The sequence below is a fragment of the Pseudomonas sp. FW306-02-D09B genome (genome assembly GCF_058782685.1).
Genome location: NZ_JBYSXY010000019.1, coordinates 1 through 56,544 on the forward strand (window position 1 = coordinate 1; position 56,544 = coordinate 56,544).

Here is a 56,544-nt window from a genome sequence, read left to right on the forward strand (position 1 = left end):
CGGCCCTGAATTGGGCCTGCTACGCAGTCCAGCGGGAGCAAGCTCCCTCGCCACAGATACTTCTCAGGCCTCCAGACCTCCTTAAGTGAACAGCATTGCCGCCGATGTGCGGGCATTTTTCTGCTCAACGTTTTTGCAACCACCCCAGAAATCCACCTTTCCTGACCGGCACAGGCTTGGCCATCAACGCCAGCCGACTGTTCTGTTGCCGTACCGCTTGCAACTTGTTCAACGCCTGACCCACTTCGTTGCGCTGCTCCATACACTGGCGGGTCAGGTTCTTGTCGAGACGGTAGATGATGGAGGAAGTCAGCGCGGTGAACGTCGCCTGGGACGGCGTATCGGCAAGGATGCTCTGTTCGCCCATGACTTCGCTCGGTCCCATGCGACCTGCCTCGGCCAGGCCATTACCGTCGGACACGCTGGCGCTGACGACACCGGTGGCAATCACAAACAGGCTGTCCGGCACTTCGCCCAGATCCAGCACCACCTGGCCGGCGGTGTACTGCTGCGGCACCATCGATTCGGCGAGGCGGTCGCGTTCTTCATGGCTGAGCGAGCGGAAAATCTTCACTTCATCGAGCAGTGCGCGGGCGCGGCTCGAGGGTTCGATCAAACCGTCCGGATGCCGCGAGATGCCCGCCGCTTCAAGGTGTCGATGGGCGAGGTCGAACAGTTGATTGCGCACGTCGCCTTTCTTGCCCAGTTCGGCGATGAAACCGCTGGCCACGTATTCGGACATTTCTTCACCGGCCTCTTTGAGCAGCGCTTTCGGCGCCGGATCGAGCAACAGACTGCTGCTGCCTTGCAGAGTACGGTCGAGGGCATCGAGCACCCGGCGCGGACGGACGTGGTTCGGCACCATGATGCTGATCGACACGCCGTGAAGATTGGTCGGGCGGCTGAGGTTGACGATCTTGGCCTTGGCCGCCACCGAGTTCGGCACCACAGCCAGAGTGCCAGCGCTGGTCAGCAGATGGGTGGCGCGCCAGTCGATATCGAGCACCTTGCCTTCGACACCATCGATCATCACCAAATCGTCCACCTGATAGGGCTTGGTGGTGTTGAGCACGATGCCGGAGAACACGTCGCTCAATGTACTCTGCAACGCCAGACCGACCACGATGGCAACCACCCCGGAGGTCGCGAGCAGGCCTTTGACCGGCAGCTCCAGCACATACCCGGCGGCAGCGACAATGGCGGCCAGGAACACCAGCGCACCGATCACGTCCTGCAACAACCGACCGCTGTGACCGATGCGGCGCATCAGGGCCAGACCGATCACTTCGGTCAGCACCCGCGCGGCGTACAACCACCAGAGAATCCCCAGTGCCGTGGCGCCCAGTTGCGCAACAGGGTCATCGGCGAACAACGGCGCCTGCAACGGGCTGACGCCGGCGTTGATGACCAGCGCACTGAACGCCAGAAACAACCCCAGACGCACGCCGACCCGCAAGGCGCTGTGCTTGAACGGGGCGAGGTGCCAGAGCAGAGCGTCGAGTACCAGAAGCAGGGCGCTCCAGGACAGCAGGTGGGTGAGGAGAAAGGACATGAGGAACTCCAAAGTCTGGATGACATTTGTGGCGAGGGAGCTGGCTTCCGCTTGAGTGCGCAGCACTCGCAAAATCGCCGGTGTCTTGAGGATGTTGGGGCCGCTGCGCAGCCCAGCGGGAGCAAGCTCCCTCGCCACAATGTGGACTCAGTTCAGATGGGTCTTGAGCTCAGCCGCCGCTTGTCGCACTGCGGCCTTCACTTCCGGAATCTGACTCAGCGGATTGAGCAGGCCAAAGTCATGAATCATCCCGTTGTAGCGTACCGAGGTCACCGGCACGCCGGCCGCATCGAGGTGGCGGGCGTAGCCTTCGCCTTCGTCACGCAGCACGTCGAATTCGGCGGTCTGCACCAGCGCGGCGGGCAGGCCCTTGAGCTGTTCGGCGCTGGCATTCAGTGGCGAGGCATGGATCTGCGCACGTTCGGCCGGGCTGGTGGTGTAGTTGTCCCAGAACCACTGCATCATGCCTTTGGTCAGGAAGTGGCCTTCGGCAAACTGCTGGTACGAGCCGTTATCGAACCCGGCGTTGGTCACCGGCCACATCAGCAACTGGAAGCGCAGGGCCGGAGTGTTCTGTTCCTTGGCCATCAACGCCACCACTGCCGCCATGTTGCCGCCGACGCTGTTGCCGGCCACCGCCAGACGCTTGCCGTCGACACCGATGTCCTTGCCGTGCTCGGCCACCCATTTGGTGGCGGCGTAGGCCTGGTTGATCGCGGTCGGGTAGTGCGCTTCAGGCGACGGGGTGTAGTCGACGTACACGGCAACTGCCTCGGAGCCCACCACCAGATCACGAATCAAGCGTTGGTGGGTCGGGAAGTCGCCCAGCACCCAACCGCCACCGTGGAAGAACATGAACACCGGCAATTCGCCCTTGGCCCCGGCTGGGCGCACCACTTTCAGGTTGATCGTCTGGCCGTCGACCTTGATCGCCTTGTCGCTGACTTCGACACCGGACAGATCGACCTTCACCGAGGCCTGGGCACCGGTCAGCACCGCGCGGGCGTCTTTCGGGCTCAGTTGCTCCAGCGGTTTGCCACCACCGGCGGCGAGGGCATCGAGGAAGGCCTGGGTGTTGTGTTCGACGCCGGGGCTGCCGGCGGCGAAAGCGTTGCCGATGGACAGGGCGAGGAGGGAAGCGGTGAGGGTTTGCTTGATGTTCATGGTCAATTCCTTTTTCAATCGTTCGAGTTTTTATGCCTTGGGATCGGGCTGCTGTGACGCTGGGGTTCAGGTCTCAGCAACACCGTGAGCACAGATTAATGAGGTGCCTGAAAGTGAAAAAGCGGCTATAAAGCGTTTAACTGTCAACCAGGAAGTGACAATGAACCCGTTCGAAGACATGCGTATTTTTTGCCAGGTCATGGACTCCGGCAGCTTCACGGCGGCGGCCGATCAGTTGGGCCTGTCCAAGCAGTTCGTCAGCCGCCGGCTGATGCAATTGGAGGAGCGCCTCGGCGTGCGCCTGCTCAATCGTTCGACCCGGCGGCTGGACGTCACGCCGCTGGGGCAGAGCTATTACGAATCGGCGCTACGTCTACTGAGCGAAGTCGAACACGTGGAGCAGGGCATCGCCGGGCAGACCGCCGAGCCACGCGGCACCATTCGTCTCAGTGCGCCGCTGTCGTTTGCCGTGGCGCATCTGGGCTGTTTGCTGCCGCAGTTCTTGCAGCGTTACCGAGAAGTCACAGTAGAAGTGGATTTGAGCGACCGGCCTGTGGACTTGCTCGGCGAAGGTTACGACCTGGCATTGCGCATTGGCGTGCTGGAAGACTCGACGCTGATCGCCCGACGCCTCGCCGCCATCCAGCGGGTGTACTGCGCCAGCCCGGCCTACCTGGCCGAGCGCGGCACGCCGGTTCACCCCGAAGGCTTGCACAGCCATGACTGCCTGCCTTACGGCCACGGTCGCCAGGTGCAATGGCGGTTCGAAGGGCAGGGCAAGCCACTGACCGTGAACGTCACCGGAAGGATGCGGGTCAACAACGGTGAATTGCTCAAGGACGCGGCCATCGCCGGCATGGGCATTACTTATTTGCCGACCTTCATTGTCGGCTCGGCCTTGAAGGACGGGCGCCTGGTGCCGGTGCTGGACAACTTCCGCCCCGGGCCGTTGACGTTATCGGCAGTCTATCCGCAGCATCGTCAGGGCTCGCGACCGGTGCAGGCGCTGATTGAATTCTTGCGTGAACGGCTGGATCGGACCGAGGACGCCTGAGGCGGTGGGCGTAAAAAGAAATTTAATCAGCATGATTTTTCCAGATTCGCACATCCATACAATCGCTCTGCTACAGCGAAGCCGAAAATAGCCCCTCTCAAACATATCCGGAGAAGTGTTATGGCAACCGCAAAAGCAGCACCAGGTAAAGGTCTGATCAATCCGAGCAACCACGCTCTGATCCTGATCGACTTTCAGTCGCAGATGTCATTTGCGACCAAATCCATCGACGCTGTTTCACTCCGCAATAACGCTGCACTGATCTCCAAGGCAGCGAAGGAGTTTGGCGTTCCGGCCATTCTTACCACCGTCGCCGAAAAAAGCTTTTCGGGCCCGATGTTTGAAGAAATCACCTCGGTTTTTGCCGGTCAGGAACTGATTGACCGCACCAGCATGAATACCTGGGAAGACGAGCGCATAGCCGTTGCCGTGAACAAGATCGGTCGCGACCGTATTGTTCTTGCCGGTCTCTGGACTTCGGTCTGCATTGTCGGCCCGGCGATCTCGGCGCTTGAACAAGGCTTCGAGGTCTACATCATTTGCGATGCGTGCGGTGACGTTTCGGATGAGGCTCATGAGCGCGCTATCGAGCGCATGATTCAAGCCGGTGCGCGTCCGATGACCTCACTCCAGTACTTGCTGGAACTGCAACGTGACTGGGCTCGCAGCGACACCTATAACGAGACGGTGAAAACCTCTATCGCTCACGGCGGTGCTTATGGTCTTGGTTTGATTTATGCCAAAACCATGTTTAACGCATCGGAAGGTCACTGATCTGAATTGCGCCTCTTCCTTGATAGGGGAAGAGGCGCACTCAGGCGAGCGGTGGGGAGCAATGGAACATGTCCACATCTGATATGAATACGACGACTGCACCGGATGCGGCCCTGTTTTGGCTACGCATCACCGGTGTACTGATGCTGTTGCTGGTGCATGGATTGCCCAAGCTTTTCAATTTTGAGCACGAACTGACGTTGATCGAAGACCCGTTTGGCATGGGGGCTCGGTTGACCTTGTCGCTGGCAATTTTCGCGGAAGTGTTTTGTCCGATATTCATCGCAGCCGGACTTCTGACGCGCCTTGCGACACTGCCTGTGCTCTTTTTGCTGGTTGTCTCGGTTCTCTGGGTTCATCCCGAGTGGAGCCTGGCCGAGGGCCAGTTCGCCTGGCTGCTGCTGATCATCTTCTCGACGATTCTTGTTGGCGGGTCTGGAAGACTGGCAGTGGGCAGGGGGCTGTCGCATCGCTGGCCACTCCTGAGCAAACTGTAGGGAGGAAAGTATTAATATTGGGTATCAGAACGCCGGTTTGTTAGATGTGTTTGCTCGCACGAACATCATCTATCAAATCGGCGTTCTGGTTTCTGTGTTTCCTGGTATTCCGTGAAGAACCAGAAAATATGGTTTCCTTTCGACTGAACGTTAAGACGTCGCCTTCAACTGGTATATGAATCGGAGGTTTGGATAAGTCTCTGGAAAATGAGAGGCGTACGGTACAAGCGTTAGCTATTTCGATTTCCTCGCACATCAACAGCCATTAATAAAAGCGGCCCTTTGGCACTGATTACATCGTTTCTCGGGTGCAATCCTTTTGACTATATTGGCGACCAGACCCGGCGAATGACTCAACAGTCGCCACCCTTCAGTGCGAGTAGTCTCAATGAACAATAAACCTGACAGCGCAGGGCTTGATAACGCCGGAACGGGAACCCGAGCGGTCTGGGGCGGGGAGCAAGTCAGGCACCCCTATAACGCCACGCAAACACCTATCGTGGTCAGTGCCGCCTACGGTTACGACGACATTGACGTCTGGTACGACGTGGCTTTGGGCAAGGCTCCGGGATTTATCTACAGCCGCATGAGCAACCCGACGGTCGAGACCCTCGAAGCGAAAATTTGCGAGTTGGAAAAGGCCGAGTCCGCGGTGGCCTTCAGCAGCGGCATGGCGGCCATCAGCAGTGTGCTTTATACCTTCCTTGCCCACGGCAATCGGGTAGTTTCCACCAAGGACAGCTACGGCGGCACCAACAAGATTTTCGAAGAGTTCCTGCCGCGCATGGGGGTGGACGTGACCTTGTGCGAAACCTTCGATCATGACGAGATCGAGCGTGAAGTCGCCAAAGGCTGCCAGGTGCTCTACCTGGAAACTCCGACCAACCCGACCCTGAAAATACTCGATATCCAACGTCTGGTGAGTGCGGCCAAGCGCGTCGGCGCCGTGGTGGTGGCGGACAATACCTTCGCTACTCCGTTGAATCAGAATCCCCTGGCATTGGGCGTAGACGTAGTCATCCACAGTGCGACCAAGTTCCTCAGCGGCCATGGCGATGTGCTTGGCGGTCTGGTGTGCGGCGTTGAATCCTTGATGGCCAAGGTTCGTCATTACCGGGAAATCAACGGTGCGGCGCTTGATCCCTTCTCGGCCTATTTGATCATCCGGGGCATGAAAACCCTGGCACTGCGGATGCGTCAGCAACAACACAGTGCCCGTGCCCTGGCAGAGTTCCTGAGCAACGAGCCCCTTGTGGAATCGGTGAACTATCCCGGCTTGCCCAGTCATCCGAACCACGCTGTGGCGTGCGCGCAAATGCGCGGGTTCGGCGCCATCGTCAGTTTTGTCCTGGTCGGTGGCATGGACACCGTCAAAGTACTGTTACCACGCCTGCGCTTTGCCCATTGCGCGGGGAATCTGGGCGCGGTGGAAACCATCTACGGCCCGGCCAGGACCACCAGTCATGTGGAGAACACACTGGAGGAGCGTTTGGCCTTGGGTATTTCCGAAGGGCTGGTGCGGGTCTCGGTCGGCATCGAAGACACCGACGATTTGCTCGACGATCTGAAGCAGGCATTCGCCTATGTCAGGCGTTCACGGCATGAACAGGTACAGGTAAAAACACAACCCTCAATCAATGAATCTTGCACCGAGGTACCCAACTAAAGTTTCAAAGTTAATGCCTCACGACAAGGCAGTCTATGAGGACTTCATGAAGAGGAATAATAATAAAACTTAGTGGCAACCTGTTTTTATTCTGCCCAGTAACTCATCGCAGAAGTGAATGCGTGCCCTAATAACTTTCATGAGAACAATCATGTCCATAAAAGAACAACAACTCAACGCGCGTGCTGGTTTTAAACAGGAAATGCAGACCCGCCATATTGTCATGTTGGCATTGGGCGGTGTCATTGGTACCGGGCTGTTCCTAACGTCTGGATACACCGTCAACCAGGCCGGCCCCTTGGGGGCGGTTATCGCTTATATCATCGGCGCGCTCATGGTCTACATGGTCATGATGTGCCTGGGCGAGCTGGCGGTGCAGATGCCGGAAACCGGCTCGTTCAGCACCTACGCCACACGCTTTCTCGGCCCGGGGACCGGTTACACGGTGGCCTGGCTTTACTGGTTGACCTGGACCGTGGCTATTGGCTCGGAATTCACTGCCGCCGGTATCCTTATGGCGCGCTGGTTCCCACAGACTCCGGTATGGATCTGGAGTGCGCTGTTCGCTGGAGTGGTGTTTCTGACCAATGTGATTTCGGTGCGTTTGTTCGCCGAGACTGAGTTTTGGTTGTCTCTGGTCAAGGTGGTGACGGTGGTAGTGTTCCTGCTGATCGGCGGCGGGGCGATTCTCGGCCTGTTGCATATCGATCAGGCTCACAGTATTGGCCTGGGCAACTTCACCCGTGAGGGCTTGTTTCCCACTGGGTTCATGTCGATTGCCATGACCTTGCTCGCTGTGTCATTTGCCTTCTCTGGCACCGAGCTGATCGGTATCGCTGCCGGCGAAACCAAGGACCCGCAACGCAACGTGCCGCGAGCGATTCGCACCACGGTGCTGCGCCTGGCGATCTTCTTTGTCGGTACCATCTTCGTCCTGGCGACCTTGCTTCCCCGGGAACAGGCCGGGCTGGTGGAGAGTCCGTTCGTCACGGTGTTCACCTACATCGGTATTCCGTACTCCGCCGACATCATGAACTTCGTGATCATCAGCGCCTTGCTGTCCGCCGCCAACTCCGGACTTTACGCCGCCTCGCGGATGCTCTGGACCTTGAGTGACCAGGGTCACCTGCCCAAGCAGTTCTCGGTCCTGACCCGCATGGGCACGCCGTTGAATGCCATCGTGTTGAGCATGGTCGGTGGCGCGGCGTCGTTGCTCAGTAGTGTGTTTGCCGCCGACACTATCTACCTGGCGTTGGTGTCGATTTCCGGGTTGGCAGTGGTGGTGGTATGGATGAGCATTGCTGCGAGCCAGATCGCTTTCCGTCGACACTATGTGGCCAATGGCGGTGATATCCACGACCTGAAGTTCCGCGTGCGGGGTTACCCGTGGGTGCCACTGGGGGCGCTGGCCAGCTGCAGCCTGGCCTGTGTCGGGATCGCCTTCGACCCTGAGCAGCGGGTGGCCCTGTACTTCGGTGTGCCGTTCATCGCCTGGTGCTACTTCGTGTATTACATTACCCGCAAAAGCCGCGAGCGCCGCTTGTCGCTTGCTCCCTTGGCACAACCGTCCGATGCGTTCTAGACATTGTCGACGAGGTGGGCAAACGTGCTCGGTGCGGGGGGCGTCAATGAGGTCCAGGCCATGAAGCAAAAGACGTTACCCCCATTGAACTGGCTGCGAGCATTTGAGGTGTCCGCTCGCTGTCTGAACTTCACCCACGCCGCCGAAGAGCTGTTTTTGACTCAAGGCGCAATCAGCCAGCAGATCCGCCAATTGGAAAGCCACCTTGGGGTGGCGCTGTTCAAGCGCTTGCCTCGTGGTCTGGGTTTGACCGAGGAAGGCCAAGCCTATCTGCCGGTGGTACAGGATGCGATTACCCGGTTGGCGGTGGGGACCAACGAGATTTTTGGTCAGCACAAGCGCCGGCCCATCAAGGTACGCGGCAGCCTGTCGTTTTTCGTGCACTGGCTGGCGCCCAAGCTGGTGGACTTTCGCCAGGCCCATCCGCATGTCGACATCCGTTACATCAGCAACATCTGGGTCAAGGAGCTCGATGGCGAAGACGACATGGAGATACGCTGGGGCCATGGACAATGGCCGGGGCTGGTGTCTCAGCGTCTGACCTGGGACACCTTGTTCCCGGTTTGCTCGCCGGCTCTGATGGCCCGCTCGCCGCTGAAGGTGCCAGAGGATGTGGTGCACCATCCACTGCTGCATGTCCTGGGTTACGAAGAAGGTTGGGGTTACTGGTTGAATATGGTCGGTGCGCACGCCGTCGACTCGTCCACCGGTATGCAGTTCGATACCCTGATTTCCACGTTGCGCATGGCCGAGCTAGGGCAGGGCATTGCGCTGGCCCGCTCGTCCATGGTCGACGAAATGCTTGAGGACGGGCGTCTGGTCGAGCCCTTTGCGCAACGTATCGAGGCCAGCGAGTCGTTTTACCTGGTGCGGGGGGCCGAAGCCGATCAGCACCCTGATGCGGTGATGTTTTCCACCTGGCTGGTCGAGCAGGCACATCGTTATAAATGAATGGCCGGAGTCAACCATGCGCTATGTGAGTACACGAAGTTCGGCCGTACAGGCTGATTTCGAAAAGGTTGTGTTATCCGGCGTTGCCGACGACGGCGGGCTGTTCGTGCCTGTTGGCCTGCCGCTATTCGAGCCACAGGAAATCGCCAATTGGTCGACCTTGCCCTATGACGAACTGGCCTATCGGGTCATCAGTCCTTTTGTCGGCGATGCCATTCCCGAGGCGGATTTCAAACGCCTGCTGAAGGAGGCCTACAGTACCTTTAGCCATCGCTCCGTCGCGCCCTTGCACCAGGTCGACCGCAATGAATGGGTGCTGGAACTGTTCCATGGGCCGACCTGTTCCTCGAAAGACTTTGCCGCCCAGCTACAGGCGCGACTGGTGCAATACTTTCTGCGCAAACGCCAGCGCCGCGGAATCGTCCTGGGGGCCACCAACGGCGATACCGGGCTGGCCGCCATCGAGGCGTTCAAGCACTGCGACGATACGATGGTAGTGGTGATCTATCCGGAGTCCGGCATGCCGGAGCAGCAGTTACAGGATCTGCAGGCGGTGGCTCATCCCAGGGTCCACAGATTCGCGGTAAATGGCAGCTTCGACGAGTGCCAGACCATCGTCACCCGATTGTTCCGGCAATGGCCGTGCGCGCAATACGAGGCCATCAGTTTCAACTCGAACAACTGGGTCGGCGTGCTGGCGCAGCTAGTGTTTTATTTCCATGCCGTGCTGCAACTGGGGGGTGGACAGCGCCCCATCGGCTTCAGTGTGCCGGCAGCGAGTTTCGCTGAAGTCTACGCCGGCTATATTGCGCAAAAGATGGGCCTGCCTATTACCCAGATGATTGTCGCAACCAATCAAAACGACGCGCTGCATCAGTTGTTCCTGAAGAACCACTACTCCCGGTTGCGGGCCAACAAGACCTTGTCTCCGGCCATGGACTTGTCGATCTTTTCCAACCTCGAGCGCTTTCTCTGGGAACTCTATGGACACGACTATCAGGCGGTGAGCGCATTGATGGTCGAGTTCGAATCCAGCGGCGAGATGAGCATCGCCAACGAGTTCTGGCTACAGGCGCGGATGATCATCGATTCCTACTCGGTCAGTGATGAGCAGACCCTGAAGGAAATCACCTCGCTGTATCGCGATACCGGTTATGTCATCGACCCTCATGCCGCCACTGGTGTCCTTGCGGCCCGGTTGTACCGCCGAAGTCTTGTGGCGCCCATGGTCACCCTGGGCGAGATCTCACCGGCCAAGTCCGCGCTATTGCTCGGCGAACTGGGGATCACCGCGCCGGCTCGGCGCAGCCCGGTGCCGGGGCAAGGGCCGTCACAGGTTTCCCGGATTCAGCCCGATGACCTCGAGATCATCCATCAACTGCTCGGCGCTCTGTGAAGACGCTGTAAAGGAGGCTAAGTGAAGCGAATTCTGGATCCTCTCGATGAGCGCATCATCGCCGAACTGCGGCTCAACGCCCGGGTCGCCCACGCCGAGTTGGCGGCCAGGGTCAACCTGTCGCGCAATGCCGTACGCCAGCGCATCGAACGGCTCGAGCGCGACGGGGCGATACAGGGCTACACGGTGCGTACGGGGGAGGGGCGGCAGACTTCTTCGAATATCAATGCGGTGATTTTCGTCTATCGCTACGATCGTATGCGTGGCGCGGAAGTGCTGCAGGCCCTGCGGCAGATTCCGGAAGTTATCCAGTGCGATGTCATGAGCGGCGAGTTCGATCTGATGCTGCGGGTCGGTGCCGCGAGCCCGGAGCGAGTGCATAAAGTCTGGAATGAAATATCCGCGTTGCCTGGGGTGGAAAACACCGTAACCTCATTCGTGCTTTCGTCTGTTGTCTAGCCGCTTTGCCGCGATATAAAAGCCAACGCATGTTGGCTTTTTTTATGCCTGACGCTTTGCCCAACCACTGGTCAAAACGCCCATAAAATAGAGCAAATAGCCATATTTCACTGCCTTGGCTGCCCGCCTAATCTAGTGCCCAGCAACCCATCATTCGGATCAAGGGCGATAAAAAATGACTGAATACAAACTGGCGCTGGTCGGCTTCGGTGGTGTCAACCGGGCATTGGCTCAACTGATTGCCGAGCGTAACGATAGCTGGAAAAAAGAATTGGGTTTTACCCTGAAAATTGTCGGTGTCACCGACCTGTTCCTCGGCTGCGTGATTGGCTGCGAAGGACTGGATGCCGGTCAGCTGGCTAACTTGCCTGCGGTCAAGGGTGCTCTGGCGCAGTTGCCGGGAGGAGATGCCGAAGCCTTCAATGAAGCTGTGATCAAACACTCCGGTGCGGACATCGTTGTCGAAGCGACTTTCACCAACCCGGTCGACGGTGAGCCGGCCACCTCGTTCTGTCGCTGGGCGCTGGAAGGCAGCAAGCATGTGGTCACCACCAACAAGGGGCCGATTGCCTTGCACGCTGCGGAGCTCAAGGACCTCGCTCGACGCAATAACGTCGCCTTTGAATACGAAGGCTCGGTGATGAGCGGCACTCCGGTGATCCGCCTGGCCAAGCAGTCGTTGGCGGGCAGCTCGATACTCGGCTTCGAGGGGATTCTCAATGGCACCTCCAACTTTGTGTTGAGCAGCATGGAGGACGGGCTGGGGTTCGCCGAGGCGGTCAGCAAGGCTCAGGAACTGGGCTACGCCGAAGCCGACCCGACTGCGGATGTCGAGGGGCATGATGTACGCCTCAAAGTAGTGATCCTGGCCAATGAACTGCTGGACGCCAAACTGAACGTCAGCGATGTCAGCTGCAAGGGTATTTGCGGCCTCAACCTCAGTGATATCGAAAGAGCCCGTCAGGACGGTGCGCGCTGGAAGCTCATCGGCGCCGCCACACGGCATGCCGATGGTTCGGTCAGTGCCCATGTCGAACCCCGGCTGCTGAGCAACGATCACCCGCTGGCCGGTATTTGCGGTGCAACTAACGCGGTGTCATTCACTACCAGTTTGCTCGGCACGGTGACGGTCTCGGGGCCGGGGGCCGGGCGCACGGAAACTGCGTTCGCGCTGCTCTCGGACATCATCAATATCCATCAGTCCGTTGCACACAACTAGGAGAAGGCCTGTGAACCTATCGCGTCCGGCCCTGGCCATTGTGGAGAATCAAATTGATGTACTGAACCCCTTTGACGGCAGCGTCGTCGGGACCGTAGCGGACGTCTGTACGACACAGGTTCCGCAGTTGCTGGAGCAAGGCCGCAAGGGAGCTCAGGCCAGCGCCGGGTTACCGCGTTATCTCCGGGCACGGATCCTTGAACAGGCGGCATTGAGTATAGAGCGCGACGCCCACACTTTTGCCCGGTTGATCGTCGACGAAGCCGGCAAGACCCTCAAGCAGGCGGAGAAAGAAGTCAAACGGTGTATCAACACCCTCAAGCTTTCCGCGCAAGAGGCCACGCGCAATGCTGGCGAAGTGTTGCCGTTCGACGCCTATGAAGGCTCCGAGTCGCGGCAGGGCTGGTTCTCCCGCGAACCACTGGGCTTGATTGTGGCGATCACCCCGTACAACGATCCGTTGAATCTGGTAGCACATAAGCTCGGCCCGGCGATTGCCGGCGGCAACGCGGTGATTCTCAAGCCGTCCGAGCTGGCGCCGTTGTCGGCCATCAGGTTGGTGAGGTATCTGGTCGAGTCCGGGCTGCCGGAGTCAGTGGTCACGGTCGCCACCGGCGGGGCAGAGTTGGGCAGGGCCCTGGTAGCCGCCCGTGAGGTGAGGATGATTTCCTTTACCGGTGGATTCGCTACGGGTGAGCAGATTGCCCGTATCGCTGGCCTGAAGAAATTGACCATGGACCTGGGCGGCAATGCGCCGGTGATCGTGATGGGCGACTGCGACCTTGACGCGGCCGTCGAGAGTTGCCTGTCCGGGGCCTTCTGGGCGGCGGGACAGAACTGCATCGGCACTCAGCGCCTGTTGGTCCAGGCCTCGATCTATGAGGCTTTCCGCGAGCGCTTCGTCAATCAGGCTCAGGCTCTGGTGGTTGGCGACCCGGCGCTGGCTGGCACCGACATCGGCCCAATGATTACCCCGCAGGCGGCGAAACAAGCTGAGCAAATGGTGAGCGAAGCCCTGCTGGAGGGCGCCAGGTTACTGTGCGGTAATCAGCGTCAGGGCGCATGCTACACAGCGACCGTGCTGGAAAATGTCGATCGCGCCAGCCGGCTGTGGCGCAACGAAGTGTTTGCTCCGGTGGTGATGTTGCAGCCCTTCGAGACCTTCGATGAGGCTATCGCCCTGGCGAACGAACCGGAATACAGCCTGCATGCGGGGATCTTCACCAATAATCTGGCAACGGCCATGAGCGCTGCGCGCAGGATCGAAGCCGGGGGCGTGATGATCAACGACTCCTCCGACTATCGCTTCGACGCGATGCCATTTGGTGGCTTCAAGTACGGCAGCCTGGGGCGGGAAGGGGTGCGCTTCGCCTATGAGGAAATGACGCAACCCAAGGTGGTGTGTCTGAATATCCTTCGTTAGGTGATTCAAGGAAAAAAAGCACTGCTTGTTTGGCATTGGGACGGTTTGGTCACCGTCCCAGTGCTTTGTTCGCGTTGTAGAACATCTCGATTTAATCGAAAACATCGCAACGGGCATCTTGCCGCGTGGTATGGATTTTTGGCGTGATCCGTTCCTGCTTTAGACGCTGAAAAAGCTCTCGGCTATGGCGTTGTCGTAGCCGTTCTGCAGCTGCTCACAAGGCTTGCACCTTAAGTATTGCACCGTGGCGTGACCCGGTCAGGGTCCAAATCATCGCGCCACACTCACTGGCCCAAAGCATCTGCCAACCCCCTCCAAGGCACTGTATAAGGCTGTTCGCCAGCTTTCGATAATCGCCTCCGACATTTCGTCCCCCGATTTCGGAGCGCGCCATGCACAACAACAATAAGAATTTGCCCCATCTTCTGCCCGCGGTCATTGTCGGCCTGTCGATGCTTGGCCTGAGCGCCATCGCCAAGGCCGATATCATGCTGTACGACAAGGACCAGACCACGTTCTCTACCGACGGCTACATCAATGCCTTTTACGTGAACAGCAAGGTTGATCGCGCCGGCGATCAGTTCGACCGCCGCCAGGCCCGGGTGAAGATGGGGTTTCTGCCCAACTATCTGGGCTTCAACATGGGCAAGCAGGTCGATGACCTGAAACTCGGGGCCCGGGCGTCCTTCTGGGTGAGCATCAACGATAGCCAGACCAAGGGCACCGACACCGCCATCGACGTGCGCCAGTTCTATGGCACCGTGGCCAATCCGGAATGGGGCGAGGTGCTGATCGGTAAGGATTTCGGGCTGTTTGCGCGCTCCAACATCCTGCTCGATGAACTGCTCTCCGGGTATGGTCAGGTCAGCGATAGCCTGGGCCTGGTCGATGGCGGCGGGGTGTCGTTCGGCAATATCGGCAGCGGTTATCCGTACCCATTCCCCACCTCGCAGATCACCTACCGCACGCCGGTCATGGACGGCTTGCGAGTCGCGGTGGGCATCATGGATCCGGTGAGCACCAACGACAGCAGTCCGACCGGCAAGGCCTATCAGCAGAACCCTCGCACCGAGAGCGAGATCACCTACCAGTTCGATGTAGCGGGGGCGAAGATTTACAGTTGGGTCAACGGCAGCTACCAGACCTCGGACAACACCGACTCTACCGTCAACTCGGTCACCTCCAAAGGCGTCGGTTACGGCGTACAGGCGAAGATGGGCGGGCTGTCGCTCACCGGTTCCGGCTTTCAGGCCAAGGGTATCAATCCGTTCTTTACCAACAACGCCGGCCAGCCGACCCTGAGAAATGTCGACAGCGATGGCTACTTGCTGCAGGGCTCCTACACGCTCGGCAAGAATCGCCTGGCGCTGTCTTATGGCAAAACCAAGGACGATGGTAATGGCGTAGTCGGCAGCGGGGCGGATTACCAAACCCGCGGTGTGGCACTGTTCCATGAGGTCAATGACAACCTCAAGCTGGTTGCCGAATACAACCAGTTTGAAATCAAAGGCCATCAAACCATTGCCCAGAACGAGAATACCGATACCTTCGCCGTCGGGGCCGTTCTGACCTGGTAACCCCCCGATCATCCGCCCGGCTGTCTTTGCAGGCGCGATCGCCAGGATCGCCGCCTGTTGCAGTGCCTGTTCAGATGGCTGCACACACACACACATCCCATAGGCACCGCCGAAGGCTGCGACCCTTCGGCGGCAACGCCCGATCGACCGGCCTTTTCATCCCATGGAAGCGGCTAACCCCTACCCAAGTAGCATTCGTGGCAGCCGGCAGGCTTCGTACACTCAGGTCTCATAGTGCGCACCGGCAGGAGGCGAAGATGCAGCAGGCCCAGAACGAGGGTGTCGTCAGTGCAATGTCCCAGGCGACCGATGCCCGGCTGGTGGCCCAGGAACTGGCGCGACAGCTGTTGCATCCGCACTTGGGCTTCGTGCTGTTTTTCTGTTCTGCCGAATACGATTTGCAGGCGCTGGGCGAAGCCCTGGAGCAGAGTTTCGGCGGTATCCGCCTGGTGGGTTGCACCAGCGCCGGTGAAATCACGCCCCTTGGCTATGGCCGCAATTGCGTGACAGCGGTCGGTTTTGATCATCGGCACTTTTCCATCGCCACCGAACGGATCGACGAAATGGAACGCTTCAGCCTGATCGACGCCCAACGGATGGTCGAGAGGCTGGTCAGCGACTGTCGCAGCAACACCCTGGCGCCGATCAAGGGCAACAGCTTCGCCCTGACCCTGCTTGATGGCCTGTCCAGTCGTGAGGAAATGGTCCTGGCTGCCCTGAGTGCGGCACTGGGGGACATTCCGCATTTCGGTGGCTCAGCCGGCGACGACAATTACCTGACTCACACTCACGTCTATTTCGATGGTGAATTCCATTGCGGCGCGGCGGTGGTGGTGCTGGTCAATACCTGGCTGGATTTCGAAGTGTTCACCACCCATCACATCCTGCCCCGCGAAGAGAAACTGGTGGTGACCGGCGCTGACAGCGCCCAGCGTCGGGTCTTTGAGCTTAACGCCGAGCCCGCCGCCGAAGAGTACGCGCGCCACATCGGTGTGCCGGTGGCCGAGCTCGATCACCGGGTATTCGCCGCCCACCCGCTGGCGGTGCGGATCCACGACCAGTATTACGTCCGGGCGATCCAGCAGGTTCATCCGGACCTGAGCCTGAGTTTTTATTGTGCGGTGGAGAACGGCATCGTGCTGACCGCCATGACCCCCGGCCCCATGCTGCCGAATCTGCAACATCTGTTCGACGGTTTGCAGGCGCGTCTCGGCGAGCTGCTGCTGACCATCGGTTGCGATTGTTTTCTCCGGCGTCTGGAGCTGGAAGACGGAGATGGCCTGGAACAGATCGGCGCGTTCTTGCGCGAGCAGCGGGTGATGGGTTTCAACACCTATGGAGAACAGTTCAATGGCATGCACATCAACCAAACCTTCACCGGAGTTGCCATTGCCCGGAACCGAACCCCTGTCAGCCGTTGAACTGCAGCAGCAGGTCGCCCGACTGCAGCATGAAAACCGCAAGTTACAGCGCATCAATGACGCGCTGATCGAGCGGATCGAGTCCGGGGTGACGCGGGGCAATGACCCTTACTCGGCCTTTCAGCATTCGGTGGTGCTGGCCGAGCAGGTCCGCGAGCGCACCGATGCATTGAACCAGGCCATGGCCGAACTCAAGGCCGGCAATCACTTGCTCAGCGAAGCCCGGCTGCGGGCCGAAACCGCTCACCGGTATCTGATCGACGCGATCGAGAGCATCTCCGATGCCTTCGTGCTGTTCGACGAAGACCAGCGCATTGTGCTGTTCAACAGCCGATTCAAGGCGTTCTGGGCCAACAGCAAGGTGCGGATCATTGCCGGCATGCGGCTGGCCGAGGTCAAGCGACTGATGACCGCCACCGGGCTGTTCAACGAAGAACCGCGGGGCCATGCCGACGAGCAACTGCTCTATCGGCTGCAGAGCGGTTGTTGGCTGCAAGTCAGCGAGCGCTCCACCCGGGAAGGCGGGCGGGTGATGCTGTTTACCGACATCACCGAGGTCAAGCTCAGCGAAACCGTGCGCCGCGAACAGGCTGTCGCGCAAAAATCCCGTCTGTTGCAGCGAGCGGTGGACAACCTGTCCCAAGGGGTGGCCATGGTCAGCGCCGAGGGCATCCTGGAGTTGTGGAACCGGCGCTTTCTCGAACTCAGCGGCTTGGCGCCGGTGGCCGCTCACCGGCCCTTTGCCGAGGTGATCGGCGACAGTGAGTTGCGCCTGCTGACGCCGGACAGTCGCGACGATAACGGAAGGATCATCCACGAATGCGAGCAGCGCCTTTACGACGGACGGGTACTGGAAATCCGCACCCATCCGCTGCCCACCGGCGGCTTCGTCAACACCTTCACCGACATCACTGAACGCTATCAGCATGCCGAGGCCCTCAGTGAGAGCGAGCGCTGGATTCGCCTGATCACCGACCATGTGCCGGCGCTGATCGCCTATCTGAATGCCGACCTGGTCTACGAGTTCACCAACAAGGTCTATGAAGAATGGTACTGCTGGCCACGGGGCGTGATGCTCGGCCAGAGTCTGCGCGAGGTGCATAGCGAACAGCATTATCAGCGGCTGGAGAGCTATGTGGCGCGGGCCTTGGCGGGCGAGAGCGTGACCTTTGAAGTGGCCGAAACCAACATCAATAATCAGGAGCGCTACATGCTGCGCTCCTATGTCCCGAACCGCCTGGCCAGTGGTGAGGTGGTGGGGATTTTTGTGCTGATCCGCGACATCACCGAGCGTCGCAGAACGGCGCAGGCGCTGCACCAGGCCTATCAGAATCTGGAGCTGCGGGTGCGCGAGCGCACAGCCGAACTGACCACCCTGAATGACCAGTTGCTGCGCGAGATCGACGAACGCAGCCGGGTCGAATCGCGCTTGCGCGAGGCCAAGCTGGAGGCCGAACAGGCCAACCTGTCGAAAACCAAATTCCTCGCTGCCGTCAGTCACGATCTGCTGCAACCGTTGAACGCGGCGCGGCTGTTTACCAGTGCGCTGCTCGAGCGCCGCGAGCCGGTAGCCAATGCGACACTGGTGCGCAATGTCAGCAATTCCCTGGAGGATGTGGAGAATCTGCTGGGCACATTGGTGGATATTTCCAAGCTCGATGCCGGGGTGATCAAGGCCGATGTCGCGCCGTTCGCCCTCAGCGAATTGATGGACAACCTGGCCACCGAATATGCCCAGGTGGCGCGCAGCGAAGGGCTTGAGTTGCACTTTGTGGCCTGCTCGGCGCTGGTGCGCAGCGACATCCAGCTCTTGGCGCGGATCCTGCGTAACCTGTTGAGCAATGCGATTCGCTACACCCCCGGCGGCCGGGTAGTGCTGGGCTGCCGACGGCATTGTCGGCACCTGTCGATCGAAGTCTGGGACAGCGGCATCGGGATCGCCGAGGAGCGTCTGGAAGAGATTTTCCAGGAATTCAAACGCGGTGATGTGCAGCGCCCGAACCAGGACCGCGGATTGGGCCTCGGGTTGGCTATTGTCGAGAAGATATCCGGCATCCTCGGCCACCGGATTCGGGTGCGTTCGTGGCCGGGCAAGGGCTCGATGTTTGCCGTCGAAGTCCCTCTCAGCGCCACCGCGCCCAAGGCTCAGCCGAGCCCGGTGATCAGCGAGCCGATGCTCGAACGCCTGCGCGGTGCGCGGGTGTGGGTGCTGGACAACGATGCTGCGATTTGTGCCGGCATGCGTACCTTGCTCGAAGGCTGGGGCTGCCTGGTGGTCACTGCATTATCGGAAGAGGACCTGGCGCGTCAGGTGGACAATTACCATGCCGAAGCCGACCTGCTGATTGCCGACTATCACCTGGATAACGACTGCAACGGTGTCGATGCCGTGGCGCGGATCAACGCGCGACGGGCCCTGCCGATACCGGCGATGATGATCACTGCCAACTACAGCAACGAACTCAAGCAACAGATCCGCGAACGCGGCCACACCCTGATGCACAAACCGGTGCGGCCGATGAAACTCAAGACTGCGATGAGCCATCTGCTCGGACAGCCTTGAGGCGCGATCGAAGCGTAAAAGATCGCAGCCTGCGATCTTTTGCTCTCGCGCCAGAAGAACCTAGCGCCGCAGATAAGCGCCGAAGTCGATATCCCCGGCACTGAGGATCGCTTGCACCCGGTTGTGCACGTTGAGCTTGCGCAGGATCGCCGAGACGTGGGCCTTGACCGTGGTTTCGGCGATGTCCAGGGTGTAGGCAATCTGCTTGTTCGATTCACCCTTGGTCATGCGTTCGAGCACCAGCAGTTGCTTGCGGGTCAGGGCCTGGAGCAATTCGGGAGGAAAGCTCGGGGTTTCGCTCATGCGTCGAGTGAAGGCGCTTTTTTGCGTGCGAATGATGTCCGGCGGCAGGTAGACGTTGCCGTTGAGGATCTGCTCGATCGCCTCGGTCATTTGCGAGCGTGGCGAAGACTTGGTGATAAAGCCCACGGCGCCATAGGTGATGGCTTGCAGCACCACCTGTTTGTCCTGCTCGGCAGAGACGATCACCACCGGAATGGTCGGCGCCTCGTTGCGCAGATTGATCAGGCCATTGAGGCCGTGCATGCCGGGCATGTTCAAATCCAGCAGGATCAGGTCCAGGTCGTCGTGCTGCCGGGTCAGCGTCAGGGCGCTCTCGAGGTCGGCGGTCTCCATCACCTCGCTGCCCGGAAAGCCGTCGCTGATAACGTTGTGAATGGCTTCGCGAAACAGCGGGTGATCGTCGGCAATCAGAATTTTATACATGGCCTTTCACCTCGTTATTGTGATTAGGGTGGGGCAGGGTTCTCAGGCTATGGCGTCAGGGAAAGGCGCTGCCGGCGACGCAAGGCACTCGGCACAGGCTCTCATCCTGTTTGTCATGGGCCCATTACATGCCAGGGACGGTGCTTTGTGAATGCGACCATAGATAAGAAAACCAGTACTAAAGTAGGAGGCGGGTTATCCGGCCTTGCGTAGCGCTGCGTGCTGGGGATTGAAAGTCAGCACCGCAAGCGCGCTGAACAGCAGGGTCAGCCCCAGGCACACCACCAATGCCAGTAGATTGAGGCGTTCGTACAGGGCAAAACGCACCAGCTCCACCGCGTGGGTAAATGGGTTCAGGGCACAGAGCCAGTATAACCACTGACTGGCCTCGAGCATCTTCCACAACGGGTACAGGGCCGATGACAGGAAAAACAGCGGGAAGATCACGAAATTCATCACCCCGGCAAAGTTCTCCAACTGGCGAATCGCGTTGGACAGCAGCAGCCCCAAGGCACTGAGCATCAGGGCCACCAGCAGCAACACCGGTAACGCCAGCAGCAGTCCCGCCGCCGGTGGTTGCACGCCGTACAGCCAGGCGATGGCGAGGAAAGCATAAACCTGCAACAGGGAAATCAACGAGGTGGCCACTAGTTTGCTGCCCAGCAGAAAGGCTCGCGGCAGAGGGCTGGTCAGCAGCACCCGCATGCTGCCCATCTCCCGGTCGTAGACCATCGACAGCGAGCCCTGCATACCGTTGAACAGCAGGATCATGCAGGCCAGGCCCGGGATGATGTACACCTCATAGGGAATGTAGGTGTCGTAGGGTTCGATAATCGCGATACCCAGGGCGGCGCGAAAACCTGCGGCGAACACCAGCAGCCACAGTAGCGGGCGCACCAGGGCGCTGAGAAAACGCGTGCGCTGCAACACGAAGCGCAGCCATTCGCGCAACACGATGCCGCTGAAACACCGCCAGTATGCGTTCATCGGGAGCTGACTCCGGTAGTGGCCGCAAGGCCGGGTGAAGGGGTGAGGCGGGCGAAAGCGGTATCAAGGTCGCCGCCGTGCTCCCGGCTCAGCGCGTCCGCCTGTCCGCTGGCGACCAGCCGGCCCTGATGGAGGATCAGCAGGTCATCGTTGGGGTGCACTTCGTCCAGCAGGTGGGTGGTCCAGAGCGCACTGATCTGTTGTTCGTGACACAGCGTGCGAATGTGCCGATTGAGCGCCAGGCGGCTGGCCGGGTCGAGGCCGGCACTGGCTTCATCCAGTAGCAGCAAGCGCGGTTCGTGGAGCAGGGCGCGGGCAATTTCCACCCGCCGGCGATGCCCGCCATTGAGTTCACGAACCCGTTCGTGCCGTCGCTCGCTCAGGCTTTGGCGCGCCAGTTCGGCATCGACCCGCCGCTGGCTCTGGCCGCGCGACAAGCCCTGCAACGCGGCGTGATAGCGCAGGTTCTGTTCGATGCTCAGGTCCAGGTCCAGAGTGCTTTGCTGGAACACCACCCCCAATTGGCGCAAGGCCGGGCGCGCGGCGTTGCGCAACGAGCAACCGCCGACTCGAATATCCCCGCGTTGCAGGTCATAGAGCCGGGTGAGCAGGGCGATCAGCGTTGACTTGCCCGCGCCGTTGGGCCCCAGCAATGCCGCGAAACGCCCGGGTGCCAGGCTGAAACTGACCTGTTTCAGTGCTTCGCGCGGGCCGTAGGCGAAGCTCACGTCGCAGACATCAAGGGCGTTCATGGCGTGACCACCACGCCCCATGGGTAGCGTCCGACCTTCACCGATTTGATGACCTTGAGACTGTTGACATCGATCACCGAAACATCGCCGCTGACCCCGTTGGTGGCCAGCAACTGGCTCTGGTCCGGGGTAAACGACATCTGCCAGACGCGTCGCCCGACCAACAGGTAGTCGAGGATCTCGAAGGTTTTTGCATCGACGACGGCTACATGGTTGGCCGGGCCCAGTGCGACGAAGGCGTACTTGCCGTCGGCGCTGAGCTTGACACCCACCGGCTGAACTTTGTCCGGGTGCACGCCCTTGATCTGGAACTTCAGGGTCTTGAGGATCTTGCGGGTCGCCACGTCGAGAATGGTCACCGTGCCGCCGATCTCGGCGGAAGCCCAGAGTTGCGAGCCATCCCGATTGAACTCGACGAAACGCGGCCGCTGATCCACTAGGGTGCTGTCGGTCAGGGTCTGGGTGCTGGTGTCGATCCAGTGCAGCATGTTCGTGGTTTCACTGGTGTTGACCGCCCACTTGCCGTCGGGGCTGACCGCCATGCCTTCGGGTTCGACGCCGACATTGACCTGGCCCAGGACCTTGGCGGTTTCGGTGTCGATCACCGTCACCAGTGCATCGTCCTCGTTGGAGACATACAGCCAGCGGTTGTTGGGGTGCAGGGCGAATTGCTCCGGGTCCTTGCCGGAGGGCAGCTCCTTGATGATCTTGCGGGTGGCCACATCCATCACCTGGACCCGGTCCGAGTCGCTGGCGCAGATGTACAGCAATTTATTGTCGTGGGACAGCAACAGCCCGCGCGGACGCTGGCCCACGGGCAGGGTCTCGGTGACTTGCAGCGTCTGCATGTCGATCAGGCTCAGGCTGTTGTCTTTCTCGTTGGAGACCCAGGCAGTGCTCGCCACGGCTTGCCCGGCGGCGAGCAGGAGGGCGCAAGTGAGCAGGGTGCGGCGCATGGCGGATTCCTTATTGTTGTGGTGGTGTGATCAGGGATAGCGGCAACTCACTTCAGGTTTGTCGAAACCCAGGCTGTCCATTTCATTGGTGGGGTGTAAAAAGCCGTCCTCGGGCGCGGTGCTGACCAGCGCTCGCGGCTGGACGATAGGGATCGGCTGGCGCAACTGACCGTTCCATGGGCGATAGCTGAGTTTGCGGCCCTTGAAACCGTCCAGTGGCAACTGGTCACTGAGTTCCAGTTGGCGAATGGCGACCGGGTCGGTCTGGCGCAGTTTGCTGACTGCGCTGGCGATGCTGCGCACGGCGACCCAGGCGGCGAAGTCGCGGTCGTTCATATAGCGTCCGGCCAGGGCTTCGAAGCGTTTCTGCAACTGGGCGGCCCCGTAGGTTTCCACGGTGTGGTGCCAGCCGGTGGGGGTCAGTCCCTGGGTGCCGGCCACGGGGCGCGGGTACCAGGTTTGGTAGGGGACGTATTCACCGAAGTCGCCGCGCTCGTCCGCGACCAGCACCACGTCGTATTCGGCGGTCTGGGTGAACAGGGGCATGTCGGCCTGGGCGCTGCGCCGCTGGTCATTGTCGAACGTCCAGGGTTTCTCGGCGACGATCTTCAGCCCGAAGCGTTTCATGGCTCGTCGCAGAGCGGCGGCATAGGCCTGGTCTGCGGGCGTCTGACCGACGATCAACAACGCCCGCTGCCATTTGCGCACCACCATGAACTGCACCAGTGCATCGGCCAACATCGCCCGGCTGGGCAGACTGTGCAGCACGTTGGCCAGGCAGTCGGTGCTGCGCAGGCTGTCATCGGCACTGCCGGCATTGAACAGCAGGCTGTCGGGCAGGGCGGCGCTGAGCTGGCGCAGACTGTCCAGCGGCACATTCACCACGAACAATCGCAAGCCTTGAGCGTGCTGGACTCTGGCGGCTTCGAGCAACGCTTCGGGATTGTCGACGACGGTGCTTTGCAGGTGATAGTCGTGTTTGAGAAAGCGCCCGGTGCTGTTGCTGTCGATGATTGCCAACTCGGCACCTCGCAGCCCCGCATCGGTGGGTTCGGGAATGACAGTGGAAAGCACTGGTCCGGGATCGGGGCGATAACCCAGGTAGCCGATGCGCACTTGCAACGGGTTGTCGTCCGCCTGGCTCTGGGTGGCCAGCAACGCGGAGCAGGCAATCGCCAACAAATAGAACAGGGCGTAACCAATAAGCTGGCGCATAGGGCACTCCACTTCGTATGGCGCCAGCATAGGAAGTCCGGGAGGGCAGCGAAATATGCAGAAAGTACCAGTGAGCCAGTACCAAGGTCGTAACTTGCCGCGTGCGGCGCGGTTTTAGCATGGGTAACAGCCACCCATCCAGAGCACAACGGTCATGCGAATTCTTAAAGCATTGCTCCTGCCGTTGCTGCTGATCCTGAGCCTGATCGGCGTCGACAAATTGCACGGAGCCCGCCCTGTCGCCGTGCTGGTGGTCCCCATGACCCCAGGGTATTAGGCGCGCACGTCGCCAATCGCCCAGCGTTTCGCCACAAGCCCTACTACCAAGGGATGAGCGGGCGGCCACCAAAGCAGCATTCGGATCGTGCCGCGCTGTTCCTAAGATGAGCCCGTAGCCTCTGTAGAGAGGTAGTGCGTGCAATCTTGAGGGCAAAACAATGACAACAAAACGCAACGCCTTGCTGGTTGCAGGGCTGCTGACCGGTCTGTTCGGTGCCGGTGCGACCTGGGCCCATGGCAACGTGGTCCCCCAGGCAGTGGAAACCAAGGGCCTGACCCCGATCAAGGATGCCGGCGTGCAGGTCGATGCCGATGGCTGGGCAGCGGCGAATCCCTATCGATCCTCCCCTGAACATGACAAGGCTCTGGAAATCGGCTCTTCGGCCTACAACCAGAACTGTGCCGCCTGCCACGGCCTGGAAGCCAAGTCCGGCGGTATTGCCCCTGACCTGCGCCTGCTGGATGTCGGCGAAGCGGGTGATGAATGGTTCGTCCAGCGTGTCCGTAATGGTGCGGTGCGCGACGGTCGGGTCTACATGCCGAAGATGGCCGACTACCTGAGCCAGGAAGCGCTGTGGGCGGTGCGCACCTACCTCGACAGCGTGCATGTCGAGCAATGACCCATGCGCCTGCTCGCGGTGTTCATCAGTGCAGTGTTGTTGTGTTCCCAGGCGGTGCAGGCGCAGGTCCGCACCTTTGACCAAATGATCGCCGAAGGGGAGCTCAAGGTCGCGGTCTACAAGGATTTCGCCCCCTACAGCTTCGAAGACGCGGGCACGCCACGAGGGGTCGATGTTGAACTGGCCCGGGCGCTGGCCAAGGCGCTCGGTGTCCGTCTCACGCTGATCTGGGCACCGCCGGGAGAAAAGCTCGACGACGATTTGCGCGACTACATCTGGCGCGGCAGCCAACTGCGCAACCAGCAGTTGGCCGACCTGATGATGCGCGTACCGTATGACCGTGACTACTCGCAAAAGCGCAACGAACTCGGTGAGCTGGAGAACGGCCATGTGGTGATGTTCGGGCCTTACCAGAACGAGCAGTGGCAAGTCGCTTACGACCGCCGTCGACTGGAGTCGGTAGGCAGCGTTGCGGTGTTCGAGCATCACCCCATCGGGGTTGAGGTCGACAGTGTGCCGTCGTTCTACCTGACCTCGGTGTTCAACGGCATGCTCAGGGCCAGTACTCACCACTATCCGGGCGTACCCCAGGCCTTTGCTGCCATGAAGGCCGGCGAGGTCGATGCGGTGATGGCGATGCGCGGCGAGATCGACTGGCAGGTGCACGAGGCGGCCGATCCGCAATTGGCGCTGGCAGAAAACGCCTACCCGAACATGGGCAAGCAGCTCTGGGAGATCGGCATGGCGGTGCATGAAAGCAACCGTCAGCTGGCCTATGCGGTAGAGGAAGCGCTGGAAGGCTTGATCCGCGACGGCACGCTGAAGGCAATTTATGCCAGCTATGGCCTGCGCTATGACGTGCCCGACATGTACCAATAGCCGTTGTGCCGGCTGTTGCGCTGCTGGCGAGCGCTGGCGAGCGCTGGCAGTACCGGCACTCGCGCTCCCCTCATCCTCGATATGTACTAAGGAACTAGCAATCTCCGCACTGCGGGCAATTGTTGCGTCGGCGGCGGCGCCCAAGAATCTGCGTCAGACCGGAGAAGTTTCCGGGTACAACAATAACCGCAGAGGTAGCCGTCATGACCCACCCCGTACGTCGTCAACCCTTCGCCCTCAGTGTGCTGCTCAGTGCCATGTTGCTGTCCGGCTCGGCCCTGGCCGCCGTCACCGATCAGGACATTCTCCAGGATCCGAAAAACCCCGGGCAGGTCGTCACCAACGGCCTCGGCGTCCAGGGCCAGCGTTACAGTCCGCTGGACATCCTCAATGTCAATAACGTGAAGGAACTGCGCCCGGTCTGGGCCTTTTCGTTCGGCGGTGAAAAGCAGCGCGGTCAGCAGGCGCAGCCGATGGTCAAGGATGGCGTGATGTACATGACCGGATCCTACTCGCGGGTGTTTGCGGTGGATGCCCACACCGGCAAGAAACTCTGGCAGTACGATGCACGCCTGCCGGACGACATCCGCCCGTGCTGCGACGTGATCAACCGTGGTGTGGCGCTGTACGACGATCTGGTGATTTTCGGCACCCTGGACGCCAAGCTCGTGGCCCTGAACAAGGACACCGGCAAAGTGGTCTGGAGCAAGAAAGTGGCCGACCATAAGGAAGGCTACTCCATCAGCGCCGCACCGCTGGTGATCAACGGCAAGCTGATCACCGGCGTGGCCGGCGGCGAGTTCGGGGTGGTGGGCAAGATCGAAGCCTACAACCCGAAAAACGGTGACCTGCTGTGGACCCGGCCAACGGTCGAAGGGCACATGGGGTACGTCTACAAGGATGGCAAGGCGGTCGAGAACGGCATCTCCGGAGGAGAAGCCGGCAAGACCTGGCCGGGTGACCTCTGGAAAACCGGCGGTGCCGCGCCCTGGCTCGGCGGCTACTACGACCCGGAAACCAATCTGCTGTTGTTCGGTACCGGCAACCCGGCACCGTGGAACTCCCACTTGCGCCCTGGCGACAACCTCTATTCCTCATCGCGTCTGGCGCTGAACCCGGACGACGGCACCATCAAGTGGCACTTCCAGAGCACTCCGCACGATGGCTGGGACTTTGACGGCGTCAACGAGCTGATCTCGTTCAATTACAAGGACGGCGGCAAGGAGATCAAGGCAGCGGCCACCGCTGACCGCAACGGCTTCTTCTACGTGCTCGACCGCACCAACGGCAAGTTCATCCGTGGCTTCCCGTTTGTCGACAAGATCACCTGGGCCAGCGGCCTCGACAAGGATGGCCGGCCTATCTACAACGAAGCCAGCCGCCCGGGCGCGCCGGGCACTGAAGAAAAAGGCAGTTCGGTGTTTGTCGCACCGGCATTCCTCGGTGCAAAAAACTGGATGCCGATGGCCTACAACCAGGACACCGGACTGTTCTACGTACCGTCCAACGAATGGGGCATGGACATCTGGAACGAAGGCATCGCCTACAAGAAAGGCGCGGCATTCCTGGGCGCCGGCTTCACCATCAAACCGTTGAACGAAGACTACATCGGCGTGCTGCGCGCCATTGACCCGAAAACCGGCAAGGAAGTCTGGCGGCACAAAAACTACGCGCCGCTCTGGGGCGGGGTGCTGACCACAAAGGGCAACCTGGTGTTTACCGGTACACCGGAAGGCTTCCTGCAGGCCTTCAACGCCAAGACCGGGGAAAAGGTCTGGGAGTTCCAGACCGGCTCCGGCGTGCTCGGCTCGCCGATTACCTGGGAGATGGATGGCGAGCAGTACGTCTCGGTGCTGTCCGGCTGGGGCGGTGCTGTCCCGTTGTGGGGTGGCGAAGTGGCCAAGCGGGTCAAGGACTTCAACCAGGGCGGCATGCTCTGGACCTTCAAACTGCCCAAGGACCTGGTGGCCAAGCATTGATCTGAGCCTGGAGGGGCCTGAATACCCTCAAGGCAAAACTACGACCAAATGACGAGAGTCCCCCTGCCAACGGCGCATTCGTCCGGGCTGTGGGGCTCTCTACTATCGGTCTATCGCCTGTTGACCGACAGGCCTCGACCCAGCAGAGGTTTATCATGATTTACGCTCAACCCGGAACACCCGGCGCCGTCGTTTCCTTCAAGGCACGCTACGGCAATTTCATCGGCGGTGAGTTTGTCGCCCCGGTCAAAGGCCAGTACTTCACCACGACTTCACCGGTCAACGGCCAGCCGATCGCCGAGTTCCCGCGCTCCACCGCCGAAGACATCGACAAGGCCCTGGACGCCGCCCATGCAGCGGCCGATGCCTGGGGCAAGACCTCGGCTCAGGATCGCTCGCTGGTGCTGCTGAAAATCGCCGACCGCATCGAACAGAACCTCGAAGTGCTTGCGGTGACCGAAACCTGGGACAACGGCAAGGCTGTGCGTGAAACCCTCAACGCCGATGTACCGTTGGCGGCAGACCATTTCCGCTACTTCGCCGGCTGCATCCGTGCCCAGGAAGGTGGCGCCGCCGAGATCAACGAACTGACCACCGCCTACCATTTCCACGAACCGCTGGGCGTGGTCGGGCAGATCATCCCGTGGAACTTCCCGCTGCTGATGGCCGCCTGGAAGCTCGCTCCGGCCCTGGCCGCCGGTAACTGCATCGTCCTCAAACCGGCCGAGCAGACGCCGCTGTCGATCATGGTCTTCGCCGAGTTGATCGCTGACTTGCTGCCGCCGGGCGTGCTGAACATCGTTCAGGGCTTTGGTCGCGAAGCCGGCGAGGCCCTGGCCACCAGTAAGCGTATCGCCAAGATTGCCTTCACCGGTTCCACCCCGGTCGGTTCGCACATCATGAAATGCGCCGCCGAGAACATCATCCCGTCGACCGTGGAGCTGGGCGGCAAGTCGCCGAACATTTTCTTCGCCGACATCATGCAGGCAGAGCCCCAGTTCATCGAAAAAGCCGCTGAAGGCCTGGTGCTGGCGTTCTTCAACCAGGGCGAAGTCTGCACCTGCCCGTCCCGCGCGCTGGTGCAAGAGTCGATCTACGAACCGTTCATGGCCGAGGTCATGAAGAAGATCGTCAAGATCAAGCGCGGCAACCCGCTGGACACCGAGACCATGGTCGGCGCCCAGGCGTCCGAGCAGCAATACGACAAGATCCTCTCGTACCTGAAAATCGCTCAGGAGGAGGGCGCCGAGCTGCTCACCGGCGGTGCGGCTGAACGTCTTGAAGGCGACCTGTCGAGCGGCTATTACATCCAACCGACCCTGCTCAAGGGCCACAACAAAATGCGCGTGTTCCAGGAAGAAATTTTTGGTCCGGTGGTGGGTGTCACCACCTTCAAGGACGAAGCCGAAGCCCTGGCGATTGCCAACGACAGCGAGTTCGGCCTCGGTGCCGGTCTGTGGACCCGCGACATCAACCGCGCCTACCGCATGGGTCGGGCAATCAAGGCCGGTCGCGTCTGGACCAACTGCTACCACCTGTACCCGGCGCACGCGGCGTTTGGTGGCTACAAGAAGTCCGGCGTTGGCCGTGAGACCCACAAAATGATGCTCGACCACTACCAACAGACCAAGAACCTGCTGGTGAGCTACGACATCAACCCGCTGGGTTTCTTCTGACCTGCAACGTCAACCGCTCGTAGACGCTGCCACAGGTTCGGGCCAAAAGATCGCAGCCTTGCGGCAGCTCCTAAAGACTCGGGATGTACTCCCGCGATGTAGGAGCTGGCGCAGCCAGCGATCTTTTGATTTTCGCGTTTAGCCGTCTTGGCTCTGCCTTGTGTACCCCCTACCAAGGCACCCCACCACCTCCTTCGAAAGTAGCATTCGGGCGTCAGTCCTCGCGTGTATTAATGCCTCTACCGGAATGCACCGGCACAAGAAGAGGATTGACCCATGTGGACTAAACCCGCGTTTACCGACCTGCGTATTGGCTTCGAAGTGACGATGTATTTCGCCAATCGTTGATGTTCCGTCCGGCCATCCGCGCGGTGGCCGGGCCTCTTGTCGGGAGCACTGTCCATGCATATCCGCATTCTTGGTTCCGCCGCCGGCGGTGGTTTTCCGCAATGGAACTGCAATTGTCGCCAGTGCAGCGGCGTGCGTAATGGCCGCCTGAGGGCACAGCGTCGCACCCAGTCGTCGATTGCCTTGAGTGACAATGGCGTGGACTGGGTCTTGTGCAATGCCTCACCGGATATCCGCACCCAGCTCGAGAGCTTCGCGCCCCTGCAACCGGCGCGTCGCTTGCGTGATACGGCGATTGCCGGGGTCGTGTTGCTCGACAGCCAGATCGACCATTGCACCGGTCTGCTCAGTCTGCGCGAAGGCTGCCCGCATCAGGTCTGGTGCACCGAGCGGGTCCATCAGGACCTGAGCAGCGGTTTCCCCTTGTTCAACATGCTCAGCCACTGGAACGGTGGTTTGCAGTGGCAGCCCATCGGGCTGGACAGTCAGCCATTCCCTATCGCGGCCTGCGCGCATCTGCAATGGCGGGCGATCCCGTTGCGCAGCAACGCGCCACCGTATTCGCCCAATCGCGGCAACCCGCAACCGGGCGACACCATCGGCCTGTTCATCGAGGACCTGCGCAGCGGCGCGAGCCTGTTCTATGCCCCAGGCCTGGGCGAGGTCGATGCCGAGGTGCTGGGCTGGATGCAGCGCGCCGACTGCCTGCTGCTTGACGGCACGCTGTGGCGCGACGATGAAATGCGCCTGTGCGAGGTCGGCCAGAGTCTGGGCAGCGAGATGGGCCACCTGGCGCAAAGCGGTCCCGGCGGCATGCTCGACGTGCTGGAGGGATTTCCCCGTCAACGCAAGATTCTCATCCACATCAATAACACCAACCCGATCCTCGACGAAGACTCGGCCGAACGCGCCGAACTGGCACGGCGCAACGTTGAAGTGGCCTATGACGGCATGAGCATCGAGCTGTAAGAGCGGAGACCGCTGCGCGGTCTATCGCGGGCAAGCCTTGCTCCTACGAGACCTTTGGCGAGCGCGCAAATGGCGTGCGACGCAATACTGTAGGAGCAAGGCTTGCCCGCGATGAGGCCAGAGCAAACACCACAGAATCCAACGGTTATTCCCCGGAGAACCGAAATGACTGACACACCACTGGCTCCCGCCGAGTTCGAACAGGCACTGCGCGCCAAGGGCGCCTATTACCACATTCACCATCCGTTCCATCAGGCGATGTACGAAGGCCGGGCCACCCGCGAACAGATCCAGGGCTGGGTCGCCAATCGTTTTTATTATCAGCTCAACATCCCGCTCAAGGACGCGGCTATTCTGGCCAACTGCCCGGATCGCGAGGTGCGTCGGGAGTGGCTGCAACGCCTGGTCGATCACGACGGCGTGCCCGGCAGCGAAGGCGGAATCGAGGCCTGGCTGCGGCTGGGGGAGGCGGTGGGCATTGCGCGTGAGCGGATGCTGTCCCAGGAAATGGTCCTGCCGGGGGTGCGCTTTGCGGTGGATGCCTACGTCAACTTCGCCCGCCGCGCCTGTTGGCAGGAGGCCGCCAGCAGTTCGCTCACTGAGCTCTTTGCACCGCAGATCCATCAATCCCGACTCGACGCCTGGCCGCAGCACTACCCGTGGATCGACCCTGCCGGCTACGAGTATTTCCGCACACGCCTGAGTCAGGCGCGGCGTGATGTCGAACATGGCTTGCGCATTACCCTGGCGCATTACGTTACGCGCGAGGGGCAGCAGCGGATGCTGGAGATTCTGCAGTTCAAGCTCGACGTACTGTGGAGCATGCTTGATGCCATGAGCATGGCCTATGAACTGGAACGTCCGCCGTATCACAGCGTCACCCGCGAGGCAGTCTGGCATCGGGGGATTGTCCTGTGAGCGGCATCGAACGTCACCTGCAACCGGCACTGCGCCGTGGCTTTCGCCTGCAATGGGAAGCACGTCAGGATTGCCATGTGCTGCTCTACCCGGAAGGCATGATCAAACTCAATCGCAGTGCCGGCGAGATCCTCAGCCTGGTGGACGGTCAGCGCAATGTGGCGTCGATCATCGAGCTGCTGTCGGCGCGTTTCCCCGAGGTGCCGGGGATCGATGAAGATGTGCTGGCGTTCCTGGAGGTGGCCCATGCTCAATACTGGATCGAATGACCCGCGTCCGGGTCCGCCGCTGTGGCTGCTGGCGGAACTGACTTATCGCTGCCCGTTGCAGTGCCCGTATTGTTCCAACCCCCTGGACTTCGCCCGGCACGGTGAGGAATTGAGCACCGCCGAGTGGATCCGCGTGTTCCGCGAGGCACGGGACATGGGCGCTGCGCAGCTGGGATTTTCCGGTGGCGAACCGCTGGTACGCCAGGACCTGGCCGAGCTGATCAAGGCCGCCCGGGACATGGGCTATTACACCAACCTCATCACCTCGGGGATCGGCCTGACCACGCGCAAGGTCCGGCAGTTCAAGGAGGCCGGACTGGACCATATCCAGATCAGCTTCCAGGCCGCCGACGAGGCGGTCAACAACATGCTCGCCGGCTCGCGCAAGGCATTCGCCCAGAAGCTGGCGATGGCCCGGGCGGTGAAGGCCCAGGGCTATCCGATGGTGCTGAACTTCGTCACCCATCGGCACAACATCGACCAGATCGGACAGATCATCGAGCTGTGCCTGGAGCTGGAGGCGGATTTCGTCGAGTTGGCCACCTGCCAGTTCTACGGTTGGGCCGAACTCAACCGCGTCGGCCTGTTGCCGACCCGTGAGCAGTTGCAGCGTGCCGAACGCATTACCAATGAGTATCGCCAGCGTCTGGAGCAGCAGGGTCACCCCTGCAAGCTGATCTTCGTCACCCCGGATTACTATGAAGAACGCCCCAAGACCTGCATGAACGGCTGGGCCAACCTGTTTCTCGATATCACCCCGGACGGCACCGCGTTGCCGTGCCACAGCGCCCGGCAGTTGCCGGTGCAGTTTCCCAATGTGCGTGACCACAGCATCGAGCACATCTGGAACGACTCCTTCGGTTTCAATCGCTTTCGCGGCGATGAGTGGATGACCGAGCCCTGTCGTTCCTGCGATGAAAAACACCAGGACCTGGGTGGCTGCCGTTGCCAGGCATTCATGCTCACCGGCGATGCCGCCAATGCGGACCCGGTGTGCAGCAAGTCACCGCACCATGGCAAGATCCTCGAGGCCCGCCGGCAAGCCGAAGCGCCGGGGCAGGGGATCGAGCAGCTGACCTTGCGCAACGAGAAGGCGTCGCAGTTGATCTTTCGCGGCTGAAACGCAGGCTACCCTTTGGTCTGATTGCATTCGCAGCGGGATGCTTTAGGCTGGCTATTACCTTCCAAAACAATAAAAACAGGCTTTCCAATGAGCCAGAATCTTAGCCAGCTGCGTAAATTCGTTTCGCCTGAAATCATCTTCGGTGCCGGCTGCCGGCATAACGTCGGCAACTATGCCAAGACCTTCGGCGCGCGCAAGGTATTGGTGGTCAGCGACCCCGGCGTGATCGCTGCCGGTTGGGTCGCCGATGTCGAGGCCAGCCTGCAGGCCCTCGGCATCGACTATTGCCTGTACAGCGCCGTGTCGCCCAACCCGCGGGTCGAAGAAGTCATGCTGGGGGCCGACATCTACCGTGAAAACCACTGCGATGTGATCGTCGCCGTAGGCGGCGGCAGCCCCATGGACTGTGGCAAGGGCATCGGTATTGTCGTTGCCCACGGTCGCAGCATTCTCGAGTTCGAGGGCGTGGACATGATCCGCGTACCGAGCCCGCCGCTGATCCTGATCCCCACCACCGCTGGCACCTCGGCGGATGTTTCACAGTTCGTGATCATTTCCAACCAGCAGGAGCGGATGAAGTTCTCCATCGTCAGCAAGGCGGTGGTGCCGGACGTGTCGCTGATTGACCCGGAAACCACCCTGAGCATGGACCCGTTTCTGTCGGCCTGTACTGGCATCGATGCCTTGGTGCACGCTATCGAGGCATTCGTCTCCACCGGTCACGGCCCGTTGACCGACCCTCATGCGCTGGAGGCCATGCGGCTGATCAACGGCAATCTGGTACAGATGATCGCCAACCCGACGGATATCGCCCTGCGCGAAAAGATCATGCTGGGCAGCATGCAGGCCGGCCTGGCGTTCTCCAACGCGATTCTCGGAGCGGTGCACGCCATGTCGCACAGCCTGGGCGGTTTCCTCGACCTGCCTCATGGCTTGTGCAACGCGGTACTGGTGGAACATGTCGTGGCGTTCAATTACAGCTCGGCACCGGAGCGTTTCAAAGTGATTGCCGAGACCTTCGGCATCGACTGCCGCGGCCTCAATCATCGACAGATCTGTGGGCGCCTGGTGGAGCACCTGATCGCGCTGAAGCACGCCATTGGCTTCCACGAAACCCTGGGACTGCACGGAGTCGGCACGTCTGACATTCCGTTCCTGTCCCAGCATGCGATGGATGACCCGTGCATTCTTACCAACCCCCGCGAGTCGAGCCAGCGTGATGTCGAGGTCGTCTATGGCGAAGCCCTCTGACGAGCAACAACGGGCGCTGACCGGATTGCTGGGGCTGGGCAATCATTCGGCGCGCAAGAGTCATTACCCGGAGCTGGCGGCCCGTCTCGACGAGCTGGAAGCCGAACGCAACCGCTACAAATGGTTGTTCGAAAACGCTGTCCACGGAATTTTCCAGGCCAGCCTGCAACAGGGCATGCTCGCCGCCAACCCGGCGCTGGCGCACATGCTGGGTTACGAGACGCCTCAGGAAGTGCTGTTCTCCCGAGCCGATCTGGCAAGCCAGTTGTTCGTCGGCGATGCGCAGGAAGTGCAGGACATCGCTGAGACCCTGCAAGCTCAACGCAGCCTGCTGGGTTATGAAACCCAGCTGCGACGCAAGGACGGCAGCCACATCGATGTGTTGATGAACCTGCTGCTCAAGCCGGATCAGGAGGGCCTGGTGGAAGGTTTCGTCGCCGATATCACCGAGCGCAAACTGGCCCAGCAACGCTTGCAGACGCTCAACGATGAGCTGGAACAACGGGTCACTGCGCGCACCGATGAATTGCTCGAAGCCAACCGCAACCTGCAACAGCAAATCGCCCAGCGCGAACAGGTCGAACAGGCCTTGCGCGATGCCCGGGATGCGGCGCAGGCGGCCAATAACAGCAAGGACAAATATCTCGCCGCCGCCAGCCACGACTTGCTGCAACCGCTGAATGCGGCGCGCTTGCTGATCTCCACTTTACGCGAACGCCCGTTGCCCAGTGTTGAACAGGTGTTGGTCGAACGCACCCACCAGGCGCTGGAAGGTGCCGAAGACCTGCTCACCGATCTGTTGGATATTTCCCGCCTCGATCAGGCCGCGGTCAAGCCGGACATCGCCCTGTATCGCCTCGATGAACTGCTGGGCCCGTTGGTCTCGGAGTTCCAGTCGGTGGCCGGAGCGGCCGGATTGAACCTGCGGGTACACATGGGCAATTTTGCCATCCACACCGACCTGCGGCTGATGTCGCGGATCATCCGTAACTTGCTCAGCAATGCCTGTCGCTATACCGAGCAGGGCAGCATCCTGCTGGGTGCCCGGCGGCGTGGCAAGAACCTGCGCCTGGAAGTCTGGGACACTGGTCGCGGTATTCCGGCCGACCGCCTGGACTCGATCTTCCTGGAGTTCAACCAGTTGGACGTCGGACGTGCGGCTGACCGCAAGGGCGTCGGGTTGGGGCTGGCTATCGTCGAGCGTATCGCGAGAATTCTCGAACACAAAGTCGAGGTCCGCTCGTTGCCGGGACGCGGTTCGATGTTCAGCATTCAGGTGCCGATCGGCGAGCAAGTGCCGCTGCCCATCCATCAGGCGGTGCCGCAGCCGAGCACCGGCAACCCTTTGCCGGGCCGTCGTCTGCTGGTGCTGGATAACGAAGTGAGCATCCTCGAGAGCATGAGCGCATTGCTCGGCCAGTGGGGCTGCGAGGTGGTGACGGCAACCGACGAAAGCGGTGCGCTGCTGGCCTTGCAGGGGCGGGCGCCGGAATTGATTCTGGCGGATTTCCACCTGGACCATGGGGTCATCGGCTGCGACGTGATTCGCCACCTGCGCGAGCATTTCGCCGCCACCATTCCCGCAGTGATCATCACCGCAGACCGCAGCGATCAGTGTCGCCGCGCCTTGCAACGACTTGGCGCGCCGCTGCTGAACAAACCGGTCAAACCCGGAAAGCTGCGAGCGGCGTTGAGTCAGTTGTTGGGGTAGTGCCCGAATATCAAGACGATCAAAAAAGTGGACCCGCCAGAATAGCGGGTCCGAAAGGCGGATCAGAGCTTCGGCAATTGCCCGACGCGCCCCAGCATCTCGGTCACGATCTGCAGGTCCAGCAGGAACTGGTCGACAGTCTTGAATTCATTGTCGGTGTGGCCGGTGTACTTGACCTCGGGCCTGGCCAGGCCGAATTGCACGCCATTGGGCAGTTCATGGACCGAGGTGGCGCCGGCGGAGGTGCCGAACTTGTGTTCCATGCCAAGATTTTCACTGGCCACGGCCAGCAGGGCCTTGACCCATTCACCCTCAGGGTTGCGGTGCATCGGCTCGGCGATCGAGTAGTTGAAGGCCACGGCAATCCGGGTCTGCTTGCTCCAGGCGCCAAGCTTATCGGCGATTTCGGTTTTGAGCGTCTCCGGGGATTTACCGACCGGCACGCGCAGGTTGACCGCGAGCTTGAAGGCTTTGTCATCCATCCCGACATAGGTCAGGGACGTGGTCAGCGGTCCCATGAAGGCATCGGTAAAACCGACCCCCAATGTGCCACCCAGGTAGTCCAGCCCCCAGTTGTCGGCAGCGTAGCGGGCGGCGTCGGTAATGTGGTTGTGCTTGAGCGCAACCTTACCGTCGAGGTTGTTGATCAAGCCCAGCATCCTTGCCACCGGGTTGACGCCTGACTCGGGCTCGGAGGAGTGGGCGGAAACGCCGGTGACCGTCAGCTTGACGTCCTTGCCGACGACCTTGGCGGTCACCTCGAAGTTGCCGCCATTGCGCTTGGCATAATCAGTGCCGGCCTTCTGCAAGCTGGCGGCCAATTCGGCAGGCTTGTCACCCACAACGGTGGCGACCGAGGTCGACGGTATCTGGTTGGTGGCCAGGCCGCCCGTCATTGAGGTGATTTCGGCGCCGCTGCCTTCAGCCTTACGTCGGGCAAAGCTCGCCATGACGGTGCCGTAGCCTTTCTCGGCAATCACCACCGGGTAGCCGCCATCCAGCGCCAGGTTGTAATTGGGTGTCGGGTTGTGTTCGAAGTAATAGGGGATGGCGTCGCCGGTGGTTTCCTCGGTGGTGTCTACCAGCAGCTTGAAATTCCTCGCCAGCGGCAGCTGCTCTTCCTTGATGATCTTCATGGCGTAGAGCGCCACTACGATACCGTTTTTGTCATCCTCGGTGCCCCGGCCGTACATGCGGTCGCCGACCTGGGTGACCTTGAACGGATCGAGTCGGGTGCCGTCTTTCAGGACCCAGTTTTCCGGAGTCACGGGGACTACGTCGGCATGTGCGTGAATGCCCACGACTTCATCGCCAGCACCTTCGAGGGAGATTTCATAGACGCGGTTGTCGATGTTGCGAAAGTTCAGGTTGAAAGCCTCGGCAAGGCCCTTGAGCTTGTCGGCGATCTTGATGAATTCGGGATTATCGTGCTGGGCAACGCCCTCCACGCGGAAGGTCGGGATTGCCACCAGTTCGCGCAGAGTCTCGGTGGCAGCGTTACCGTATTTCACCCGTGCGTAGATGCCAAGCAGGCGATGGATCTCGTTCTGCTGTTCAGGAGAAAGGGGCTTGTTGCCCTGGAAAGCATTGATTGCCGGGCCGAAGCCGGCGGTTTTGGCGAGGTCGCTGTTGGCCAGGCTGCCCAGGAACTGCCTGAAGTCCGTGACCGATGCGTCACTGAAAGTCTTGAGGATAGTCGCGCTCTGTAGCGGTGTGATGTTGGCGTGAGCTGACGTGGTGAACGCCGAAAGGCTGGCCAGCATCAACGTTGTCGCGGCCAGGTGCTTGAGTGAGAAGTCCATTGCTGGGGGCATTCCTTTGCAGGTGGTTTGTGAGAAATTTCTGATCGATGAGACAGAAACATTTCCAAACTAACACCATGAGGAAGTGGTACGGGAGTCCCTTAAGTGAGATCTGTCGCACAGAAATGCAAAAGCGACGCAGAAACGAAAAAGTCCCGGGAGGGTTTCCCGAGCTTTTAGTGTCGTCGATCACGTCTTTGCGGATCATGCCCACTCTTGTTTTTGGAGTAAAAGAAACTCCTTTGATTTCAATAGGTCAGACGCTAGCTGCGAGTCTGGTTATTATGTTGTCCGCATTAAAAAAGAGGCATTGGCCTCTTTTTTCGTGCCGACGATTTCAGGGCTTTGCCGCCAGTATCCTCCCTTAATCCAATTCAAAGATTCCAAGCATGAACCTACGCAAAATAGCAGTGGGGCTGTCGGCCCTTGTTTTGTTCTCGACCGGTACGGCAGAAGCTCGCAACCTGCTGGATTTCCTCAAGCCGTCCAGCCAGCATGAGGAGCAGGGGCACCGTTCAGGCTCGATCAGCCAGAGCGCGGCGATCGAGTTGTATTCAAGCAAGCAGCAACAGGCATCGTTTGATGGGTGCGCAGACCTGTTCCCGGCAGCCAGGCCGATCAGCATGGCCATCGTGGCTGCAACGATGAAGCCCTTGGCCCTGTGTTCCGACAACTTTGCGGTGCTGTATTCGCAAACCAGCAAGACGCCATTGGTTGTGGTTGAGCGTCTGAATTCAGCCCAGCTGGCAGATGCCAAAGGAGAGGAGCGAACCAATCAGTTCTATCCGGACCCACGCATTCCCAAGGACGGGCGGGCAGAGTTGAGCGACTACCGCGGCCAGCATCCGGCCGTGGATCGTGGCCATCAGTCCCCGGCCGCCGATGCCCCGAATCCGCATGCAATGGCCCAGACCTTTGCACTGTCGAACATGGTGCCGCAAGACCCGACCAATAACCGCAAGATCTGGAGCAAGGTCGAGTCTGATGTCAGGAAGTTCGCGAAGCGTGCCGATGGCAATGTCTTTGTCTTCACCGGCCCGCTCTTTGATGCAGGTCATACCACCATTGGCGACAACAAGGTCTGGGTGCCAAACCGCCTGTTCAAACTGGTGTACGACGCTTCGTCCAAACGTGCCTGGGCTTATGTGCTACCTAACGCGGAAACCCGCATTGAGAAGCCAGTGGACTATGAGACTTTTGTGAAGATCACCGGACTCAACCTGCTCGGAAATCTGCCGGTCTCGGGTTCGGTGGGTCGCTCTTGATCTTCAAGGGACCACTTTGCTGAATGCCACGCCGTTGACCAACGCTGACTGTTCAGCTGAGGTCACGGCTTGCGAGCCAGACAAAACACGGTCAGACCGGCCAGACGGTTTACGCGCATGAACGGAAGTTCGAGGGTGCACAGCGTCTTCAGCAGGGTATTGACCAGCGGATGATGGCGCTTGAGTTGCGAGCGTGGTGCCGACGGTTGTGCGCCTGTTGGCAACAACCGCAGGGTCGCCGCAATCGGGAACACCAGGCCGAAGTAATAGACCCCTTGCATCACCGTCAAGCCGGCGTCCCTGGCCACCGTTTCCAGTTGCGGCAAGGTGTAGCGACGCTTGTGTTCGAGGAACTCGTCGTGCCCGCTCCAGAGAAACCGGAACGCCGGCACCGTCATCAGGAAACGGCTGCGGGACGGGACTTTATCGACATAGGCCTTGAGCAATCCGACATCGTCATCGACATGCTCCAGTACGTCCATCAACAGCACCAGATCGGTGTCCACCGAATCAATCGAACGACGGTAGTGCAGCGGTTTACCGGCGGTTGTGGTGTCTGAGTCCGCCTCATAGCTGATATCAACGCACCAGGCCTCGGTGGCGGTTGTCCGGGCCAGCAGATGCTGGGTGAAAAAGCCGGAGCCGGCGCCAATGTCGAGAATCCTTTTGACGGGGGTATCACCCAGCAGACGAGTCATCGCCGCAGCTTTTGAACAGTAATACCAATGCTGACCGATGCTTGAACCGAGAATGTCGATTTCCTTGAGATCCATGGTTCAGTCCCTGGTGGTGTAGACCCGGCGCATCCGATGTCGATCAGTTGCAGACCACCAGCAAAGGTGACGGCGACCATCAGCGAAGCGTAGTCCGGTACCGGAGAGACTCAAGACCGCGCTGCATGTATTTGAAACAGCGCTTATTGCGACAAATAGCCCTTTTGTATTCGTGCCAGGGTGCCGTCCCTGCGAAGCGTTTCAACCGCTTTGCGCAAGGCTCGTATTTGTTGAGGGGAACATTGTTTCGAGCAGGCCAGATAGAGATCTGTTCTGTTCATGACGGGACTCATCAGCAGCGTGCGTCGAGACACCTTCGACCAAATGTATTGAGTTTCCGGGACACCGTTGAACCAGGCATCGATGCGTCCTCTCAAAAGCATTTGCGCGGGGTTGTCGCCAATGGTCAGCGGGTAGATCTGTCGGTTGTCGAAGCCCTGTGCGCGCAGGATTTCCTCTTGTGCGCTACCCAGGCCTACACCGATCACGCGGTAGGTTTTCCTGGCTTCAGCGAAGCTGCTCACTGGCCGGTCAAGACTGAAAAAGGCTCGCTCCATGGACATGACGGGAGCGATCCAGCTGAAGTGCTCCTCACGTTCTGGCGTACGTGACAACGGGGCTATCAGGATGTCCTGCTTCTCACTGACGTGTTTTTGCGCTCTGGCCCAAGGCAGCGCCTGTACATCAGCGGCATAGCCGGCGTTGGCAATGGCCATCAGGACAGCGTCTCCGACGATTCCGTGACCTTTGGGATCATCGACAAACGTCAAGGGGGGCGCATCGGGGATAAACAGTTCAACCGGTAATGGTGCACCGCACGCGTTATAGGTCATCAGCAGCGATACCGACAGACATAGCCTGCAAAGGGCTGTGGTCCAGGTGCTCGATACGCGTGTGGTCCGGTTCATGATTGATAGTTCAGGCATTGGAAGTAGAGGGTCGACTCAACTCATCGCCGACTCAAGGCGGTAAGCATCTTCCCATAGGTGCAGGTGTTAAGCGATGGCAGCGAACCCGGGCGAGGCCTCTACATCGGGTTTTAGAGTCCGGGACTGCGAGTCGGATCATCGTGTGCCACGGGGCAACGAAATAACTCGTTCGGGCTCTTGCAGACGGGAAAATCCCTGCTTAACTCTGAACCTCCGGTCAGTCAGTGACTTATCAGTCACAAAGACCGTCCGGGAAGTCGCTCACGCTGTGCGCTTAGTTAAATTTGTTCAGGGAAGAAAATGACATGATGCCGAAAACTGCCATCGTCGAGATTTGCAAGAAGTACAAGGTTTATACCGAGCACTATCTCAACGCCGCCGCTGACAAAACCATCATTCTGGTCAACGGCTCGCTGGCAACTACCGCATCCTTTGCTCAAACGGTGCGTTACCTGCAGCCGCGATTCAATGTGGTGCTGTACGACCAGCCTTACGCCGGTCAGTCGAGAGAGCACAACCTTCATGGCCAACCGATCCGAAAGGAAGACGAGGCGCAGATCCTGCTGGAATTGATCGAACACTTTTCCGTGCACCATGTGCTGTCCTTTTCCTGGGGCGGCGCGGCGACCTTGCTGGCGCTGGCCCAGCGGCCGCGTCGAATCGAGAAGGCGGTGATCAATTCATTTGCAGCGCGGATCAATGCGCCGATGCGCGATTACCTGGAGAGCGGCCTGAACTTTCTCCAGGCCTGTGATCGGCCCAATGTCGGGCACTTGATCAACAGCACCATCGGCAAGCACCTGCCATCGTTGTTCAAGCGTTTCAATCACCGGCATGTCAGCAGCCTGGCCGAACACGAATACCGGCAGATGCATTTCCACGTCAACGAGATCCTGACCCAGGACATCCACTGCTACTCGGTCTGTGCCGACGCGATCGAAGTCCCGATGTTGTTCATCAACGGCGAATGGGATGAATACACCTCGGTGGAGGACGCCCGGCTTTTTGCCGCTCATGCCCGTCAGTCCCGGTTCCATACCATCAAGAACGCCGGGCACTTCCTCGATATGGAACACCCGGCGGCCTGGCATGACACACGGCAGGCCTTACTCGGCTTTCTGCAGCCGGCTTGCGGCACATCGAATCAGGTCCGTCATCACGCTTTCAGTAGAGAAGCCTCACTGATGTGAGCTACGCCAGGATGATGTGTTTCAGCTTGGCGTTCAATGCAGCGAACGCTGCTTCGGTGCTGGCCTTGTGGTTGGTGATGAGCACGTCGATGCGCTCTGGGGGACAGAAGGCTACGCGGCTCTCCACGCCGATCTTGCTGTAGTCGGCGAGGATGACCACGCGCTCGGCATGCTCGGCCATGGCGCGGGCCACTTCGGCCTCACGGTGGTCGTAGTTGCTGGCACCGCGCTGGGCGTCGATGCCGACGGGCGACAACAGCGCGAGGTCGGCCCGATAGCGGCCAATCTCTGCCACCGTGGTGCCGCCAACCGTAGCGGGAGCACGGTCGTCGAGCGAACCGCCGAGCACGATCACCTCGTTGTGCTGGCCGCCCGAGGTGGCGGGATTACGCAGTTGTAGCGCCACGTTGAATGAGTTGGTGATCACGGTCAGCCCGCCCAGCTTCGCCAGCTCTTCGGCAAGAATGACAGTGGTGGTGCCCGCGTCGATAAACACGGTCTGTCCGTGCGACAGCAGGCCGACCGCTGCCCGCGCGAGGTCACGCTTGAATTTGACATTGCTGTGCGCCCGCTCGGCGATGGGCGCTTCGTCTTCGACGCGAATGGCGCCGCCGTGTATCCGCTTCAACTCCCCAAGGTCTTCCAGGGCGACCAGATCGCGCCGCACGGTCTCGCGTGAAACATTCAGCTCCGTGACGATGCGGTCGGTGGTGACGCGCTGCAACGTCGATAGCAGTGCGCGGATTCGCTGGTAACGCTCTTCTTGCCACATGCCTGGTGTCCCTGCTGTTTGAGTCGCTTTCCGAGGATGCATTGTGGAGGGGCGTCGGTCACTGTCAAGTTCGCCCCGGCCTCCATCAGCATCGATCAGGCGCGGTCTGCAAATCATCAAAATGTAATATTGTGGCAATATTGTGTTTTTGTGTATTTGAAGTTAGCCTCGTCGCGGGACGTTTTTTCCCCTCGTCCTTATTTTCGAAACACGCTTTCGCCATCGCCTCGGTTGTAACCTATCGTCTAGAAGTAGGAGCTATACCATGCAGCGTCGCCAGTTTCTGAACACCCTCGCTACTGTTTCCGTCGTAACCCCGCTGTTGTTGTCCTCCCGTATAACGCAAGCCGCCACGCCCGCGGCCACACCGAGCGCGCTGGATCCGGCACGCTGGTCGCCACTGAACACCCAGCGCCTGCAGGCGGTCATTGACCAGCACGGCGTCAAAAGCGCGTCTTACCGTCCTGACCAACGCCCGTACGCGGTGTTCGACTGGGACAACACCTGCATCATGAATGACTGTGAAGAAGCGCTGTTGGTCTATCAGATCAATCATTTGCAGTACAAGCTGACGCCCGATGAGTTCGCCGCCGTGCTGCGCCAGGACGTGCCGAACGGCGCGTTCATGAAGGACTACACCACGGTGGACGGTAAACCGGTCACCATGGAAGACATCTCCAGCGACGTGGAAGCTGACTACCGCTGGTTGCACGCCAACTACAAGGGACTTGCGGGCGACAAAAGCCTGGAAGAGATCCAGGCCAGCGAGCAGTACAAGGACTTTCTCGCCAAGCTCTACTTCATGTACGACGCGATCTGCGACAGCTACCCGGTGGAAATCGGCTACAAGTGGATTCTGTACTTCTACAAGAACATGACCACGGCCGAATTGCAGGCGATGGCCGAGGCCTCCAACAACTACGCCATGGGCGACGCGCTGCGCAAGGTCAAGTACGAGAGTTCACGTACGTTGCCGGGCAAGGCAGGGGTGGTGGCGGACACGCACTTCCATGGCATTCGCATCCATGAGGAAATCCGCGGCCTGATGCACACGTTGCGCGCCAACGGTATCGACGTCTACGTCAGCACCGCCTCGATCGACGACGTGGTGCGGGTGTTCGCCGGCCACCCCAACTACGGCTACGGCGTACCGCCCGAGAACGTGATCGGCCTGCGCATGGCGATGGAAAACGGCAAGTACACCAGTCGCTATCAACCGGACTGGCACTTCAATTACGGGCCGGGCAAGACCGTCGGCATCAAGAATGTACTGGTGAAACAGAAGGGCTACGGCCCGGTGCTGGTGGCCGGTGACAGCGACGGTGATGCATGGATGCTGCGCGACTTCAACGACACGGCGGTGGGCGTGATCGTCAACCGCATGAAGAAAGGCGAGATTGGTGCCGACAGCCAGCAGGCTGCCACCCAATTGGGTAAGCCGGACGCCCGTTTCATCCTGCAGGGGCGCGACGAGCATACCGGTCTGATGATTCCGGACGAAAAATCGCTCAAGTACGGTAAAGACGAACGTAAGTTGCTGGCCTGATGGTGCTGGCTCGCGGGTGGTCAACGGCCATCCGCGAGCCGCAATGTACGACTCTGATCAGCTTGGCCAGAGACAGGAACTAAACCCTCCAATACCGTCTACAGTGCAGGGGATAACCCTTATCTGAGAGAACGGACATGTTCAGATCGCGCTCGCTGATTGCAGCTGTTACCTGCCTTGCCCTTGTCACGGGTTCTGCGACAGCTTTTGCCGACCCGGGTAATGGCGGCGGCCAGGGCCATGGAAACCAGGGAGGTCATGGCAAGGGCAAAAAACCGTACGATGACAGAAGCTGGGACCAAGGGCCGAGCATCGACCGTGGCAGTGTCCTTGGCATCATCGGTGGTTACCGCGACTACTGGAGACCAGGTCCGGCACTACCTCCCGGTATTCAGAAAAACCTCGCCCGCGGAAAACCCCTGCCTCCCGGTATCGCCAGGAAACTGGATGGCCGGCTGATCGGCAGATTGCCTCATTACGATGGTTATGAATGGCAGCAGGCCGGGACCGATCTGATTCTTGTCGCTATTACTACCGGGATTATTTATGAGGTTCTAAACGGCGCTCTCGATCAGTAGGCAGAGTGCCGTTGAGTCAATGTTCGCATCGTCCTGTTTGTGCGGCTGGCTAACAAGAAGGCATCGACTGTCAGTGCAACCGATTCCATCAATACAGGGGCATGGATCCGTTCGTCGTCTGTTCTGAACTACAAGCAAGTGCTTTTGTCAGACAATTTGTAAAAAACGAACCACTATGGAATCTATCATGCCTTTGAAAAACAAGAAGCTAGCCGCAGTTATGTCGTGCGTATTGATGATTGCTGCCGCGCCTCTGCTCCCCGCCGGGTTGTCTGTAATGGGTACGGCCTATGCCAAAGAAGGTGGTGGTCACGGCGGCGGTAACGGCGGCGGTAATGGTGGTGGAAATGGTGGTGGTGGCGGAAATGGCGGCGGCAGCGGTGGCGGTGGTGCTCATGCGGGTGAAGGTCACTCTGCGGGCGCCAAGAGCAATGGTCGCGCTGAAGGCCAGGAAACCGATCACGACGGCCGGGCTGTTCGAGACCGTGGATTGAGCGGTAAACACCTTGGACGTGATCGCGATGACCACGTTGGACGTGACCGTGATGACCACCTTGGACGTGATCGCGATAGCCATCGTGGTCATGGGGCAGTGACTTCGGGTATTGCGCACTCGAAAACAACGCGAGGGGTGACGAAAGCGACGGCTATCTCGGCGACAACGCCCGGTGATCACAATGCAAAAGGTTTGAGTAAGGCAGTGACTTCGACCACTGACAAAATCCGATAAGCACAACGCATTCAAAAAGCCGGGAAGCCATTGGTTGCCCGGCTTGATGAGAAGGTCAGTCTGACCGAGAAGCCCTGCAAGTTTACGCTTGCAGGGCTTTTCTCGTTTTCGGCCGGGGATCGGCTACAGTTGAGAAGTCATCGATAGGGAGATCTCATATGAAGTGCTTAATTTGTCAGGCTGCCGCCAAGACTGTTCACGCGCCGGGAGACTGCTCAGAGGTCAAATGCTCAGCCGGTTGTGGACACTTCAAAGTCTCGGCCAATCTTGTTGCGAAAATGACGTTGACGCACGAATCCTTTGACCTTGAACGTACAAGGCGATGGCTTGAGATGGCCCGCAATGATGATCCCGTGCCCTTGATATCGACCTACGATTACAACGTTTCCCTATTGCATTGCGATGCCGAAGGGAAGATGGCCAGTCGGCCAAATCGTTCCAGGGAATCGGTAACGTCGGATTAGATGGAGATTTTTGCTTCGAGGTGACGAAGCGGCCAGCTACTGCTTGGCTGCTTTTTTACTGCCGTCGCCATCCTTGCTAATTTGATATGACGGTCCTGTTTCTCCCGCTGGACTTGGCGATGTATAGCGCTTTGTCGGCGATATCCACCAAGCTCTCTACCGTATCGACTTCCCGTTCGGAGAGTGAACTAATGCCAATACTGATCGTGACCACCCCTAGTGGAGAGTCGCTGTGTTGTATTTTAGCGTGCTCCAAATCGAGTCGGATTTTTTCGGCCAGCAGGAAAGCCCCGACATAATCGGTGTTTGACAGTACAACGGCAAACTCTTCCCCGCCGTACCGGGCGGCGAGATCACCGGTTCGGTTTACATGCTTTCTGATTATTGCGCCCACGGCCTTCAGGCACTCATCACCCTGTACGTGGCCGTAGAGGTCGTTGTAGCTCTTGAAGAGGTCAACGTCGATCATGATCAGTGCGGTGCCGTCCAGTTTCTTGCGTTTTTTCCTGGCAACTTCAGCTTCTATGAAGAAATCAAAGTGGCGTCGGTTGGCCAGCCGTGTCAGTCCATCTTCGAGGGCCATCAAACCAAGAATCTTATTGGCTTCAATGTAGTCTTTCTGAGAGGCTTGCAATTCTCTTTGCGCTTGAATTTGCTGACCCATGAGTTTGATGAGTCGATAACCAATAAAGCTGAGGATTATTAATAATATGGAGGAAATGATCAGGCTGGCGAGGGATTCGCTCCGCCAGTCCGCCAGTACTTCATTTCGATCAAATTCGGCGACGACGACAAGGGGGTACCCATTAATGCGTCTAAAACCTATGACCCGCTCGACACCGTCGATAAACGATTTTATGGTCGCCGTGCCGGAGTTCACGTCAGGCTTTAACAGGGCGAACACTTCGCCTTTTGATATGTTAATGCCGATGTCCTGGTCGCGAAATGGCTTGCGCACCACAATGTTGCCGCTGGAACTCACCAGATTGATGAGGCCATTCGTTCCGGTGTCCACACCTTCGTAAAGATTGAGGAAGTAGTTTAGGTAAATGGTAGCAATTGTGACGCCGGCAAAACTCCCGTCTGGATGGTTGACTCGGCGCGATACCGTCATGATCCATTCATTTGTTGAACGACTGCGTATGGACGGGCCAAGATAAGGGCCCGGGTCTGTATGGTCGCGATGATAAATGAAGTAGTCACGGTCCGAGTTGTTGGCGCCTGCGGGTATGACACCGTTTGAATTGAGTAGCCAGCGTCCTTGTTCATCATAGATAAAAAAGCCATGTATTTGAGGCAGGCGTTTTTGTTGTATTTTTAGTAATTCTTCCAGCTTTTTTAAGTTTTCTGCGTTGCTGCCTTCTGTTTCCAGTCGTTCCTTGACCCCTATAAGTACTGTGTCAGCCTGCGTAAGGGTTGCCTCGATATTGGACGATAAAGTCTTCGAGAGATTTGACATCTCGGTTTCCTTGTCGTGCAAATGGTACTCCAGGGAGTTGAAGATTCCCCATGTACTGATTGCTATCAGCGAGATGCATACGATGGCCACAAAGAGGATGACGTGTCCGACTTTGAGTTTGGCATCGGTCCACCCAGCGGAAAAAAATGAAGCCTTCCTTGTCAACATGAAATCCTGCCATTCGACGTGGGTATCAATAGTTAGCGTATTCTATTTTTTTTATACCGTTGAGGTATTTTGGGCGTGGGTATTCGTTTTCGCCATATGCGCATCATGCTTATTGCCAAATGCGCAGGCGGTCAGGTGACGATAGCGCTATTGACTCATGAATCATGCCTGCCCCTCGAAGAGCGACGGTGTTGCCCCACGCAGGAGGGCACGAGCATCAAGAAAGCGGTCATGGCCCAGATCAGATAGGGGAGGCTCAATGCGCAGCCCGTGTCGGTATGGAATCTTGGAGATTACTGGAGTAAAAAATACCTTACCTGCCTCAATCCAGAGGATGTGCAAATGGTCATTACCATCAAAGAGCGCGATGAGCATCACATGTCTCATGAATCAAGTAGCGCGGGAATCAGGATGTGGGATGTCTTTCAGGGAGATGTTCTGGTCGGCGTCTATCACAGTGAAGCTGAGGCGTTGAAGTACAAGGATTTGCTGGAGAGCGGTCGATTGGACAGCCACAAAAAACCTCCGAAAAGATAAGCTCAACGGAGTGAAAAAGCCCAGCCCAGTGCTGGGCTTTGTTGGTTTTGAGGCGGATGGATGACTAGCAGTCAGCAGAGCGTGTCTGTTCAGTTGTGAATTGTTCAGAATTGGCTTGAGGACGCGGTGTTATGGAGCGCGTAAGGTTTACCTGTTCGCCCTGCCAGATGCTTCAGGAAACGTGCTGAGTGGCCAGCTGCTGGTCAGGGCGAACACTTGCCGCTATAGCGGCTGACTTTGAGGGGAGGGGGTTACTTGAGGGGAGAAGCAGAGATCTTTGAGTAAGTACCTTTATCGGTAGTGGCCAGTAAGCAGCGGCCATCCTTGAATTTTGCGTAGAAGGTTATTTCCCTTTCTGTATCGCATAGTAACCAGCCTGCCACTAGCCCGATCGGCCCTAGAAGCAATGCTCCCGCCAGACTCCATCGAATGACGCTGCCTTTCTTGTTGACGACTTCTTCGGTTGCTGTTTCCAGCGTTTCCAGATTTGACAGGGGAATCTTTAGTTCGAGAGAAGGTTTCAGTGCGGATTTCAGAGTGAAAAATCCAGATTGAAATTCAGCATCGCCTGCCAGAAAGTCACCGAATATCAACGTTATTTTCGACATGATTTTTTCTTCGTGTGATCTGGTCTGGCCCGTTGAGTACTGGGCTCCAAAGGCTCCCCTCAGTCAATCGACTTGCGACAAAAGGCGAGGCCGCGGTCACTTGATCGATACCCGTCGAGGGTATTCAAGACCGTCCGATCGAGTTCAGGGCTGCCGGTTTCTCTGTGGGTAAAAGGAATTTTTTGTCGAGGTAGCGTGACGGTTGGAAATGGTCTATTAATTGACAACCTGCACCGTGAGGGTAGGCGAGAAGTCAGCGCCTGGAAGACGTTCGATGATGCCCGGCGGTGGGGCATGAGTTGGCGGCTAGATTGCTTGGTCGTGGAAACTGACAGGTGCTCGGGAGTGGCTCATGTGGTGTTTGATCTGCTCGCAAGACGCGCGACATATTGAATCCGCAATGGATGGCATTGAACTGATTTGTCCTGAGTGCGGGCATTTCGGCATATCCGGCATCGTTATGAGGGAACGGAACGAGCGAAAATTCGATGTCGAGCGAACCAGGGTCTGGCTTCATCGCGAACGCGAGATCAACCCTGACCGGTGTCCGGTTATCAATAGCTTGAACGTTACCTGGGCGTCAGAGCCCTGACGGTTGAGATCCCATAGGTTATCCAGTTGAATCCAGCGGGTTGGCTACCATTCGAGTGAGGCAGGGCGTTACTGGGATTCGTACAGGGAAATGCGTTGCTGATAACGTCTCGCCAATCTCAATTCCTACCAACACAACGTGAAGACATTTTTCGCGCCTGGCTGGATGCGGCTGCCCAAGCGTGCGCATTCGCGAGAAAGGGTGTCGTGCAGCCATTGACGATTATCCCCTTCGGCGCGACAGATGCGAAAGCGATGAAGGTGGATGGGGATCAGGTCCAGCGATTGCAGGCACCCGCTTGGGTCCAGGGCGGCAAAGTACAGAAGCCCCAGGTCGCCACGAAAGTCTGCGTGGTTCTCGATACCTTCGTAATCGTTCAGGAGATCACCGCAGCCATAGAGAATCAGGCGTTCGCGGTACACCTCGATACCCTTGATGTGGTGCGAGGAATGCCCGTGCACCACGTCGACTCCGGCCTCGTCGATCAACGCATGGGCGAACCGGACCTGCTCCCGCGGGATATCGAAGCCCCAGTTACCGCCCCAGTGAATGGAGGCGACCACCCGGTCTCCCGGTTTTTTGCCCACAAGAATCCGTTTGGCCACAAGGTCCAGGCTTTGCATCGACAGGTCCTCCAGCCGCGCAACGCCTGCGCGCTTGTCCGTGGCGGCCCAGTCCGGTGGGATGCCACAGTCGGGGGCCCCGAGGCCAAACACCAGCAAGCGCTCTCCGCCAGGCTGCGGCAGCACGGCAGGCGCTTCGGCAGTTTGCCGGTTACGCCCGGCACCGGCGCTGCGCATACCGTTGCTCGACAGGGTGTCTAGCGTATCGGTAAGACCGGCTTCCCCCCAGTCCAGCACATGGTTGTTGGCCAGCATGCAGCAGTCGATGCCGGCTGCGCTGATGACCGGGAAGTTCTCCGGGCTCATGCGGTAATTGATGCCTTTTGGCTCCGGTCGTCCGCGGCGGGACACCGCAGTTTCCAGATTGATGATGCGTGCATGTGGCTGGCGAAGTTCGAACTCATCCAGCGCGGTGCCCCAGACATAGGCGAAATCGACCGGGCGGGGAATCGGGCCATTGAGCCTTTCTGCCAGACGGACGTAATCGCCGGCATGCTTGACGTAAGCTTCGTAAAGCCGCGGATCGCCAGGATGCGGCAGTACCGAATCGATGCCGCGGGCGGTCATGACGTCGCCCGCGAGAAACAGCTTCAGCGTATCGCTGACAGCGGCCATGACACCCTCCCGGATATCCCGATCAGCTCACCGCACGTTTTGCTCGCACACCGTTCAAAATATCAATTTTTCTGCGTGGCCTGCGACAAGCCGATGACGAACCAACCCGGTATTGAGATCAAACGCTGTCAGAGCAAGTAGCCAGTTGCCTGTTCGAAGTGGTTGTCCTGCACCCCGGCGATCAGGTGCAGTGGAATGTGCTGTTGTGCATCGATGGTGGCGATTTCAAAGCTGCCCACTATTTGAAGGTGTCGCTCACTCAGCCCGGTCGACTCTTCTTCGTTTGCCTTAGCCATTCTCGCGTGGTTCGCTGCGATTTCATTGAGAGTTGACACGTTACATCTCCGGTGACTGACCAGGCGTATCGCTGGAGTCCTTAAGCGTTAATGTTGATTGCTGCCGCGTCAGAATTATGTCGTCCTGGGGCCGCTACGGGCGTACTTAGCAATCCTTGAGCCGTATCCTGCACCACGTTTTAATAGGCGACGAATGGTGTCGTAGAGTTCTCTCTAAAGGACTTTTACCGAGACCGAATCCTTTGGTCAGGAAATGCGAACATCTCTTTGCAGACAGCGTTCTAAACAGGTATGGGAGCTCAACAGGAGAAGCATCATGGTTCAGCGCCGCCGACACCATATCTCGCAGATATCTCTTCGATTAGAGGGCTTGCGCGCCAACCTTTCGCAATTCAAGCAAGACGAGCTTGAAATACAGGAGACATTACGTGGATCTCCTGCACTCGAGATCGAAAAAGCTCTGGATGAGGCGTTTGACGAGATACGTGAATCGATAAACCATACCGAAGAACTCTTGAACGCGTTGGTTCAAGAGGCTGAAAGAGGTCGTGAAACGCAGGCGAGCCAAGAGGCTGGTTAAGATGTTCAAGGTCGGCTGAGGTGGAATGAGAAAGCCCGCAACCGGCGGGCTCTCTGCATCATACTGGAGCATGAAGACGTAAAGATCGGCTCTACTGATCTTTATCCTGATCTTGTTTGGTGCTCGAATGTTTGGTGCTCGAAGTAGCAGCGTTACTCAGCCCCTTTTCATTGTGATCGCCAGGTGTGGTGGTCGAGATCGCAGTGGCCTTTGTAAGTCCGCGTGTGGTTTTGGAGTGTGCGATCCCTGAAGTCGCCGAACCATGACCTTTGCTGTCATGGCGAATACTCCCGGTGTGCTTGCCACTGATTCCATGATCCCTGATTGCTTTACCGTCATGATCGCTATCCAGGCCTTCGCTACGGCCAGTGCTATCAGCGTCAGCAGTACGGCCTTCGCTACGGCCATTGCTGTCAGCATCAGCAGAATGACCTACTCCCTGGCCGCCGGCGCCGCTACTGCTGCCGTGACCTGCACTGTTTCCGCCGCCACCACTTTTTGCATAGGCAGAGGACATTGGGAGTAAAGGCGCTGCAGCCAGCATCATTACGCATGTCATCAAAGCTACGAAATTCGTCTTCTTTAAATGCATGATGGCGTCCATCGATGTGAGTGGGTTTGCATGAATTAGGACGCACGGCATTCGTTTATAGTTCTCAGGCTTCAGACCGACGGTGCGAGTAGTTTTTTTACGTCACTACATTGTCGCAAGCACTATGTGCTGGATGCCTCCGCACCTATGAGGGGCGAGGTTTAGATCAGGCATGTCATTTCAGGAGAAGGGATAACAATGATCCACCGTAAGCCAACAGAGCCTTGGGCTGTTGACGCGATAGCCTACATTCGGGCCTCTTCGGCTTTGAAACGAGAGTTTGCTTTGCTGCAAAACCGTGTCTATCCGGAGACGGGAGAAGATGAAATCAATACGGCGATACCGCTGCACGATCCGGTGTTCGATGCATTCTCGTTCTATACCTGCGCGCACGACAGGGTCGTCAGTTATGCCGCGGTCGTAATGAAAGCGATTGAACATGCGGGTGACACATTTGAAATCGCCGGGCTGAGTTGCGTCATGACCGATCCAGATTGTCAGGGGCGAGGCCTTGGGTTGAAGACCGTCGCCGCGGCGACTCGTTGTATGGAGCGCAGTAATCTTGATATCGGCGTCTTCACGTGTGATCCGCCGCTCGCTCGTTTCTATGCGCAGGCTGGCGGCTGGTCTGTAGCGCCCAATATCGTCCTGATCGGCAACCAGGATGAAGAGGCTTTACGCAGCGATACGTTGGGCAAAGTTGTCATGTTGCGGCTGTTTTCGCAGAAGGCAATCGCGAATGCATCGACATTTACGCACGGGGTTATAAATCTCGCCTTGCCGCAAGGGCAGTTTTTATAGTCCGGGTGTCAATGTGCTCTGCCGCTTGCTGCTCCTGTGTAGCGTAGCTGCATAGACGTAGGCGGGCGCCCGAGTGGCTGGCGCCGTCAGATTGGACGGCACCAAGCTTTTCCTGCGGGGGCTGAGATAAGAAGCACAGTCATCCACGGAAGCTGACTGACACTTCATTGCTATTCGATGAATGCTTGTATATCGCTGTCCAGTTTTTTGATCGCCGCTTTGAAATCGTTAGCGGTAACCGGCTGGCTTGCATTTTTCAATTGTTCACCGAAGACCTTGCGCACCACTTTGGCCACAGTCCGGCCATTACTTGCGTCGATTATCTCGGCCTCAATGTACAACTCGGTCTCTTGATTACGGTGGCCGGTGGCCGCCTGAGTCGCGCCTATCGCGGCCGCAACCGGAACCACTTCATACCATTTCATACCTTCATTGGACGTGCTGACCCCGGTAATCGCAGCGCGTACGACCAGGACTCGCGAACCGGCAGGGGCCGACGGAACATTGGGTACCACACGGTACTTCTGGCCCAGTGCGCTCTTGGCATTGTTCGTCATGTAGGTTTGCAACTGGTCCAGCGTCTGGCGGTTGACCCGTTCATTGGGCTGTGGTGTCGGGTACAGTTCCAATCGCTTGAAGGCCACCGTGTCATAAGCGTTCGGGTTCCAGGACGGGGTCACCCAACGCATGGCCTTCTCACCGCTGGGTGTACTGACCTCCTGCAAATTGTTGTAGTCGGGAAGAAACCCTGAGTACTGTTCCTTCTCCGTGACTCTTGAAGTGCATCCGCCGAGCAGCAGACCGCTCAAGGCAACGCCGACAAGCATTTTTCTGGACAGACTCATACTGTTTACTCCATGGATTAAGACGTTCTATACCGCATCGAGTTGACGGCAGTGACAGGCTATAGGGCTAATACCTGCACGCTGGATTCCTTATGACGCGGCCTGCATAGAGTGCCTTGTGTCCTTTGCTGGAGTATGTCCCGCTTATTTCCATGCAGTAGAAATGTTACCCAAATGAAATATATGGCTGGCCGGTGTTCCAGTTTTTTCTCCTTCGGAAAAATGTTCCCGTTGGGGCACTTTGGGTGAGCGTGTATCCAACAGTCGACTCAACCTGGTCAGGCTATATAACCCCGAAGGCAAAATCCGGGGGATCGAATCGATCGGTCGTGTCCATCCGAATACTTCGCAGGCTCATCGTTTCCAGGTGTGACGCATATAGAGGCTCCGAAAAATAACTTATCAGGATGGAGCGACGGCGTGCGCCGATTAAGTTCAGACTGGCCGCATGCACTAAATCGACATCAAACACCAGGATGTCACCCGCAGAGCCTGAAAGCTGCACGGACCGGGACTCGTCATTGAAGTCGAATGGCGGCTCTCCCTGTTCAGGGCGATGGCTGCCAGGGACGATACGTGTCGCGCCGTTCTCGGGACCATAATCGTCGAAATAGGCCAGGACATTCACAATGTCGCCTGGCCGTTGGGCCGACAAGTCGCGGTGCAACTGCTGATGACCGCCACCTGCAAGAGGCTCGCGACCTTCTACCTGCGAGAGGAAGAACCGTTCTCCGATCAACTCACCCACCACCGCCAGCACCTCCGGCAGACGACACACAGCCTGAATCTTCGAGTCAGCGTCCAGCAGCGAATGGCGCCAATCCATGCCACGCGGCACTGGCCATTGGTCCGCCGGCTTCACGCCGGCATCGAACACGGCACGAAGGTCATCCAGCCACTTGGTCGGAATCGCTCGACGGAGCAGTGCATAGCCATTTCGATGAAGTTGCTCGCGGTCAGTCATGGATTCCTCAATTCCCTCGCCATTTACGCGTCTTGCAAAGCGCCCCCGGGCTGGACAACAGCATTGGGCAATGATCGGCCAATGTTTAAGCGTAGCTTTTACGAGTCTAGTGAGCAGAGCGAGCGGTGTTGAGTATTAGCTGTGGGTGACTGAGCGTTTTTGGTCCACTAGCGACGGGCCGGGGAAGGCCTGTTCAGTGGAAAGTCGGGAACTGGGTAGTGGGCTTTCTGTATCGGGAAAATTGGGGGGATTTATGCGTGCCAACTTTCAAATCGGTTCGATTGCCATACTTGGTGCACAGATAGAGAGGTGGCGCCGGTTTCAATGAAGGGGAGTGCTACCGGCCCTGCAAAAGTTCATCGACCACGCCCAAGAATGCCTCGACTAGCAGGGTGCGTCCTTGTGTTCGCGTGAGTATCAGCAGTTGCGCGCAGGCTTCGGGGTCTGCCAGCGGGCGGTAGGTCACCCCCTTTTTGGCCAGGGTCCTGGTGCACTGGGGCACCAGAGCGACGCCTTGGCCAGCGGCCACCAAGGCGATGATCGAGGTGATCTGTCGCCCAGACGGACCTGGACGTATTGGCAGACCGTTGTATCGGTACAGATGCTCTATGGATTCATTGAGCCCGGAGCCATAATCGGCCGGAAACAGAATCAACGGGTGCGCACTGAGCTGGGCCAGGGTGACCTTGTCCTGGCTGGCCAGCGGGTTGTCACTGGAAAGGGCGGCCACCAGTGGTTCTCCCCCGAGAGACAATACCTGTACATCGGTTTGCCCGCTTTCAGGCTGCAGCCGGCTCATGCCGATATCGATGCGGCCATCGACTACTTGCGAATAAAGACTGCCGGAAGCACTTTCCACCAGCGTCAGCTGAACCTCTGGGAAGCGCTGGGCAAAGGCTTGAATGGTTTGGCTGAACAGATCCGACAGCGCAATCGAACTGGCGTAACCCAGCGCCAACTGACCGGCCGATCCGGCGGCAAGCTTGCCGGCGATGACTTCGGTCAGGTTGGCCTGTTCCAGTACGGCCCGCGCGTAAGGCAGGAAATGCTGGCCTTGTGCTGTTAGCGTTACCGTGCGGCTGGTGCGGTCGAACAGGCGAAAGCCCAGCTCGGATTCCAGGGCCGAAATATGTCGGGTCAAGGGTGGCTGGGCGAGGTGCAGGCGCAACGCTGCGCGGCCGAAGTGCAGCTCTTCGGCGACCGTCAAAAAGTAACGTAACTTGCGTAGGTCAAGCATCCTGTTCCTTGGGTATTGATCGGTCCGAATTCGGTATTGGTGTTCGGCAGGCTGCGTATTCTATAAAGACCTCCGAGAATGAATCGAGAGGTCTCATGAGTTCGCGTCTGCATAGCGCTCGGTGATTGTCGTCGCGGCGCTGCTACAGTTCCTGATGCCTTCCTGCTTGAATATCAACGTCCCACTCTCCAGCCTCTCAATACGATGAATGATTTGAAAGACGAAGTATCTTCCCTGCGCGCGTCGCAATCCGCCGATGCTTCAGTCCGTCGCCGATCCCTGGTGGCTGGCTGCGGTGCTCACGCCGTACATGATGGGCTGACCGACGTTATCTATGTGCTGTTGCCGATCTGGCAGTCGCAGTTCGGCATGAGCTACGCCCAGATCGGCCTGTTGCGCGGTGTCTATGCCGGGATGATGGCCGGTTTTCAACTGTTGGCGAGCCGGGCCGCCAAGCGATGGGGGCGAGAGCGCATGCTGGTGGGCGGAACGGCACTCGCAGGCCTGGCTTATTTGCTGGCGGGGCAGGCTGGCGGGTTGACGGTGATGTTGTTGGCGCTGCTGTTGGGAGGATTGGGCGCCAGTACTCAGCACCCGCTGGCATCTTCGTTGATTACCGATA

The 56,544-nt window shown here is 58.9% G+C and carries 53 protein-coding genes (1 of these 53 only partly in view); 34 read left to right on the forward strand and 19 right to left on the reverse strand.

Annotation, left to right across the window (positions count from 1 at the left end):
• Positions 1–124: 124 nt before the first annotated feature.
• Positions 125–1,552, reverse strand: a complete 1,428-nt coding sequence (locus AC3WK5_RS24935) for a mechanosensitive ion channel family protein (RefSeq protein ID WP_103318050.1) — start codon at positions 1,550–1,552, stop codon at positions 125–127.
• Positions 1,553–1,699: 147 nt separating this feature from the next.
• On the reverse strand, positions 1,700–2,716 hold the full coding sequence (locus AC3WK5_RS24940) for an alpha/beta hydrolase (protein ID WP_103318048.1): 1,017 nt from the start codon (positions 2,714–2,716) through the stop codon (positions 1,700–1,702).
• Positions 2,717–2,876: 160 nt separating this feature from the next.
• Here AC3WK5_RS24940 and AC3WK5_RS24945 point away from each other — a divergent pair, with 160 nt between their 5' ends.
• The 13 genes from AC3WK5_RS24945 (at position 2,877) to nahK (ending at position 19,298) form a co-directional block, all read left to right on the forward strand.
• Positions 2,877–3,770, forward strand: coding sequence for a LysR family transcriptional regulator (locus AC3WK5_RS24945; RefSeq protein ID WP_103318046.1), 894 nt, complete (start codon positions 2,877–2,879; stop codon positions 3,768–3,770).
• 120 nt (positions 3,771–3,890) lie between these two features.
• Positions 3,891–4,544, forward strand: a complete 654-nt coding sequence (locus tag AC3WK5_RS24950) for a hydrolase (protein ID WP_054596913.1) — start codon at positions 3,891–3,893, stop codon at positions 4,542–4,544.
• 68 nt (positions 4,545–4,612) lie between these two features.
• Complete coding sequence (locus AC3WK5_RS24955) at positions 4,613–5,041, forward strand: DoxX family protein (protein WP_371919142.1); 429 nt, start codon at positions 4,613–4,615, stop codon at positions 5,039–5,041.
• 388 nt (positions 5,042–5,429) lie between these two features.
• Positions 5,430–6,707 carry a cystathionine gamma-synthase family protein gene (locus tag AC3WK5_RS24960; protein WP_103318043.1) on the forward strand — a complete coding sequence of 426 codons (1,278 nt, stop codon included), beginning with the start codon at positions 5,430–5,432 and terminating at the stop codon, positions 6,705–6,707.
• Positions 6,708–6,858: 151 nt separating this feature from the next.
• Positions 6,859–8,289 (forward strand): amino acid permease, encoded by a 1,431-nt coding sequence (locus AC3WK5_RS24965; protein WP_103318041.1) that lies wholly within the window; start codon positions 6,859–6,861, stop codon positions 8,287–8,289.
• A 60-nt stretch (positions 8,290–8,349) separates the two neighbouring features.
• Positions 8,350–9,240 (forward strand): LysR substrate-binding domain-containing protein, encoded by an 891-nt coding sequence (locus AC3WK5_RS24970; RefSeq protein ID WP_103318038.1) that lies wholly within the window; start codon positions 8,350–8,352, stop codon positions 9,238–9,240.
• Between the two features lie 16 nt (positions 9,241–9,256).
• Positions 9,257–10,636 carry a threonine synthase gene (gene thrC / locus AC3WK5_RS24975; RefSeq protein WP_103318036.1) on the forward strand — a complete coding sequence of 460 codons (1,380 nt, stop codon included), beginning with the start codon at positions 9,257–9,259 and terminating at the stop codon, positions 10,634–10,636.
• Positions 10,637–10,657: 21 nt separating this feature from the next.
• Positions 10,658–11,095 carry an Lrp/AsnC family transcriptional regulator gene (locus AC3WK5_RS24980; protein ID WP_103318034.1) on the forward strand — a complete coding sequence of 146 codons (438 nt, stop codon included), beginning with the start codon at positions 10,658–10,660 and terminating at the stop codon, positions 11,093–11,095.
• A 175-nt stretch (positions 11,096–11,270) separates the two neighbouring features.
• A complete protein-coding gene (locus AC3WK5_RS24985) occupies positions 11,271–12,314 on the forward strand; it encodes a homoserine dehydrogenase (RefSeq protein WP_103318031.1) in 1,044 nt (347 codons plus the stop codon).
• A 10-nt stretch (positions 12,315–12,324) separates the two neighbouring features.
• The gene (locus AC3WK5_RS24990) at positions 12,325–13,737 is read left to right on the forward strand and encodes an aldehyde dehydrogenase family protein (protein WP_103318029.1); all 1,413 of its coding nucleotides are present in this window, start codon (positions 12,325–12,327) and stop codon (positions 13,735–13,737) included.
• 392 nt (positions 13,738–14,129) lie between these two features.
• Positions 14,130–15,314, forward strand: coding sequence for a porin (locus tag AC3WK5_RS24995; protein ID WP_103318026.1), 1,185 nt, complete (start codon positions 14,130–14,132; stop codon positions 15,312–15,314).
• Between the two features lie 257 nt (positions 15,315–15,571).
• Complete coding sequence (nosP, locus tag AC3WK5_RS25000; RefSeq protein WP_103318023.1) at positions 15,572–16,735, forward strand: nitric oxide-sensing protein NosP; 1,164 nt, start codon at positions 15,572–15,574, stop codon at positions 16,733–16,735.
• Positions 16,665–19,298 carry a hybrid sensor histidine kinase/response regulator NahK/ErcS' gene (nahK, locus tag AC3WK5_RS25005; RefSeq protein WP_371919141.1) on the forward strand — a complete coding sequence of 878 codons (2,634 nt, stop codon included), beginning with the start codon at positions 16,665–16,667 and terminating at the stop codon, positions 19,296–19,298. Before nosP ends, nahK begins: the two co-directional genes overlap by 71 nt.
• Before the next feature lie 60 nt (positions 19,299–19,358).
• On the opposite strand, the gene AC3WK5_RS25010 is transcribed toward nahK, so the two are convergent.
• The 5 genes from AC3WK5_RS25010 to AC3WK5_RS25030 all read right to left on the reverse strand — a co-directional run bounded on the left by AC3WK5_RS25010 (position 19,359) and on the right by AC3WK5_RS25030 (position 23,934).
• Positions 19,359–20,024, reverse strand: coding sequence for a response regulator transcription factor (locus AC3WK5_RS25010; RefSeq protein WP_054596923.1), 666 nt, complete (start codon positions 20,022–20,024; stop codon positions 19,359–19,361).
• A 195-nt stretch (positions 20,025–20,219) separates the two neighbouring features.
• Positions 20,220–21,011, reverse strand: coding sequence for an ABC transporter permease (locus tag AC3WK5_RS25015; protein WP_103318019.1), 792 nt, complete (start codon positions 21,009–21,011; stop codon positions 20,220–20,222).
• Positions 21,008–21,763 (reverse strand): ABC transporter ATP-binding protein, encoded by a 756-nt coding sequence (locus AC3WK5_RS25020; RefSeq protein WP_103318017.1) that lies wholly within the window; start codon positions 21,761–21,763, stop codon positions 21,008–21,010. Before AC3WK5_RS25020 ends, AC3WK5_RS25015 begins: the two co-directional genes overlap by 4 nt.
• Positions 21,760–22,719, reverse strand: coding sequence for a YVTN family beta-propeller repeat protein (locus tag AC3WK5_RS25025; protein WP_103318015.1), 960 nt, complete (start codon positions 22,717–22,719; stop codon positions 21,760–21,762). The genes AC3WK5_RS25020 and AC3WK5_RS25025 overlap by 4 nt, the downstream gene beginning before the upstream one ends.
• A gap of 30 nt (positions 22,720–22,749) precedes the next feature.
• Positions 22,750–23,934, reverse strand: coding sequence for an ABC transporter substrate-binding protein (locus AC3WK5_RS25030; protein ID WP_103318013.1), 1,185 nt, complete (start codon positions 23,932–23,934; stop codon positions 22,750–22,752).
• 154 nt (positions 23,935–24,088) lie between these two features.
• On the opposite strand from AC3WK5_RS25030, the gene AC3WK5_RS25035 reads away from it, so the two are divergent.
• The 12 genes from AC3WK5_RS25035 (at position 24,089) to AC3WK5_RS25090 (ending at position 35,956) form a co-directional block, all read left to right on the forward strand.
• Entirely contained in the window at positions 24,089–24,211 is a 123-nt protein-coding gene (locus tag AC3WK5_RS25035) for a hypothetical protein (protein WP_256585257.1), read from the forward strand.
• A 160-nt stretch (positions 24,212–24,371) separates the two neighbouring features.
• Positions 24,372–24,833, forward strand: a complete 462-nt coding sequence (gene pedF / locus AC3WK5_RS25040; protein WP_054596928.1) for a cytochrome c-550 PedF — start codon at positions 24,372–24,374, stop codon at positions 24,831–24,833.
• Between the two features lie 3 nt (positions 24,834–24,836).
• Entirely contained in the window at positions 24,837–25,712 is an 876-nt protein-coding gene (locus tag AC3WK5_RS25045) for a substrate-binding periplasmic protein (protein WP_103318011.1), read from the forward strand.
• Positions 25,713–25,915: 203 nt separating this feature from the next.
• The gene (locus tag AC3WK5_RS25050) at positions 25,916–27,691 is read left to right on the forward strand and encodes a PQQ-dependent methanol/ethanol family dehydrogenase (RefSeq protein ID WP_103318009.1); all 1,776 of its coding nucleotides are present in this window, start codon (positions 25,916–25,918) and stop codon (positions 27,689–27,691) included.
• A 155-nt stretch (positions 27,692–27,846) separates the two neighbouring features.
• A complete protein-coding gene (gene exaC / locus AC3WK5_RS25055) occupies positions 27,847–29,367 on the forward strand; it encodes an acetaldehyde dehydrogenase ExaC (protein WP_103318008.1) in 1,521 nt (506 codons plus the stop codon).
• 276 nt (positions 29,368–29,643) lie between these two features.
• Positions 29,644–29,715 (forward strand): pyrroloquinoline quinone precursor peptide PqqA, encoded by a 72-nt coding sequence (gene pqqA / locus AC3WK5_RS25060; RefSeq protein ID WP_003253598.1) that lies wholly within the window; start codon positions 29,644–29,646, stop codon positions 29,713–29,715.
• 54 nt (positions 29,716–29,769) lie between these two features.
• Positions 29,770–30,684, forward strand: coding sequence for a pyrroloquinoline quinone biosynthesis protein PqqB (gene pqqB, locus AC3WK5_RS25065; RefSeq protein WP_103318005.1), 915 nt, complete (start codon positions 29,770–29,772; stop codon positions 30,682–30,684).
• Positions 30,685–30,849: 165 nt separating this feature from the next.
• A complete protein-coding gene (gene pqqC, locus AC3WK5_RS25070; protein WP_103318003.1) occupies positions 30,850–31,602 on the forward strand; it encodes a pyrroloquinoline-quinone synthase PqqC in 753 nt (250 codons plus the stop codon).
• On the forward strand, positions 31,599–31,871 hold the full coding sequence (gene pqqD / locus AC3WK5_RS25075) for a pyrroloquinoline quinone biosynthesis peptide chaperone PqqD (RefSeq protein WP_054596934.1): 273 nt from the start codon (positions 31,599–31,601) through the stop codon (positions 31,869–31,871). Before pqqC ends, pqqD begins: the two co-directional genes overlap by 4 nt.
• Positions 31,849–32,991: a pyrroloquinoline quinone biosynthesis protein PqqE gene (gene pqqE / locus AC3WK5_RS25080; RefSeq protein WP_054596935.1), complete on the forward strand. Its 1,143-nt coding sequence runs from the start codon at positions 31,849–31,851 to the stop codon at positions 32,989–32,991. The genes pqqD and pqqE overlap by 23 nt, the downstream gene beginning before the upstream one ends.
• Before the next feature lie 90 nt (positions 32,992–33,081).
• The gene (gene ercA / locus AC3WK5_RS25085) at positions 33,082–34,245 is read left to right on the forward strand and encodes an alcohol dehydrogenase-like regulatory protein ErcA (RefSeq protein WP_103318000.1); all 1,164 of its coding nucleotides are present in this window, start codon (positions 33,082–33,084) and stop codon (positions 34,243–34,245) included.
• Positions 34,229–35,956 (forward strand): PAS domain-containing hybrid sensor histidine kinase/response regulator, encoded by a 1,728-nt coding sequence (locus AC3WK5_RS25090; RefSeq protein WP_103317998.1) that lies wholly within the window; start codon positions 34,229–34,231, stop codon positions 35,954–35,956. The genes ercA and AC3WK5_RS25090 overlap by 17 nt, the downstream gene beginning before the upstream one ends.
• 62 nt (positions 35,957–36,018) lie before the next feature.
• Here AC3WK5_RS25090 and AC3WK5_RS25095 read toward each other — a convergent pair whose 3' ends face one another.
• A complete protein-coding gene (locus tag AC3WK5_RS25095; RefSeq protein ID WP_103317996.1) occupies positions 36,019–37,758 on the reverse strand; it encodes a dipeptidase in 1,740 nt (579 codons plus the stop codon).
• A gap of 389 nt (positions 37,759–38,147) precedes the next feature.
• Here AC3WK5_RS25095 and AC3WK5_RS25100 point away from each other — a divergent pair, with 389 nt between their 5' ends.
• On the forward strand, positions 38,148–39,023 hold the full coding sequence (locus tag AC3WK5_RS25100; RefSeq protein ID WP_103317994.1) for a DNA/RNA non-specific endonuclease: 876 nt from the start codon (positions 38,148–38,150) through the stop codon (positions 39,021–39,023).
• A gap of 62 nt (positions 39,024–39,085) precedes the next feature.
• On the opposite strand, the gene AC3WK5_RS25105 is transcribed toward AC3WK5_RS25100, so the two are convergent.
• Both AC3WK5_RS25105 and AC3WK5_RS25110 read right to left on the reverse strand, forming a co-directional pair.
• Positions 39,086–39,796, reverse strand: a complete 711-nt coding sequence (locus AC3WK5_RS25105) for a methyltransferase domain-containing protein (protein ID WP_103317992.1) — start codon at positions 39,794–39,796, stop codon at positions 39,086–39,088.
• A 143-nt stretch (positions 39,797–39,939) separates the two neighbouring features.
• On the reverse strand, positions 39,940–40,704 hold the full coding sequence (locus tag AC3WK5_RS25110) for a substrate-binding periplasmic protein (protein WP_103318065.1): 765 nt from the start codon (positions 40,702–40,704) through the stop codon (positions 39,940–39,942).
• 326 nt (positions 40,705–41,030) lie between these two features.
• Here AC3WK5_RS25110 and AC3WK5_RS25115 point away from each other — a divergent pair, with 326 nt between their 5' ends.
• Positions 41,031–41,915 carry an alpha/beta fold hydrolase gene (locus tag AC3WK5_RS25115; protein ID WP_103317989.1) on the forward strand — a complete coding sequence of 295 codons (885 nt, stop codon included), beginning with the start codon at positions 41,031–41,033 and terminating at the stop codon, positions 41,913–41,915.
• Between the two features lies 1 nt (position 41,916).
• Here AC3WK5_RS25115 and AC3WK5_RS25120 read toward each other — a convergent pair whose 3' ends face one another.
• Complete coding sequence (locus AC3WK5_RS25120) at positions 41,917–42,687, reverse strand: DeoR/GlpR family DNA-binding transcription regulator (RefSeq protein ID WP_103317987.1); 771 nt, start codon at positions 42,685–42,687, stop codon at positions 41,917–41,919.
• Between the two features lie 265 nt (positions 42,688–42,952).
• Here AC3WK5_RS25120 and AC3WK5_RS25125 point away from each other — a divergent pair, with 265 nt between their 5' ends.
• The 3 genes from AC3WK5_RS25125 to AC3WK5_RS25135 all read left to right on the forward strand — a co-directional run bounded on the left by AC3WK5_RS25125 (position 42,953) and on the right by AC3WK5_RS25135 (position 45,541).
• Positions 42,953–44,233 (forward strand): haloacid dehalogenase-like hydrolase, encoded by a 1,281-nt coding sequence (locus AC3WK5_RS25125; RefSeq protein ID WP_054596945.1) that lies wholly within the window; start codon positions 42,953–42,955, stop codon positions 44,231–44,233.
• 137 nt (positions 44,234–44,370) lie between these two features.
• A complete protein-coding gene (locus tag AC3WK5_RS25130) occupies positions 44,371–44,811 on the forward strand; it encodes an anti-virulence regulator CigR family protein (protein WP_054596946.1) in 441 nt (146 codons plus the stop codon).
• A 187-nt stretch (positions 44,812–44,998) separates the two neighbouring features.
• Positions 44,999–45,541, forward strand: coding sequence for a hypothetical protein (locus AC3WK5_RS25135; protein WP_256585256.1), 543 nt, complete (start codon positions 44,999–45,001; stop codon positions 45,539–45,541).
• A 540-nt stretch (positions 45,542–46,081) separates the two neighbouring features.
• Here the strand turns inward: AC3WK5_RS25135 and AC3WK5_RS25140 are convergent.
• Positions 46,082–47,632, reverse strand: coding sequence for a sensor domain-containing diguanylate cyclase (locus AC3WK5_RS25140; protein WP_103317981.1), 1,551 nt, complete (start codon positions 47,630–47,632; stop codon positions 46,082–46,084).
• A 342-nt stretch (positions 47,633–47,974) separates the two neighbouring features.
• Here AC3WK5_RS25140 and AC3WK5_RS25145 point away from each other — a divergent pair, with 342 nt between their 5' ends.
• Positions 47,975–48,169, forward strand: a complete 195-nt coding sequence (locus AC3WK5_RS25145) for a hypothetical protein (RefSeq protein WP_054596949.1) — start codon at positions 47,975–47,977, stop codon at positions 48,167–48,169.
• A 251-nt stretch (positions 48,170–48,420) separates the two neighbouring features.
• Here AC3WK5_RS25145 and AC3WK5_RS25150 read toward each other — a convergent pair whose 3' ends face one another.
• From AC3WK5_RS25150 to AC3WK5_RS25160, 3 genes are all read right to left on the reverse strand, one after another.
• Positions 48,421–48,777: a hypothetical protein gene (locus AC3WK5_RS25150; protein WP_103317978.1), complete on the reverse strand. Its 357-nt coding sequence runs from the start codon at positions 48,775–48,777 to the stop codon at positions 48,421–48,423.
• Positions 48,778–49,494: 717 nt separating this feature from the next.
• Positions 49,495–50,607, reverse strand: coding sequence for a CapA family protein (locus AC3WK5_RS25155; RefSeq protein WP_103317974.1), 1,113 nt, complete (start codon positions 50,605–50,607; stop codon positions 49,495–49,497).
• 128 nt (positions 50,608–50,735) lie between these two features.
• Positions 50,736–50,942 (reverse strand): hypothetical protein, encoded by a 207-nt coding sequence (locus tag AC3WK5_RS25160; RefSeq protein ID WP_103317972.1) that lies wholly within the window; start codon positions 50,940–50,942, stop codon positions 50,736–50,738.
• A gap of 277 nt (positions 50,943–51,219) precedes the next feature.
• Between AC3WK5_RS25160 and AC3WK5_RS25165 the strand changes: the two genes are divergently transcribed.
• On the forward strand, positions 51,220–51,483 hold the full coding sequence (locus AC3WK5_RS25165; protein ID WP_054596954.1) for a hypothetical protein: 264 nt from the start codon (positions 51,220–51,222) through the stop codon (positions 51,481–51,483).
• A 91-nt stretch (positions 51,484–51,574) separates the two neighbouring features.
• Here the strand turns inward: AC3WK5_RS25165 and AC3WK5_RS25170 are convergent, their stop codons facing one another.
• Complete coding sequence (locus tag AC3WK5_RS25170; protein ID WP_103317971.1) at positions 51,575–52,075, reverse strand: hypothetical protein; 501 nt, start codon at positions 52,073–52,075, stop codon at positions 51,575–51,577.
• Between the two features lie 198 nt (positions 52,076–52,273).
• Between AC3WK5_RS25170 and AC3WK5_RS25175 the strand changes: the two genes are divergently transcribed.
• The gene (locus AC3WK5_RS25175) at positions 52,274–52,876 is read left to right on the forward strand and encodes a GNAT family N-acetyltransferase (RefSeq protein WP_103317968.1); all 603 of its coding nucleotides are present in this window, start codon (positions 52,274–52,276) and stop codon (positions 52,874–52,876) included.
• A gap of 170 nt (positions 52,877–53,046) precedes the next feature.
• Here AC3WK5_RS25175 and AC3WK5_RS25180 read toward each other — a convergent pair whose 3' ends face one another.
• From AC3WK5_RS25180 to AC3WK5_RS25190, 3 genes are all read right to left on the reverse strand, one after another.
• Positions 53,047–53,721 carry a DUF3313 domain-containing protein gene (locus AC3WK5_RS25180; protein WP_103317966.1) on the reverse strand — a complete coding sequence of 225 codons (675 nt, stop codon included), beginning with the start codon at positions 53,719–53,721 and terminating at the stop codon, positions 53,047–53,049.
• Positions 53,722–54,004: 283 nt separating this feature from the next.
• On the reverse strand, positions 54,005–54,685 hold the full coding sequence (locus tag AC3WK5_RS25185; protein ID WP_103317964.1) for a phytanoyl-CoA dioxygenase family protein: 681 nt from the start codon (positions 54,683–54,685) through the stop codon (positions 54,005–54,007).
• 337 nt (positions 54,686–55,022) lie between these two features.
• Complete coding sequence (locus tag AC3WK5_RS25190) at positions 55,023–55,922, reverse strand: LysR family transcriptional regulator (protein WP_103317963.1); 900 nt, start codon at positions 55,920–55,922, stop codon at positions 55,023–55,025.
• 204 nt (positions 55,923–56,126) lie between these two features.
• Between AC3WK5_RS25190 and AC3WK5_RS25195 the strand changes: the two genes are divergently transcribed.
• On the forward strand, positions 56,127–56,544 hold the beginning of the coding sequence (locus AC3WK5_RS25195) for an MFS transporter (RefSeq protein ID WP_103317961.1). It continues 824 nt past the right edge of the window; 418 of the gene's 1,242 nt are visible here — the first part of the coding sequence; the start codon lies at positions 56,127–56,129; its stop codon lies beyond the right edge, outside the window.

What these genes read in the sequence shown, in the direction of transcription:
- AC3WK5_RS24935 (WP_103318050.1), bottom strand. Translation starts at nt 1,552, where the DNA reads ATGTCCTTTCTCCTCACCCACCTGCTGTCCTGGAGCGCCCTGCTTCTG.
- AC3WK5_RS24940 (WP_103318048.1), bottom strand. Translation starts at nt 2,716, where the DNA reads ATGAACATCAAGCAAACCCTCACCGCTTCCCTCCTCGCCCTGTCCATC.
- AC3WK5_RS24945 (WP_103318046.1), top strand. Translation starts at nt 2,877, where the DNA reads ATGAACCCGTTCGAAGACATGCGTATTTTTTGCCAGGTCATGGACTCC.
- AC3WK5_RS24950 (WP_054596913.1), top strand. Translation starts at nt 3,891, where the DNA reads ATGGCAACCGCAAAAGCAGCACCAGGTAAAGGTCTGATCAATCCGAGC.
- AC3WK5_RS24955 (WP_371919142.1), top strand. Translation starts at nt 4,613, where the DNA reads ATGTCCACATCTGATATGAATACGACGACTGCACCGGATGCGGCCCTG.
- AC3WK5_RS24960 (WP_103318043.1), top strand. Translation starts at nt 5,430, where the DNA reads ATGAACAATAAACCTGACAGCGCAGGGCTTGATAACGCCGGAACGGGA.
- AC3WK5_RS24965 (WP_103318041.1), top strand. Translation starts at nt 6,859, where the DNA reads ATGTCCATAAAAGAACAACAACTCAACGCGCGTGCTGGTTTTAAACAG.
- AC3WK5_RS24970 (WP_103318038.1), top strand. Translation starts at nt 8,350, where the DNA reads ATGAAGCAAAAGACGTTACCCCCATTGAACTGGCTGCGAGCATTTGAG.
- thrC (WP_103318036.1), top strand. Translation starts at nt 9,257, where the DNA reads ATGCGCTATGTGAGTACACGAAGTTCGGCCGTACAGGCTGATTTCGAA.
- AC3WK5_RS24985 (WP_103318031.1), top strand. Translation starts at nt 11,271, where the DNA reads ATGACTGAATACAAACTGGCGCTGGTCGGCTTCGGTGGTGTCAACCGG.
- AC3WK5_RS24995 (WP_103318026.1), top strand. Translation starts at nt 14,130, where the DNA reads ATGCACAACAACAATAAGAATTTGCCCCATCTTCTGCCCGCGGTCATT.
- nosP (WP_103318023.1), top strand. Translation starts at nt 15,572, where the DNA reads ATGCAGCAGGCCCAGAACGAGGGTGTCGTCAGTGCAATGTCCCAGGCG.
- nahK (WP_371919141.1), top strand. Translation starts at nt 16,665, where the DNA reads ATGGCATGCACATCAACCAAACCTTCACCGGAGTTGCCATTGCCCGGA.
- AC3WK5_RS25010 (WP_054596923.1), bottom strand. Translation starts at nt 20,024, where the DNA reads ATGTATAAAATTCTGATTGCCGACGATCACCCGCTGTTTCGCGAAGCC.
- AC3WK5_RS25015 (WP_103318019.1), bottom strand. Translation starts at nt 21,011, where the DNA reads ATGAACGCATACTGGCGGTGTTTCAGCGGCATCGTGTTGCGCGAATGG.
- AC3WK5_RS25020 (WP_103318017.1), bottom strand. Translation starts at nt 21,763, where the DNA reads ATGAACGCCCTTGATGTCTGCGACGTGAGCTTCGCCTACGGCCCGCGC.
- AC3WK5_RS25025 (WP_103318015.1), bottom strand. Translation starts at nt 22,719, where the DNA reads ATGCGCCGCACCCTGCTCACTTGCGCCCTCCTGCTCGCCGCCGGGCAA.
- AC3WK5_RS25030 (WP_103318013.1), bottom strand. Translation starts at nt 23,934, where the DNA reads ATGCGCCAGCTTATTGGTTACGCCCTGTTCTATTTGTTGGCGATTGCC.
- AC3WK5_RS25035 (WP_256585257.1), top strand. Translation starts at nt 24,089, where the DNA reads ATGCGAATTCTTAAAGCATTGCTCCTGCCGTTGCTGCTGATCCTGAGC.
- pedF (WP_054596928.1), top strand. Translation starts at nt 24,372, where the DNA reads ATGACAACAAAACGCAACGCCTTGCTGGTTGCAGGGCTGCTGACCGGT.
- AC3WK5_RS25045 (WP_103318011.1), top strand. Translation starts at nt 24,837, where the DNA reads ATGCGCCTGCTCGCGGTGTTCATCAGTGCAGTGTTGTTGTGTTCCCAG.
- AC3WK5_RS25050 (WP_103318009.1), top strand. Translation starts at nt 25,916, where the DNA reads ATGACCCACCCCGTACGTCGTCAACCCTTCGCCCTCAGTGTGCTGCTC.
- exaC (WP_103318008.1), top strand. Translation starts at nt 27,847, where the DNA reads ATGATTTACGCTCAACCCGGAACACCCGGCGCCGTCGTTTCCTTCAAG.
- pqqB (WP_103318005.1), top strand. Translation starts at nt 29,770, where the DNA reads ATGCATATCCGCATTCTTGGTTCCGCCGCCGGCGGTGGTTTTCCGCAA.
- pqqC (WP_103318003.1), top strand. Translation starts at nt 30,850, where the DNA reads ATGACTGACACACCACTGGCTCCCGCCGAGTTCGAACAGGCACTGCGC.
- pqqE (WP_054596935.1), top strand. Translation starts at nt 31,849, where the DNA reads ATGCTCAATACTGGATCGAATGACCCGCGTCCGGGTCCGCCGCTGTGG.
- ercA (WP_103318000.1), top strand. Translation starts at nt 33,082, where the DNA reads ATGAGCCAGAATCTTAGCCAGCTGCGTAAATTCGTTTCGCCTGAAATC.
- AC3WK5_RS25090 (WP_103317998.1), top strand. Translation starts at nt 34,229, where the DNA reads ATGGCGAAGCCCTCTGACGAGCAACAACGGGCGCTGACCGGATTGCTG.
- AC3WK5_RS25095 (WP_103317996.1), bottom strand. Translation starts at nt 37,758, where the DNA reads ATGGACTTCTCACTCAAGCACCTGGCCGCGACAACGTTGATGCTGGCC.
- AC3WK5_RS25100 (WP_103317994.1), top strand. Translation starts at nt 38,148, where the DNA reads ATGAACCTACGCAAAATAGCAGTGGGGCTGTCGGCCCTTGTTTTGTTC.
- AC3WK5_RS25105 (WP_103317992.1), bottom strand. Translation starts at nt 39,796, where the DNA reads ATGGATCTCAAGGAAATCGACATTCTCGGTTCAAGCATCGGTCAGCAT.
- AC3WK5_RS25110 (WP_103318065.1), bottom strand. Translation starts at nt 40,704, where the DNA reads ATGAACCGGACCACACGCGTATCGAGCACCTGGACCACAGCCCTTTGC.
- AC3WK5_RS25115 (WP_103317989.1), top strand. Translation starts at nt 41,031, where the DNA reads ATGATGCCGAAAACTGCCATCGTCGAGATTTGCAAGAAGTACAAGGTT.
- AC3WK5_RS25120 (WP_103317987.1), bottom strand. Translation starts at nt 42,687, where the DNA reads ATGTGGCAAGAAGAGCGTTACCAGCGAATCCGCGCACTGCTATCGACG.
- AC3WK5_RS25125 (WP_054596945.1), top strand. Translation starts at nt 42,953, where the DNA reads ATGCAGCGTCGCCAGTTTCTGAACACCCTCGCTACTGTTTCCGTCGTA.
- AC3WK5_RS25130 (WP_054596946.1), top strand. Translation starts at nt 44,371, where the DNA reads ATGTTCAGATCGCGCTCGCTGATTGCAGCTGTTACCTGCCTTGCCCTT.
- AC3WK5_RS25135 (WP_256585256.1), top strand. Translation starts at nt 44,999, where the DNA reads ATGCCTTTGAAAAACAAGAAGCTAGCCGCAGTTATGTCGTGCGTATTG.
- AC3WK5_RS25140 (WP_103317981.1), bottom strand. Translation starts at nt 47,632, where the DNA reads ATGTTGACAAGGAAGGCTTCATTTTTTTCCGCTGGGTGGACCGATGCC.
- AC3WK5_RS25145 (WP_054596949.1), top strand. Translation starts at nt 47,975, where the DNA reads ATGGTCATTACCATCAAAGAGCGCGATGAGCATCACATGTCTCATGAA.
- AC3WK5_RS25150 (WP_103317978.1), bottom strand. Translation starts at nt 48,777, where the DNA reads ATGTCGAAAATAACGTTGATATTCGGTGACTTTCTGGCAGGCGATGCT.
- AC3WK5_RS25155 (WP_103317974.1), bottom strand. Translation starts at nt 50,607, where the DNA reads ATGGCCGCTGTCAGCGATACGCTGAAGCTGTTTCTCGCGGGCGACGTC.
- AC3WK5_RS25165 (WP_054596954.1), top strand. Translation starts at nt 51,220, where the DNA reads ATGGTTCAGCGCCGCCGACACCATATCTCGCAGATATCTCTTCGATTA.
- AC3WK5_RS25170 (WP_103317971.1), bottom strand. Translation starts at nt 52,075, where the DNA reads ATGCATTTAAAGAAGACGAATTTCGTAGCTTTGATGACATGCGTAATG.
- AC3WK5_RS25175 (WP_103317968.1), top strand. Translation starts at nt 52,274, where the DNA reads ATGATCCACCGTAAGCCAACAGAGCCTTGGGCTGTTGACGCGATAGCC.
- AC3WK5_RS25180 (WP_103317966.1), bottom strand. Translation starts at nt 53,721, where the DNA reads ATGAGTCTGTCCAGAAAAATGCTTGTCGGCGTTGCCTTGAGCGGTCTG.
- AC3WK5_RS25185 (WP_103317964.1), bottom strand. Translation starts at nt 54,685, where the DNA reads ATGACTGACCGCGAGCAACTTCATCGAAATGGCTATGCACTGCTCCGT.
- AC3WK5_RS25190 (WP_103317963.1), bottom strand. Translation starts at nt 55,922, where the DNA reads ATGCTTGACCTACGCAAGTTACGTTACTTTTTGACGGTCGCCGAAGAG.